The following is a 57,671-nucleotide window of genomic DNA, read 5'->3' on the forward strand; positions in this document are numbered from 1 at the left end:
CACTTCGATCTGTGCGATGTCCGACAGATCGGTAAAGGCGCGCGGCTGGAAGGCGATCGGAACATCGTCCACCACGACCGCCACGCTGGGCTCGACGCCAATGGAGAACGCAAAGGTGCCCACGCCGCGGATGGTCAGCGATGCGTTGACGGGATTCTCGGCCGGCTTGATGACCAGCGACGGCGCGACGCGATTGAGGTCGTTGAAGTCGCGAACGGCAAACGCTTCGAGCTGATCGGCATTGACCACCGCCACTGCCACGGGAACCTTCTGCAGGTTCTCCGTGCGCTTCTCCGCCGTCACCGTCACGGCTTGCAGATCCTTGGTAGGCGCTGGCGTGGTGGTGTTCTTGGCGGTCGTGTCGCCCGACTGCGCCTGAGCGGGCGCGTCGTTGTCAGCCGCCACCGCCGGGGTGTTCATGAGCACATAACCGGCTAGTACGGCTCCCACCCACTGGCTTAAAACCTTGCGCTTCATAAATTGGCCTCTCCCCATACGGCCTTATTGGTCAGACCAATACTGCCTGTCAATGGAGACACCGTCAACCAATCCGGTTATGCAGATTTGGTATTTAGCGGCAACTTTTAAAATGTCAGCGCAGTCTTGTGCGTCGCGACAAAACCATAGTCAAAACAGATGTTTCGCTTTCGCCGCGATTATCGTCGGATAGCAAAGGGAGCGAGCCTGACAAACCACTTGCAATGCTGCGCGGCAGCAATTGCAAATAAATTGGTCAATCTGCTTTCAGCATCCGGGTGATGGCCTGCCGCTCTTCTTCGGAACACACCCAAGAGCCAGCAAAGACACCTCGCGCACCGAACAGAGCGGCCACGATGCCGCCCCTGCCCTCGCTCATCCACAGCGCCGCGAGCTGCTCCGCCATCGGATCGTCGACGGCATGACCCACACCACGCACGAAGTCGACCCAGGCGGCCAGCGCCTCCAGCAGCGCCGGACAGGTCTGGCCCTGCCGGCTGTGCCAGCTCAAGGTGTCCAGCCAGCGCTGGGGGATCTTCTGCGAACCGTCCATGGCGATCTGGCGCAGGCGATGCGGCAGCCCGGCATTGGTGAAGCGCTCGATCAAGGCATCGGCGTAGCGCATCAAGTCCATCGCCACCGAAGGCAGCGTGGGCGCCGCCTCCTGCCGCATGAGGCGATCGATCAGCGGCGCGATGGCAGCGTCAGCGATGGCCTGATGGACGAATTCGTGGCCGCGTGCCAGCCCAAGATAAGCCAGCGCGGAATGCGCGCCGTTGAGCATTCTGAGCTTGGCGGCCTCGTAGGCACGCACGTCGGTGACGAACTGCACGCCGCCGGTTTCCCAGCGCGGCCGCGGACCGGCGAAGCGATCCTCGATCACCCACTGGCGAAAATGTTCGGTGACCACGGCGCCTTCGTCGCGCATGCCGATGTCATCGGCGACAGCGTTCTTGTCCGCATCGGTCACCAGCGGCACGATGCGATCGACCATGCTCGACGGGCAGGCGCATTCACGGCGGAACCAGCGTGCGGTTTTCGCGTCGGTGGCATCGAGGTATTCGCCGAGCGCGGCCGCGAGCCGCTCACCATTGCCCGGCAGGTTGTCGCAGCTGACCAGGCTCAAGCCGCCCACGCCCGCAACGCGACGCTGCATCATTGCCTTGCCGAGATAGTCGTAGATGGAACCATCGCCAAGGGATACGTAGCCCTTCTCGGTCACCGTCAGCGTCACAACGTGCACGTCCGGCGAGGCCAGCGCACTAACCAGCGCGCCAGGGTCTTGCGATGCGACCAGCACGCGGCGCACCGCACCGATCAAGCGCGGCGTGTTGGCGGCAGGCCCGCGCTCTGAGAGCGTGTACAAACCGTCCTGCGGCGCCAATAGCGCATTCACGTCGGGCGAGCGCAGCGAGACCCCGGTGATCGCCCAGTCGCGATCACCGGCATTCATCGCATCATCGGTATAGACCGCCTGGTGGGCGCGATGGAATGCGCCGATGCCCAGATGCACTAGGCCACAGGCTTGCGCGTCACGCGCATAGTCGGGGCGACGGACGCGCGACGACAACAGGGCCTCGGTCGCCCGCGACAGCCGGGTGCTCACAAGCGATAGGCCCGCTTGGCGAGCGGGCCCGCCAGTTCCACCGCGAGCTCGGCCGCTTCCCAGTCTTCGAGGCGATGCTCGACGACAAGTTCGGCGAGGTAGCCGCAATCGATACGGCGCGCCAGATCATGTCGTGCAGGAATCGACAGGAAGGCTCGCGTGTCGTCGTTGAAACCGACGGTGTTGTAGAACCCCGCCGTCTCGGTCGTCGCCCTGCGGAAGCGACGCATGCCTTCGGGACTATCGTGGAACCACCACGCAGGACCCAGTCGCAATGCCGGGTAGTGGCCTGCCAGGGGCGCCAGCTCGCGCGCATAGGTCGACTCATCGAGGGTGAACACGATGATGGTCAGCGACGGCTCGTTGCCGTAGCGCGCCAGCAAGGGCTGCAGCGCGCGCACGTACTCGGTACGCAGCGGAATATCAGCGCCCTTGTCGCGGCCGAAGCGCGCAAACAGCGAGGGATTGTGGTTGCGGAAGCTGCCAGGATGAATCTGCATCACCAGACCATCCTCGAGACTCATGCCCGCCATGACGGTGAGCATCTGCGCGCGGAACAACTCCGCATCGGCTGGCGTCGGCTGTCCGCGCGTGACCCGCGCAAACAACGCGGCGGCCTCGGCATCGGAAAGATCGGCCGTCGCGGCGGTGGGATGCCCGTGATCGGTGGACGTGGCGCCCATCGATGCAAAGAACGCACGCCGCTGCCGCAGCGCCGCGAGATAACCCGTCCAGCTGCGGGCGTCTTCGCCGGTCAGCTGCGAAAGCCGATCCAGATTCGGCAGAAAGCCTTCAAACTCTGGATCGATCACCGGGTCCGGCCGGAAGGCCGTGATCACCCGGCCCTGCCAACCGCTGGCACGAATGGCCGCGTGATGCTGCAGCGAGTCGAGCGGTGATTCGGTGGTAGCCAGCACGTCGATGTTGAAGCGCTCGAACAAGGCGCGCGGCCGGAACGCCGGTGTAGCGAGCTGCTCGGCGATGCGGTCGAAATACACATCGGCCGTGCTGCCATCCAGACGTTGCTGCATGCCGAACACTTCGGCGAACACCCAGTCCAGCCAGGTGCGCGACGGCGTTCCGCGAAACAAGTGGTAGTGCTCGGCCAGGAGGCGCCATGCAGCGCGCGAATCGACCGGCGCCGACTTCTCGCCACGCGGACGCACACCCAAGGCCTCGAGCGGCACACCCTGGCTATAGAGCATGCGCAGCACATAGTGATCCGGCGTCAGCAGCAGGCTGGTCGCGTCAGCAAACGGCTCGTTGTCGGCAAACCACTGCGGGTCCGTGTGGCCATGCGGACTGACGATGGGCAGCTTTTCCACCAGCGCATAGAGCTGCTGGCAGATTGCGCGAGCGGCGGGATCGGCAGGAAAGAACCGGTCCGGATGGACCACCAGGGGATGCGCCATGCGTGAACTCAATCAGATCGAAGCGACGTTGCCGAAACGGCGACGCGTGGAAGCAACCGCCTCGCGCGCCTTGGCGAGGGCCTGCTCTTCGGTGGCGAACAGCAGATGATCGATCACGGCGGCCAGATGCGCGCGCATCGCGGCGCGCGCCTTGGCGGGATCGCGCGTGCGCAAGGCCTCGACGATGACACTGTGCTCCTCCACCACAGGGCGCACCTTGGCGGCACGCGCCTTGGCGTGCAGCAGGGCGCATTCGGGCGAGGTGGAACGCAGCCGCCACAGCTCTTCGATGGCGTTGACGATGGCGAGGTTGCGGGTGGAGCGGGCGATCAGCATGTGGAAGTCGCGATCGGCGTTCTCGCTCACGCTGCGGCGCTGGTTTTCATCGGAGATCTGCCGCACCAGGGCTTCCAGCTCGTCGAGCTCGGCGTCGGTGATATTGGTGGCCGCGAGCGCCGCGCTCTCACCCTCAAACAACAGGCGGGCCTCGGTAAGCTCGAACGCCGTGACATTGAAACCCGGCCTGTCGTCGATGCCCGGCAGCCGGCGCACGTAAGCGCCCGAACCCACCCGCACATCGATCAGACCCTGCACTTCCAGCGCGATCATCGCCTCGCGAACAGCCGGGCGACTTACGTCGTGCTCGACGGCCAGTTCCCGTTCGGCCGGCAGGCGGTCGCCAACCGCGTACTTGCCGTTGGCCAATTCCTGGAACAACCGGTGCGCGACGCGCTGATAGAGCCTGCCATTACTGGCCTGCGTCTCGGCCGAATCTCCGGCGACGGCTTTCTTGGCCTTCTTGGTAGGGGTCATGGCGCTGTGTTTTCCAAAGTAGTAAGACCAATATTGTCTAAATTGGCAAGGCAGAATAGTATGCCTGCAGTATAGCCCCCAGCCGCTGAAATGGAAGCCGGATACTCCATGAAGATTGAACGAGCCCGCGTGATCGTCACCTCTCCAGGTCGCAACTTTGTGACCCTGAAAATCGAGACGGATCAAGGGGTCAGCGGTATCGGCGATGCTACGCTCAATGGCCGCGAGAAGGCAGTCGTCGCCTACCTCGAAGAGCATGTCATCCCGTGTATGATCGGCAAGGACCCCCGCCGCATCGAGGACATCTGGCAATACCTTTATCGCGGCGCCTACTGGCGGCGCGGGCCGGTCACCATGTCCGCGATTGCCGCCGTCGACACGGCGCTATGGGACATCAAGGCCAAGATGGCCGGCATGCCGCTATACGACCTGCTGGGCGGCAAGAGCCGTGAGGGCGTGATGGTCTATGGTCATGCCAATGGTGGCGATCTGGCAGAGACGGTGGATGAAGTCGCCCGCTATGTCGACCTGGGCTACAAAGCCATCCGCGCCCAGTCCGGCGTGCCTGGGGTCAAGGATGCCTACGGCGTGGGCCGCGGCAAGATGTACTACGAGCCGGCCGGCGTCGGCCTGCCGCAGGAGACGGTGTGGAACACCGCCAAATACCTGCGCTTTGTGCCGACGCTGTTCGACAAGCTGCGCGACAAGTTCGGCTTCGACGTGCATCTGCTGCATGACGCCCACCACCGCCTGACGCCCATCGAGGCGGCCCAGCTGGGCAAGGCGCTGGAGCCTTATTCGATGTTCTGGCTGGAAGACGCCACCCCGGCGGAAAACCAGGAAGCGTTCCGCCTGATCCGCCAGCACACCACCACGCCGCTGGCGGTGGGCGAGATCTTCAACACGATCTGGGACGCCAAGGACCTGATCCAGAACCAGCTGATCGACTACATCCGCACCACGGTGGTGCGCGCGGGCGGCATCACCCACCTGCGCCGCATCGCCGATCTGGCCGCGCTCTACCAGGTGCGCACCGGCAGCCACGGCGCCACCGACCTGTCGCCGGTGACCATGGGCGCCGCACTGCACTTCGATAGCTGGGTGCCCAACTTCGGCATCCAGGAATACATGCGCCACTCGCCCGAAACCGATGCGGTGTTCCCTCACGCCTATTCCTTCGAGCAGGGCTATCTGTATCCCGGCGATGCGATCGGCCATGGCGTGGAGATCGACGAGAAGGAAGCGGCGAAGTACCCGTACCAACCCGCCTATCTCCCGGTCGCGCGCCTGGAAGACGGCACCATGTGGAACTGGTAAGCGACACGATTTCCCTCCGCCGCCGTGTCCTGCACGGCGGCTTTTTTTATGGGCCATCGCTGCCTCTCCGTGCCGCTGGTCTCGTTGACACCACCGCGGCCTTGCCGGAGTATTGGTCAAACCAATATTTCGCAAACAGGATAACCGGTGATGCATCGACCCAGCGTTCGACGAGTCCTTGCTTCCGCGTGCCTGGCAAGTTTGATGGCGATCGCCGCAATCCTGCCCCTGCCCGCCCTGAGCGCAACCTCGCCGGCAGCTGACGGCCGCAACACCCAAGCACTCACCACCGGCTGGCAGTTCCGCTTCGGCGGCGACCCGGCGGGTGTCACCGACAGCAACTACGACGACCAAGGCTGGACCTCGGTCAGCCTTCCGCATACCTGGAACCGCGTGGGCGAATACGGCCTCACGCCGTCGCCGGCCATGAACAACAACCATGGCCTGGGTTGGTATCGCCTGCATCTGGATGTGCCGTCGAAGCTCGCGGGGCGGCGCCTGTTCCTGCAGTTCGACGCGGTCGGCAATATCGCCGACGTGTGGGTCAACGGCGTGCATGTCGGCCGCCATGAGGGTGCGTTCTCGCGTTTCCGCTTTGACGTCACCCAGGCGATCAAACCCGGCGCCAGCAACGTGATCGTGGTCAAAGCCGACAACACCAAGCCGGATATCGGTGCGTCGACCGAGAACGTCATACCGCTCGGTGGCGACTTCTTCATTCATGGCGGCATCTATCGCCAGGTGGCCTTGATCGACACGGACAGCGCGCAGATCGACCTGCTTGATCACGGCAGCCCCGGTGTCTACGTAAGCACGCCCGAAGTCGACAAGGACGCCGCCAAGGTGGCGGTGCTGGCGAAGCTGCGCAATTTCTCCGCGGCGTCGCGCAATCTCACCCTCGTCACCACCATCCGCGACGATGCCAACCATGTAGTTGCCGACGACAGCAGCGCCCTGAAGCTCGATGGCTCGGCCACGCTCGACGCGCGTCGCTCGTTGACGCTCAAGCAGCCACGGCTCTGGCGCGGCCTCAAGGATCCCTATCTCTACGCTGTCACGGTGGAGCTGCGCGACCACGGCAAGGTGATCGACCGTGTCGAGCAACCGCTGGGCGTGCGCAGTTTCAAGTTCGACGCCAACCAGGGCTTCAGCCTCAACGGCGAAGCGCTGCCGCTGCACGGCGCATCGCGTCACCAGGACAGGCTGGGCAAGGGCTGGGCGATCTCGCCGCAGGATCACGCCGAAGACATGGCGATCATGGCCGAGATGGGCGTCAATACCATTCGCGGCGCGCACTACCAGCACGCGCAGGAGTGGTACGACGACGCCGACAAGACCGGCATGATCATGTGGGCCGAAGTGCCCTTCGTGCACCAGTCCTCCTTCACCAACAGCGCACCCAGGCAGGCGCTGATCGACAACGGCAAGGAACAACTGGTGGAACTGATCCGCCAGAACTACAACCATCCCTCCATTGTGGTCTGGTCGGTCGGCAACGAGACGGACATCCGTCCCGTGCAGTTGAAGTTGAAGACACCGGCGCAATCGCTGGTGATGCTCAAGGTCCTCAACGAGGTCGCCAAGCAGGAAGATCCCTCTCGCGCCACCGGCTATGCCGATTGCTGCGAAGACGCCATCGCCGGCCAACCGGTGCTGAGCAATGTGGCCGACCTCACCGGCTACAACCGCTATTTCGGCTGGTATTACGGCAAGCCGGAAGAGCTCGGCAGCTTCCTGGACAAGATGCACGCACGCTACCCCGCCATGCCCATCGGCGTGAGCGAGTACGGCGCCGGTGGCGGCCTCACCCAGCACACGGACAATCCGCTGGGAGGTCCGGTCAACGTGTTTGGACGTCCGCATCCGGAAGAATACGAAAGCTGGGTGCACGAGCAATCGTGGAAGGCGCTCGCCGCGCGCCCTTATCTTTCCGGCGTGTGGATCTGGAACATGTTCGACTTTCCTTCCGACCTGCGCGAGGAAGGCGATGCGATCTACCTCAACGACAAGGGCCTGGTTACCTTCGATCGCAAGGTGAAGAAGGACGTGTTCTATTTCTACAAGGCGCAGTGGTCGGGCGAGCCGGTGCTGTACATCACGGGCCGTCGCTATGTCGACCGCGCCTATCCGGTGACCGAGGTGCGCGTGTACAGCAATGCCGAGCGCGCGACGCTCAGCGTCAACGGCCGGGATCGCGGCGTAGCGGCTTGTCCTGAGCACATCTGCGTTTGGCACGACGTAGCGCTGAAGCCCGGCAGCAACAGCGTGCAGGTGAATGCTTCGATCCATGGCAAGCAGCTCAGCGATACGGTCAACTGGACCGCGCCGGATGCTGCCGCTGGCATGCGCATCAAGTCCGGCAGCCTTACCGGCTTGACCACCGGCGATGCGCAGCGCTTCGGCTCGGATAATTTCTTTGTCGGCGGCGAAGGCAAGACGCTCAACCCGTTCCGTCGCGGCGCCAACGAAGCCGGTACGGAAGTTCCGGTGAAGCACATCGCCGGCGCGAAAGACGCGGCGCTCTATGAGGCCTATCGCGAAGGTGCGTTCCAGTACGACGTGCCGTTGCCCAACGGCCGCTGGGAAGTCACCGTCCATGTCGCCGAACCCGATGCCGCATTGGCGGCCTCGCGCACGTTTACGGTCAAAGCAGAAGGTACGGTGGTGCTCTCACACTTCAATCCAGCCAAGGCTGCAGGCGGTGCCCTCAAGGCAGTCGAGCGCCGCTTCCCCGTGGTAGTGAAGAACGGCAGGCTCGTGCTCGACTTCATTCCCGAGGGCGGCCCGGCCATCGTGTCTGCCATTACCGTCACGCCGGGCTAAGCGGCACGCCCTTCTTCACGATCCACCGGTGCGCACTGCGCGCGAGGTCAACTCATGTTCACGCACGGCCGGCGCTGGTGGATCATTTGCCTCGTCACACTCGGCACGATCCTCAATTACCTCGCGCGCTCGTCGCTCGCCGTGGCGGCGCCCACGCTCAAGACGGTATTCGCGATGTCCACGCGCGAATACAGCTGGGTGGTGGCGACGTTCCAGGGTGCATACACGGTGATGCAGCCGATCGCTGGCTGGGTGCTCGATAAGCTCGGCTTGCGGCTTGGCTTTGCGCTGTTCGCCATCGGCTGGTCGATTTCCAATTGCGCGCACGCGCTGGCCGGCAGCTGGATGGGGCTCGCGTTCTTTCGCGGCCTGCTCGGCGCCACCGAAGCGGCGGCGATACCCAGCGGGCTGAAGGTCGTCTCCGAATGGTTTCCACCGAAGGAGCGCACGGTAGCCACCGGCTGGTTCAACATCGGCTCATCGCTGGGCGCCATGATCGCGCCGCCGCTGGTGATCTTCTGCATTCTGCACTGGGGCTGGCAGATGGCGTTTATCGTCACCGGCGGACTGGGCTTGCTGTGGGCTGCACTCTGGTACTGGGGCTATCGCAAGCCCGAGGATGATGTTCGCCTCGGCGCCGAGGAGCGCGCCTACATCTTGAGCGGTCGTGCCGTGGACCCGCCAGCTAAAGGCGTGGATGCGTGGCACACCGTGCTCGCGACGCGGGAATTCTGGAGCATCGCCATTCCGCGCTTTCTCGCCGAACCGGCGTGGCAGACCTTCAACTTTTTCATCCCGTTGTATCTGTCCGAAGTGCGTCACATGGACTTGAAGCATGTCGCCGCCTTTGCCTGGCTCCCGTTCCTTGCCGCCGATGCCGGCTCGCTTTGCGGCGGCTATCTCGCCCCATGGCTGATGCGTCGCTTCGGTGCATCGCTGCTCACGTCGCGCAAGCTGGTCATGACGTTGGGCACCTCGCTGATGATCGGCCCCGCGTGCATCGGCCTGGCCGACAGCACCACCCTGGCCATCGTGCTGTTCTGCGTGGGCGGCTTCGCGCACCAGATGCTGTCCGGTGCCCTGATGACCTTGTCGGCCGACGTGTTCGACAGTCGCATCGTGGCGACGGCCACCGGCATGGCGGGTTCGGCCGCATGGATCGGTGGCCTGGCCTTCTCGCTGGTCGTGGGTGCATTGGCCGACAGCCTGGGCTACCACCCGCTGTTCGCCTGCCTGGGCATCCTCGACCTGCTGGCTGCGATCGCGCTGTGGAGCTTGTTGCGGGAACGGCGTGGTGTGGCGCGGGCGTGATGCCGCGCATCAACTTCCATCGTCCTGCATCGTGAATTAAGGTGGCTGCGCGCTTTTGCATGCACCCTTCATCACGGATACCCGCATGACTGCTCGATGGATGACCGTTTCCGCGCTCGCCTCGCTGTTGTGCCTCGCCATGTCGCCAGCCAACGCGCAGGAACACGTCGCCGGAATCGTTGCCGATCCATGCACGATGGAGAAGGCATCCGAGAATGGAACCGTCTTCGCACGCGACTTCGCACAACTGTGTCAGTACCGCGCGCAGAATGCCGAACTGATGAAGCCCGGCAGTCCGACGCCGCGTGTGGTCTTCATGGGTGATTCCATCACCGAGTTCTGGGGCCAGAAGGACGCGGCGTTTTTCACCAACGGCAAGGTCGATCGCGGCATCAGCGGCCAGACAACGTCGCAGATGCTGTTGCGCTTTCGCCAGGACGTGATCGACCTGCATCCGCAAGCCGTGCACATCATGGCCGGCACCAACGACGTGGCCGGCAACACGGGACCGGCGACGCTGGAACAAGTGGAAGGCAACCTCGCCTCCATGGCGGAACTGGCGAAGGCGCATGGTATCCGCGTCATCCTGGCCAGCGTTCCTCCCGCGGCCCGCTTCCCCTGGCGCCCGGGCCTGCAAACCGTCCCCACCATCCAGGCGTTGAACGGCTGGATCAAGGCCTATGCCGCGCGTAACGGTTTCACCTATGCCGACTACTACGGCGCGATGGCGACGCCCGAGGGCGGCATGAAGGCCGGTATGGCCGAGGACGGCGTTCACCCCACGCTTGAGGGTTATAGGGCGATGGAGCCGCTGGCCGAGGCGGCCATACGAGCCGTCCTTTAAGCGGACCGCGTCGCACGCCCTCCCTCTGGGCGCCGCCATTACACAAGCAGATCAGTTGCTTGCAGCTGCGCCTGGGCGGGTTGTGGACGCCCCCGCCGGACATTGCGCCGCGGCCATTTGACGTAATAAGTTGATCTACAAATAAGAATCATTATCATTGTGTAACTCGCCTCGGGCGAGCCGTGCCGCCACCCGCGGTCACGGCCACGATTCTTCTAGGGTTTCCTCAACATGTCCGCGTCCTTTTCCAGAACTGCGCTTCTGGTAGCGATCTCGTTTGCCCTGCTCGGCCCGGCCCACGCCGACGACCAGACCGAGAGCAGCAACACTGCCACCAAGACCACCAGCGCGGACGACAAGAAGAGCGTGTCGCTCGCGCCGGTCAATGTCGTCTACTCGACCACCAAGACTGAAACGCCGACCGTCGAGATCCCGCAATCGGTGAGCACCATCACGCCCGATCGCATGTCGCTTTACGGCATGCAGAATCTGGATGAAGCGGTGCGCTACATGGCCGGCGCGGTGGGCGGCAGCTACGGCGCCGATCCGCGCAGCGACTGGATCCTGATCCGCGGCTATGACCCGGCGAAATTCCTCGACGGCCTGGCGCTGCCCAGCGGCTCATGGACCGCCGATTCGCGCATCGAGCCGTACGGCCTGGAACGCATCGAAGTGAACAAGGGGCCGTCGTCGGCGATGTACGGCCAGCTGCCGCCCGGCGGCATGATCGACATGACCAGCAAGCGCCCGAGCCTCGATGCACCGCACGAGATCGAAGCCACCGTGGGCAGCTTCGGCCAGAAGCAGCTGGCTGGCGATACCGGCGGTCAACTCGACAATGATGGCCATTGGTTGTGGCGCGTCGTGGCGTTGGCGCGCCAGGGCGATTCCAACATCAAGCATTCCAGGGACGACCGTTACTACTTCGCGCCCAGCCTCACCTGGCAGCCGGACGACAACACCTCCTTCACCCTGCTCCCCCGCTATCAACGCACGCTGTCCGACGGCGTGGGCGGCTTCCTGCCGTCGCAGGGCACGCTGTACCCCAATCCCAACGGCCAGATTCCGCGCGATGTGAATCCGGGGGAGCCGGGCTACGACCATTACTGGAAAACCGACGAATCGATCGGCTACGCCTTCAACCATCGCTTCAACGACGTATGGTCGTTCCGTCAGGATCTGCGCCTGCAGAACGAAAAGGTCGACCATCGCTCGATCGGCAGCCTGGGCCTGCAGGACGACTTGCGCACGCTCAACCGCTACAACTATCCGCTGGTGGATCACGCCAACGTGTTTGCGGCGGACAACCAGGTCGAGGCGAAATTCGACCAGGGCAGCGTGCAGCACAACGTGCTGATGGGCGTGGACTATCTGCATAGCCACAACGACTACAAGTCGGGCTTCGGCTCCGCGCCGACCATCGACATTTTCAATCCCGTCTACGGTCAGCCGATTCCGCCGGCGCCTTATACCTTCCACACCAACAGCTTGCTCGAGCAGCTGGGTGCGTACGTGCAGGACCAGATCAGCATCGGCAAGTGGGGCATCGTCGCCAGCGGCCGCGAGGACTGGGTCAGCAACGACGTGAAGGACTTGATCGCCAACACGCAGCAGAAGCAGAACGACAACGCGTTCTCCGGCCGCCTGGGCGTGAACTACACCACCGATATCGGTCTGGTGCCGTACGTGGCCTACTCGCACTCGTTCAAGACGACCGTTGGCACCACCTTTGATGGCAGCGCGTTCAAGCCGATCACCGGCGACCAGTACGAAGGCGGCCTGAAGTACCAGACGCCGGATGGCCGCACGCTGATCACCGGCGCCATCTACCAGCTCACGCAGAAGAACGCGCTCACCGTCGATCCCAACCACCTGTTCTTCTCGCTGCAGCAGGGCCAGACGCGTACGCGTGGTGCGGAGCTGGAAGCAAATGTCGCGGTGACCGATCACCTGAGCATGACGGCCGCGTATGCCTATACCGACGCCAAGGTCACCCATGCGAACGATGCCACGCTGGGCAAGGAAGTCGCCCTGGTGCCGAAGCAACAGGCCTCGCTGTCGGCCGATTACAACGTGCACGAAGGTGTGCTGGCGGGCCTCGGATTTGGTGGCGGCGTGCGCTTCATCGGCGAGCACTACGGCGATGCGTTCAATCAGTTCCGCACGGGCGGCTATACGTTGTTCGATGCGAATGCGCACTATGACGTGGAACGCTGGCGCTTCCAGGTGACGGCCGCGAACCTGTTCAATCGCCAGTACGTCAGCGCGTGCAATAGCGCGATCTGGTGTTATTACGGGTATCCGCGGGAGATCACGGTGTCGGCGCGGTATCGCTGGTAAGCGGGAGCATGGAACGATTGTCTGTGGGAGCGCACCCTGTGCGCGACAGCCACGCTTTGGTGTATCGCTCCGTAGGTTGTCGCGCACAAGTGCGCTCCTACACAAACAGCTGTGGCGTTCGGGCGAACTAGACCTCCGCAAACGCCTCCGCCTGATGCCGCCGATACGCCTGGTAATACGCCGGCGTGTGATGCAGCTGCGTACCGTCGGACAGCTCTTCGCCTGAGGCGACACGACACACGAAGAACAGGTGCGAACCGATCTCCTGGCTGTGCACGATGCTCAACTCGTGGATTCGCAGCGACTCGGCCACCGCGGGTATCCCGAAGTCCTGCGAGGGGCGAACCGGAAACGGCAAGGCCTGCCAATCCTGCAACGGATGCTTGTGGTGCTCGCTGAGCTTGTAGACCGCCGCTTTCATCGTGGCCGGCACGCTGGACAGCGCCACCTTGCGCAGCTCGCGCATGAAGGGCGCGGAGACATTGGTGCTGCGCAACGCCAGCGAATAGAAACCGCTGCGTTCCAGCGGACCGATCAAGTCCATCGGAAATATATTCTGATGATCCCCGGCTCCCACCGACACCAGCACGACCGGCCGCGGGCAAAGGTAGGCGATCATCAACTGCTGCACCGCTGCGGGCGTCATCAATGCATGCTGCGCCGAAGGATGTTTGCGCATCAGGCGATTTTGCAGCCATGCATTCCACGGGCGGCGCGGCCAGCCGAGGCAGCGATGTTCGCCTTTGGCCACGTGGTAAAGCGTGAGCGTCTTGTCGTCGACAGCAATAGAGGTGGCTTTGGCCAAGTGCAACGTGCCGACGGTGTCGCCCGTGGCACGATCGCTGTATTGGATCACCGCATGGTCGCCGGCATCGACGCTGGTGGCGATGGTCAGCGGCTTGAGCGACGCCACCGTGTGATCGTTGGTGACATCGGCCGAGCCACCGTCCCAGCGCAAACTGGCGTCCACCGCGTGTTGCGGCGGCGCCAGCGCAATCGTCGCCCATTGCGGCAGCGGGCGAACGAACGGCCTTAGCCAGTCCTTCCACATGTCAGCACCGCCGCAACAGCAGGAACAGGTAGAGATCGGTGAATGTGCCCAGCCCGCGTGGAAGCACGCGCTCCAGCCGAAAATGCGGCGCGGCCGCACGCGCCACGATGCGCGGCGCAAAGCGATGGATGTTGCTCTCGCTGGTAATGGCATAGTGGCCGCGCAGCGCGAGATTGAGCAGGTTCGCCCGCCACCATCGATAACGCGCGTCGCCGAGGAAATACGGGTTGAGCATGCTTGCCAGCACGAAGCCGCCGGGGCGAACCACGCCCGACAGCTGCTCGAACAGCGCCGCCTGATCGGGAATATGGTTGAGCACCGCGAAATTCGCCGTCACGGCGCCCACCCGGCAGGCCTGCGGCGATGTCACCGGCATGATCGCCTTGCGCTCGATATCGTCGCGGCAGTGCACGGCCAGGTAACCGCGCATGGCCTCGGACGGCTCATACACGAACGTCGGGTGACCGCTGGCGGCATAGGTCTTGGCATCGATGCCGGTGCCCGCGCCGAAATCGAGCACCTCGGCGCCGGCGGGCAACAGCTCCAGCGCCAGCTTCTGAAAGCGGTCGCGCACCTGCTGGTCGCGCGGCGAGCTCAGCATGATTTGGTGGTACTGCTCGCCCGTATGCATGTGTGGTTCGCCCGACCTCTCGCTGCCCGCAGCGTGCATCGCTTCGGCTCTGCGTGAGTGCCCGGCCGGTTACGGAAGGTTGTGCGGGTCAGGCTCCGTCGCCGCCACGCCGAGACGGAAGCGGCAGCACTGACCGCCGCGCACGATGCATTCCATGTGGTGCACCTCGCGCCCGCTGGCCGCCTTCATATAGGCCAGGTCGAACTTGCACACTTCCTTGTGTTGCCTGGCCACCTCGTGAAAGACGCAATTGAAGGCTTCGATCTGCCATTCGTCGCGATATTTCACTGGCAGCGCCTCGTAGCCCAGGCGATCGAGCTGCGCCGACAGCGCGCGCACGACCTCTTCGTGGCTCGCCGTGGCCGGCAAGGGCAGCTCCCGCTGGCCCAGTGAGCGGCCCATCTGCTGCATGAAGGCTTCGAGTTGTTCGTCGCCCAGCTGCGTGCGCAGGGCGACGAACATTTCCGAAGCAATCACCGCGTAGTTGCGGGGGAACAGCGCGCTGCCCGTCTCGGTGATGCGAAAGATCGCCAACGGTCGCCCGCCGCTGGGACGCGAGCGGGCCCGCTCCACGTAGCCGTGCGCGATCAGCGCGCTCAGGTGCTGGCGCACGGCGTTATGGGTGATGCGCAGCTTGCCGCAGAGGGTCTCGACCGTGCTCCCGGCGTGTTCCGCCAGCAGGGCCCGCATCAGGCGCTGCTGCGTATCGCCAAGCTGGTCCAGACCGCTCACGATCAGGCTGCCTTGGCCGGGAACTGCTTGGCGATGGCGCCGGCCAGCGCATCGGCAATCACGTTCATATGCTGCTGCATCGCGGTCCAGGTGCTGGCTTCGGCCGTCATGTCGCCTGCCATGATTTCCTCGATCTGTGCCGAATGATGCGCCACATGCCCGGCCAGCAGGCTCGATACCGCCGATTCCGGCAGGTTCGGATTGGCGCCGGCGAGGAATTTGGCGATCTCGCCGCCATTGGTGGCCAGCGCGTTCATCGCCGCCGTTTCGGCGGTCTTGTCGTGCGTGCTGTCGGCCTGGGTGAGCGCCTTCACGCCAGCCCAATGTCCCGCCAGCAAGGTGAACATCTGCTCGCCCGCGGCCTTCCCATAGAAGCTGCCCACTGCATTGGCGATTGCCTTGGCATTGGTCACCACGGCGTCTTCCGCCGCCTTCGCCTTGGCGGCGTCGTGCGCATGCACGGCCAGGGCGTATTCGCGGGTGTGCACCACATGGTCGTGCCACAGGGAGCGCATGGCCGCCTGCAGCTTGGGGGCGGCCACGGGCGCGGCGGTTTCTGCCATGGCCATGCCATCCATCGTGGCAGCGGGTGCGGGCTGGGCGAAGGACAAACCCGTACCGGTCAGGAACAGGGCGGAGGCGAAGATAAGTCGAGCGTTCATTGGTTTTCCCCATGGATGTCGCCGGATGCGACTACGCTCATCCTGGGCCAGCCCTCGAGATACGCAATCAACCTATGTGTAAAGCCTACTACAGCTAGTGCTGAACGGGATCGGGCCGAACCGGCCGGCGGCGAGTGCCGACATCGCGCGGAAGGCGCCCGGGTCGGCTTACCGTGTAAAATGACGGTTTTATTGCCAGTAGTTGATGGTGTCTGCCTCTCCCTGGACGACAGTCCGTGGCCCAACGTTCATTCGCTTGCTTGCACGCCTGACGGACGTTGACGTCGCCCAATCCAAACAGTCGCTTTCGGACCGGCTGAGCCATTGGCTCGACTGGACGCATGCGCTGGCCTTGTCCACGGTGCTGGACGGCCAGCCCTCCGTCGACGGCGGCGATGCCCCCTCCTTCGGCAGTGCGGATGATGAGGAGTGCGCGCGTGCGCGCGTGTCGCTGGCGCAGACGATTGCCGGCGACAAGGCGTTCACCGAACGACAGCCGGCGGACGAGGCGGTCGATTACGCCGTCTTCCGCCAACGCTACTTCGCCCTGCAGCGGAAGATGCAGGCGACCACCGGCCATCTGCGCGGCCGGCTGCGCGACATGCTCGCGCAGAAGAGCCACGACATGGCGCGACTGGCCGCGGTGGATGCGGTGATGGAGCAGGCGCTGAGTCCGCGCGAACAAATGCTGTTGGCCGCCGTGCCTGCGGTACTGGGAAAACATTTTGATCGCCTGCGCGAGGCCGAGGGCAAATCGCTCGACGATGCGCAGGCCACCGAGAACACCACCGCGGTGATCCGCGGCGCCTGGCTGGACGTGTTTCGCAGGGATATGCAGAGCGTGTTGCTCGCCGAACTGGACGTTCGTTTTCAACCGGTCGAAGGCTTGCTTGCAGCGCTTCGCACCAGCTAATTGGGTAGTCATGTTCAGAAATCTTCTTCATCTCGCCGTGTTCGTTGCCGGCCTTGTCGCGGTGTGCTGGATCGGCGCCGGTTACATCGGTTCCAATCCGCTGGGCGCTGCCGTCGCGGGTTTGATTGGCCTGTGCTATCTCGCCGGTGCGCTGGAGTTGCATCGCTATCGGCAAGCCACGGCAACGCTGACGCAGGCGGTGACGGCGCTGTCCGCCGCGCCGGCCAGCCTTGCTGACTGGCTCAGCAGCCTGCATCCGAGCGTGCGCAACGCGACGCGCCTGCGCGTCGAAGGCGAGCGCGCGGCCATGCCCGTGCCGTCGCTCACGCCGTATCTGGTCGGCTTGCTGGTGCTGCTGGGCATGCTCGGCACCCTGCTCGGCATGATGGCGACGCTGCGCGGCACCGGCATCGCGCTGGAAAGCGCGACCGATCTGCAGGCCATCCGCGGCTCGCTCGCCGCGCCGGTCAAGGGCCTGGGCTTTGCGTTCGGCACGTCGATTGCCGGCGTCGCCAGCTCGGCCATGCTCGGCCTGCTCTCCGCCCTGTGCCGCCGCGAGCGCCTGCAGGCCGTGCAGCTGCTGGACGCGAAGATCGCCACCACGCTGCGCGTGTACTCGCAGAGCCATCAGCGTGAGCAGGCTTTCAAGCTGCTGCAGCAACAGACCGAGCTGATGCCGACCCTGGTCGATCGCCTGCAGACGATGATGGCGACCATCGAGCAGCAGAGCGTCGCTGCAAACGAGCGCCAGCTGGCCGGGCAGGAAGCGTTCCACGCGCGTACCGAAGCGAGCTACACCCGCCTCGCCGCTTCGGTGGAAACGTCGCTGAAGGACAGCGTGAGTGAAAGCGCCCGTGCCGCTTCGTCGGCATTGCAGCCCATCATGACGGCCACGATGGACGGTATCGCGCGCGAGACCGTGTCGCTGCACGATCAGGTGAATCAGGCCGTGCAGCAGCAACTGCAGGCGCTGACCCGCGGCATGGAGACCACCACCACCACGGTCGCCGAGCTGTGGAACGCCGCCCTGGCGGAGCATCGCGGCACCAACGAAGCACTGACTCACGACCTGCGCGGCTCACTGCAGCAATTCACCGACACCTTTGAACAACGCTCGGCCGGCCTGCTGGACAACGTCTCCGCACGCCTGGACGCCACCACCCACGGCGTTGCCGACGCCTGGAAGCAGGCGCTGTCGCAGCAGCAGGACGCCAATGGCGAACTCGCCGCGCGCAATCAGCAGGCCTGGGATACGGCCGCGGCAAGTTTCGAACAACGCGCCGCATCGCTGGTCGAGCTGATGCAGCAATCGCATGCGCAGCTGCAAGCCACGCTGGAATCGCGCGATCACGAACGACTGGCCGCCTGGTCGCAGGCGCTCGGCGCCATGACCGACACGCTGGGCACGCAGTGGGCGCAGGCGAGCGAGCATGCCGCGAGCCAGCAGCAGACCGTCTGCGATGCACTGGCGCGCACCGCCGCCGACATCTCGGCACAAACCCAGTCGCACGCCAGCGCCACCATCGCCGAGATCTCCCGCCTGGTCGAGGCCGCCTCCGAAGCACCCAAGGCCGCCGCCGAAGTGGTTGCCGAGCTGCGCCAGAAGCTGTCCGAAAGCATGGTGCGCGACACCGCCATGCTGGAAGAACGCAGCCGCCTGCTGGCCACGCTGGAAACCCTGCTCGATGCGGTAAACCACGCATCCACCGAGCAGCGCACCGCCGTGGACGCACTGGTGGTCACCTCGGCCGACCTGCTGGAGCGCGTCAGCACGCGCTTCACCGACCATATCGAAGCGGAGACCGGCAAGCTCAACGCCGTGGCCGCACAAGTCACCAGCAGTGCCGTCGAAGTGGCGAGCCTGGGCGATGCGTTCGGCGCGGCGGTGCAGTCGTTTGGTCAATCCAACGAGGCACTGATGGAACGCCTGGAGCTGATTGCCAGCGCGCTGGACAAGTCGGTCGCGCGCAGCGACGAGCAGCTCGCTTACTACGTGGCCCAGGCGCGGGAAGTGATCGACCTGAGCATGCTGTCGCAGAAGCAGATCATCGAAGACATGCAGCAGCTTGCCAGCCAGCGCGCCGCGATCGAGGCCGAAACGGCATGATCGACGACCTGGAAGGCGAAGCCGAATCGAGCGCCACGATCTGGGCCGCCTTCGGCGACCTGATGTCGGTGTTGCTGGGCGCGTTCGTGCTGATCCTGGTCGGCGTGATCGGCATGCAGTTGCAGCTGTCGAGCCGGCTGGATGAAGAGGTCAAACAGCGCCAGGCCGAAGCGCAGCGTCGCCAGACGCTGGAGCAGGCCTTGGCAGGGCCGCTGGCCGCCGGACGCGTCACTCTGGTCAATGGGCGCATCGGTATTCGCGGCAGCGTGTTGTTTGCCTTGAACTCCGATCAGTTGCAGCCGGAAGGACGCGACCTGTTGAAGAGTCTTGCCAGTCCACTGGCCGGCTATCTGAAATCGCGCGACGAAATCCTGATGGTCAGCGGCTTCACCGACGACCGCCAGGTGCGCGACGGCAATAAGCAGTTCGCCGACAACTGGGAACTGTCGGCCGAGCGCGCGCTCACCGTCACCCGCGCCTTGATCGCCGAAGGCGTGCCTGCGTCATCGGTATTCGCCGCCGCCTTTGGCGCGGAGCAACCGGTAAGCACGAATACAAACGACGAAGGCCGCGCCAAGAATCGCCGCGTGGAAATGGCGCCAATGCCGCGACCGTCGAATGCCAACGTGGCTGCCCATGAGCCCTGATGCGGCGACCGCTCGCGCGAAGTTAGCCGCGTGGCGTGAACAAGGCGCCGACCGGCTCGATCCCATGCGCTTTCACGTGATGGAAGCGCTGGCAACGCGCGCGTCCAGGCACGAAGGCAAGACGCGGCACATCCTCGATGCTCGCCTGGCCGAACTGATCGAGGCGTACGCGCACGAACTGGGCAATGCGGCGCCCGGCGCGAACACCGATCAGGCGACGACAGGTGCGCCAAGTGCGCTGAATGATCTGCTCGCCCATATCGAAACGGGCATAGCGGCGCGCCTTGAGCACGCCGCCACTCGTGAAGCACTGCCAGGCGCCAGCTATCCCACGCTGGAGATGCTCGATCAGTTCAAGAGGCTCTGGTCCACGCTGCGCACCACCAGCCAGATGCGGCAGTCGCTGGAACAGGTGCCGGAGAATGCGGGCCCCTTGAACTCCGGCGCGCTGGTGCATCGTTCCATCGCACTCATGCGCGAACTGTCGCCGGGTTATCTCGAACAATTCCTCTCGTACGCGGACAGCTTGTCGTGGATCGAACAGATCAACGCAAACGCACCGACGACGAGTGATGCCGCGCGTGCGCCAAGCACCCGCAAACGCGCCAAGGCGAAGCCGCGCGCAAGCTGATTGCCAGTCACCAGCGTAGCCACAAGTGACGCACGGTTGTATCAGCAACGCTTATCGACAGATACGCGCAAGCTAGCTTTTTTAAGGCGTTGAACCGCGATTTTCAGCACGCACCATGCGCGTCGCCATCGTTGCGCGGCGAAACTATTTTCGCCTTTCCTGACGCCAGGCGATCGAGTGCAATCTCTTGCGACGATGCACGTACAGCCATCCCGGAACGTAGTTTCTTTCACGGCGTATTGCGTTTAGACGCCTGCTCGCTGGCGATGCCTCAGCGTATAAATATTCATCACAGGGGCCACACATCACACGCGACGCATGCGCTCGCAAGGGTTGGGGGTCCGCTATGAGTGAAAGCACAAAAACGTTTATCGAGATGGATTGGGACGCGTTTGATCCATGGCGCATCCAGCCGCTGAAACACTGTCTGACTGACCACCCGCTGTTGCAGACCGAACAGCTGGTGGAACTTGGCAAGCGCTGTCGCGGCACCAAGCTCTGGTACGCGTTCAACAGCAATGTCAGCGCCGGCACCGACTTCGACGACGCTGCCAGCTTGTTTCCCACTGCCAAGTCGGCGGTCGATTCGCTACGCGATATCAGCGCGGCGAAGGCGTGGGTGCTGCTGCGGCACATCCAGGCGGACCCGCTCTATCGCGAGCTGGTCGATGCGGTGATCAATCCGATCAAGCCCCAGATCGAGCGCAAGGATCCCGGGCTTTACTACCGCGCGGGCTGGATCTTTTCCGCCTCGCCCAATACAGCCACGCCTTTCCACATCGATCGCAGCCACGTGCTGCTGTTGCAGGTGCGTGGCACCAAGACCGTCTATGTCTGGGACGCCGATGACACCGCCGTATGCAGCGACCGTGCTCGCGATTGCTTTCACATGCGTCACGATTTGAGCCGCACGCTGTGGAGCGAGGAGTTCCGCCAGCGCGCACACGTGTTCAAGCTGGGGCCCGGCACGGGCGTATACATGCCGCTGACCAGTCCGCACATGGTGGAGACCAGCGACGAGTCGTCCACCACCATCAGCTTCACCTACAACACCGACGCCACGCGCAGGAACGCCAAGGTGCATGTGATGCGCGAGATGCTCTTCCGGCTCGGCATGACGCCGCCGGACTATGGCAGGAACCACGTGTTTGATCGGGCGGCATACGCCGCGGCGTCAGCCATCGTGGTGTGTCGCGGCCCGGGTGGGCATCCACCCGCCTGCCCTTCTCTGCTTCACAAGAGCGCGTACGCCGTCGCGGATTAGCTGCGCCGCGGGGTGGCCAACCTCCGCCATAGGCCAGAAAGCAGAGGCCAGCTCCCGCGCTAAAACGTAATTTCCTGCTGATCGGGGCGAAGCTGATATCCGCCGCGAGGGCAACGGGCGAATGCACGCCGGCGGGGAGATCCCCACCTGCTGAAGACTACGTAATTTTGCGCGAACCGGACGACGGTCTGCCGCGTGCCATCAATTCCGGTGCGGAAGCGGCGCTAAGTGTTTCATCGCTGCGACACGGACGGTCGCAGCGCGAATGCAAGGCATGCGGCCAGGCCCAACATATCGAGCCAGGCAAACCAGTCGCCCCAGCGGCCGTAGAGCGTGCGTGTTTCACGCAACGGCAGCTCACCGACCAGTTCGGCGTCGTGTTGCTCGCTGGACGCTTCGGCGACCACGCGGCCGCGATCATCGCTCAGGGTGAGCCGGCCGGAACGAGGTGCACGCGCCACGGCAAAGCCGTTTTCCACGCCGCGCATGATGGCCATGCGTCCGTGCAGCCAGCCGTCGATGCTGAAATCCCATGCCGGCACCAGCAGCAATTGCGCATGGCGCGCGGCGTAGGCGCGGCCAATGTCGTGGAAGTCCATGTCCTTGCATACCGCCAGACCGATCCGCGGCCCGTCGCCAAGCATGGTGTAGCCGCTGCCCGGCGTGTACTGACGCTCGAAGCCCGGTATCAGGTGCTGCTTGCTGTAGGTTGCCGGCGACGCCGCTGCCGGTTGGAACACCGCCAGCATGTTGCGTTCGGCGCGGGGATCACCCTTGAAGTCGATGCCGGCCGCCACGGTGATGCCACGCCGCGTCGCCAGCTGCGCCAGCGCAGGAAGGTTGGCATCGGGCGTGGCGAACGAGGTTTCGGGTATCAGCACCAGATGCGCGCCCTGGTCCGCGAGACGACTCACGGCATCGACATAGCGCGCTTGCAGGGCCTGGCCATCGGCATCCGCCAGGGCGGGACGGATCGGCTTTTCCAGCGACACCAGGCCGATGCGCATCGTAGACACGGCTGGCGCCTGCAACCGCCAGCCGCCATAGGCAAGCGACACGGCGAGCACGACGGCGGTCGACACCGCCACGATCAAGCGGTCTCGTTTTGCAGCCCGCGGTGCGAGCAGCACGGCGATCGCGGTGGGCACCAGCAACACCAGGAAACTGATACCCCAGAGTCCGGCGACTGCGGCCACCTGGAGGATGGGCAGGGCATCCATCTGGGTGTAGCCGATGCTGCCGAAGGTGCCGTGCGGCGAAAGCAGGCTGCTGATGTATTCGATGGCAAGCCAGGCGGTCGGCACCGCCAGCGTCGCCAGCAAGCTGCTGCCACGCAGCAGCAATCGACGAAACAGCAGCACGCACAAAGCGAGCGCCACGCCCGGCATGCCGATGGCATACGCAATGAACGGCAGCGGCAAACCGATGTAGTGGTGCAGGTAGTCCCACTGGTTGAAGCCACCGGTCGCGAACGCAGCGAAGGCAGCGAGTGCAGCCACGGGCGCACGCACCCTCGGCGCGAGCCACAGCACCGGCAGCGGCGCCAGCCAGGTAAGCCACCACAGCGGTTGCACGCCGCTGCCATACCACCAGCACAGGGCAGCCAGCGCTGTCGCGCCCAGCCAGGTCAGAAGAGCGGAACCATCAAGCCTTGATGCCATGGATCAACCTCTCCATCGATTGCAGATAGAAAGCGCGGAACGCCGCCTCGTCGAAACTGAAACGACCGGCGCGATAAAGGGCGACCAGACCGTGCTGCTGGGCCCAAAGGGCCATGGCGACATCGTGCGGGTCGTCTTGCTTGAGCACGCCCTTGGCCATCCCTTCGGCCACGGTGTCGACCACGACATTGAAGGTGGGCGACAGCCCGGCGCGGAAATCCTCGGGATAACGGCGTGCGTCGTCGCGGCGCACCGAGAAGGCGTGATCGAACAGGTGTGGGTGCGCCAACGCGTAATCGAGATAAGGGCCAGCCAGCGCCATCAGTCGCTTCATCACGTCGCGGCTCTTCCCGCGATGCGCCTCCCACTCATGCGCGACGGCCTTGAAGCTGTCATCGGACAGCTGCTTCAGCAATGCATCGCGAGTCGGGAAGTGCCGATAAATCGCCATCGGGGTGATACCCACCGCCTCGGCGACGCGGCGCATGGTCACTGCGTCGGCGCCTTCGCGATCGAATAGCCGATGCGCGGCCTTGAGGATTTTTTCGGCGGTGGTGAGGCGGCTCATGTATACACTGTATACATGACGGACGGGACGAGGCAATGGCCCAGACGTCACGGCCCGGGCACTTGGAACTTCCAGCATATCGGGGCGGCGGCCCGCCCCGGACTCAGGAGCGCAGCTTGTATCCGGTGCGGAAGATCCAGGCCACCGCCACGGCGCACAGCAGCAGAAAGCCCAGGGTCATGCCTGCGCTCAACACCACGTTGACGTCGGAGTGTCCGTAGAAGCTCCAGCGGAAGCCGCTGATCAGATAAACCACCGGGTTGAACAGCGCGACCTTCTGCCAGAACGGCGGCAGCATGCCGATGGAATAGAACGCGCCGCCAAGGAAGGTGAGCGGCGTCACCACCATCAACGGGATCACCTGCAGTTTCTGGAAGTCATCCGCCCACAGGCCGATGATGAAACCGAACAGGCTGAAGGTCACCGCCGTCAGCAGCAGGAACACGATCATCCAGCCCGGATGCAGGATGCTGTACGGCACGAAGAAACGCGCCGTCACAAGGATCAGCAGCCCGAGCATCACCGACTTGGAAGCGGCCGCGCCCACATAGCCCAGGATCGCCTCCAGCGCTGACACCGGGGCGGAAAGCAGTTCATAGATGGTGCCCGACCACTTGGGCAGATAAATGCCGAACGAGGCGTTGGAGATGCTCTCGTTGAGCAGCGACAACATGATCAGGCCGGGAATGATGAAGGCGCCATAGCTGGTGCCCCCGATCTCGCCCATGCGCGAGCCGATTGCCGTGCCGAACACAATGAAATACAGCGACGTCGACAACACCGGCGACACGATGCTCTGGGTCAGGGTGCGGAAGGTGCGGGCCATCTCGAAGCGGTAGATGGCGCGGATCGCGGGGAGATTCATGGCGCACCCCGCACGAGGCTGACGAAAATATCTTCGAGCGAACTTTCCAATGTATGCAGGTCCTTGAAGTCCACGCCGCGCTCGGCCAGCTTGCGCAGCAGTTCGGCAATGCCGGTGTCTTCGCTCTGGGCGTCGAAGGTATAGATCAACGTGGCGCCGTCGTCGGCCAGCTCCAGGCCGGTTGCATCCAGGCCCTCGGGCAGCGCCTGCATCGGCGTCTGCAGCGTGATGGAAAGCTGCTTCTTGCCCAGCTTGCGCATCAGTACATCTTTTTCTTCCACCAGGATCAGCTCACCGCGCGTGATTACACCCACGCGGTCGGCCATTTCCTCGGCCTCCTCGATGTAGTGCGTGGTGAGGATCACGGTGACGCCGGTTTCGCGAAGCCCGCGCACCATCTGCCACATGTCGTGGCGCAGTTCCACATCGACGCCGGCGGTGGGTTCGTCCAGGAACAGGATGCTGGGCTCATGCGCCAGCGCCTTGGCGATCAGCACGCGGCGCTTCATGCCCCCGGACAGGGTCATGATCTTGGCGTCCTTCTTTTCCCACAGCGACAGTGCACGCAGCACTTTCTCGATATGCGCGTCGTTGCGCTCGCGCCCGAACAGGCCGCGGCTGAATCGCACCGACGCCCAGACCGTTTCAAAGGCATCGGTGGATAGTTCCTGCGGCACCAGGCCGATCTTCGAGCGCGTCGCGCGATAGTCGCGCAGCACATCGTGACCATCCACCGTCACGTTGCCGCCGCTGGGTTTGACGATGCCGCAGATGATGCTGATCAGCGTGGTCTTGCCTGCACCATTGGGACCGAGCAAGGCAAAGATCTCGCCACGCCGTATGTCCAGATCGATCGCCTTCAGCGCCTGGAAGCCGCCCTTATAGGTCTTGCTGATGCCTCGTATGGAAACGGCTTGCTGGGTCAGGTGGGACGAGTCGTTCATGGGGTTCCTTGGTTCGAACGCAGCTCAACCATGAGGATTCTAACCCCGACATTCAATGGCCACGTGACACGAAAGGTTCGCTTGCAGGCATGAGGCGCCGCGCTTCATGCGACTGCGCCTCGGCGGGAGCGGCGTCCACTCCGGTGCTGGCAAGATCCCGCGGGATCAGTGCAAGGCCTCGGCATCCATCATGGCCTGCTGGAGTTGGGCATGGGCTTCGTCCGCCTTGCGCTGGCGGTCCGCCATCTTGTCGGCGCTCTTGCCCTGCTCCCTGGCTTCCTGCAACTCCTGATCCCGCGCGACCACCTTCTGCTGCGCCTTGGCCACCTTTTGTTCGGCATCGGTGCGCAACGATTCATCCGAGCAATGCGCTTTCACTTGCGCCAAGGCGGTCTGCAGTCCTTGGACGCGCGAGGCGTTGCCGTGGGCCTGGGCATAAGTGATTTCCTGCTCGATCGATTGGCGCTTGGCATCGCAACCGCCCGACTGGGCGAGCAGTACAGCTGGGCACAGGGAAGCGGCAAGAAGGGCCAGCGAGGTGACGACTTTCATGGGCGACTCCTGGAGTGATCGAGGGGAGCGCCAACGCAGCGGCGCCCTTCCTCATGGTCCATTCGTCGAGTGATCGTAATGTGTTCGCCGCGCCCTGCTCAGCCTGTGAGCACTCGCTCGGCATACGCCTTGAAGGCAGCGGAGACGGCCGCCGGTTGATCGATCCACGGGAAATGACCGGCATCCGGGATCGCCGCCGTCATCACGTTGGGCGTGTTGTAGCGCGCGGCCGACCATCCGCGCTGGCTCACGATCCGGTCGCATTCGCCCCACAGGCGCAGCACCGGTATGTCGAGCGGCCACCAGCTGGCCGCATAGGTGTGATCGAAGTGGGCGTCCGACCATTCCACCGCCGCGCGGTTATAGGGCATGCGCGCCAGCAGGGCGCGCCCCGCTTCCAGCGCTGCGGGCGTGAAGTTCCACTCGGCGGAGGTGACCGCCAAGGTGGTGAGATTCTCGACAGAGGGGTCCTTCGTGTACGCGACGACGGCCTGCTCGAAAGCCGGCAGGGGATCGCGCCTGGTCATCGCCACGTATTGGGCATGCCAGGCGCAATCAGGTGCGGTATCCAGCAAGGCCAGGCCGCGAACCACGCCGCGCAATGCCGGCGTGGCCAGCAGATACATGCCGCCGGTGGAGTGCCCCACGAAAACAGCGTCGCCAACGGCCTGCGCGGCTTCGATCAGCACCTGCGGCCAGTGCGCGAACGGGTCGTCGCTTGCGTGCTCCGTATTCGAACCGTCGCCCGGAAGATCAATCAGCCAGATATGGCCGGGTACGACCATGGCATCGGCCAACTCCTGCAGGCTTTCCGAACCAATGCCGGGGCCGCCGGGCAGCAACAACCAATTGAGCGTGCCGTGCCGCGATGAATGAAGACGCATGCGGACGCCGGAGTCGGTAAAGCGCGTTTCCATGCTTTGCTGTTCTCGAAGGGGGAGCGGTCATTATCGAGCCGTCCGCGAGCGCGGACTTTCCAAATCCCCCGATTCAACCCGCGGCGTGGACGTTACCGCTCCTCGACACGCAGCACGCGCGCCCGGCTCACATTGCCCCGGGCGACCGCATGGAACTTCCACGTCTGCCCGGGCGCGAGGTTATGCACCTGATCCGTCGCACGCCCGATGGCATGACCCATGGCGTCGAACAAGCGGAAGCTCACCCGAGCCGAATGCACCGGCACGCGACCCACGTTGGTCAGCGTGCCCACGACTTTATTGTGCCCCGGCTTCACGTCGCGTTCGACCCGATAAGCACCCAGCCGCACATGCCGCACCGGCGCACCCGCAGCGACGGCCGACGAACTCACCACACATCCAAGCAACACCCACCACACGATCGAGCGACGTTTCATTGCAATCAGGGACAGCACCAGGGACGAAGCGCGCAAGTCTAGATTGATTCGAGCCCGTTGCGCAGTCACTTCGATCACAGCAAGCCAGCGGCGTGGCCGAAGCTCAGCGGGTTGCCATCCGTATCAGGGATGTTGATAGCCGAAGCGCTCGCGCAGTCGCGGCGTGGCGAAATCGATGAAAGCGCGTAGTTTCAGGGGCATCTGCCGCTGGCCCGGATACACCAGGCTCAGCGGCATGGGAGCAGGCTCATAGGCCTGCAGCAAGCGCACCAGCATGCCGGCTTTCAGCAGATGATCGACTTGATCGGCCAGGACACGCACGATGCCGCCATCCTCGGTGGCGGCGATCACGGCGGCTTCGGCCGAATTGACGCTCAGGCGCGATGACACCTTGACCACCCGCGAGGCCTGACCCTCGCCGAATTCCCACATGTCCGCCGCCGAGTAGCCCACGTAAGTGATGCAATCGTGCGCAGCAAGATCTTCGGGTTTCTGCGGGACGCCACGTGCCTGCAGATACGCAGGACTGGCGCACAGCACACGGTCGAGCAGTGCGATGCGCGTGGCTACCAGGGTGCTGTCGGGCAAGGCGCCAAGTCGTACGGCAAGATCGACATGATCCTCCAACAGATGGCTGACCTGATCGCTCAACTGGATGTGCGCGCGAATCTGCGGAGCGCTGCGCAGGAACGCGACAAGCACCGGGACCACGTGATTGCGTCCGATCACTACCGGCGCGCTGATGATCAATTCACCCTGCGGCGCGCGGTATTCACCGGCGGCGGTGCGTTCGACCTGCTCGATGTCTTCCAGAATCTGCCGACAGGAGGCGACGTAATCGCGCCCTGCATCGGTCAGCACGAGTTTCCGCCCACCGCGCAACACCAGGCGGACATTGAGGTGCGCTTCCAATTCCGACACGCGGCGGCTGACGGTGGCCAGCGGCATATGCAGCTGCCGGCTGGCGGCGGAAAGGCTGCCCGCGTCTACCGCCGTCAGCAGCACGGTCATGGCTTCGAGTCGGTCCACGGCCTCTCACCAGATGAAAGGGTGCCTTCCGAATTTACCGTCTAGTGCCCGGATTTGAAAGGATCTAGCCTTTGCGTCCATGCGATGAGCCCTTGAAACACATGCTCCCCTTACGGCGACCGGCCAACCGGGGGACCTCTGGAATTCGTCACGAAACTCATCACGGCCGGGACCGCCTGAGGCGGCATCACTCCCTTTCCCCCATCTCCTGGAGTTTCCTATGAACATCAAAGACGCCACTGTTCTTGTCACCGGTGCCAATCGCGGACTCGGCCTGGTTTTCACCCGCGAGCTGCTCGCCCGCGGCGCCCGCAAGGTCTACGCCGCAGCGCGCGACCCCGCCACGATTACCGAGCCCGGTGTGCAACCTCTGCGGCTGGACGTCACCAACCCGGACGACGTGGCGGCTGCCGCCAAGCTCGCCTCGGATGTGACGCTGGTGATCAACAATGCCGGCATCGCCCAGGCCGGCGGCTTTCTTGCCGAGGACAGCGAAGCCGTCACGCGACGCATCTTCGAGACCAACTTCTACGGCATGCTGAGCATGAGCAAGGCTTTCGCGCCGGTGCTCAAGGCCAACGGCGGCGGCGCCTTGCTCAATGTGCTCTCGGTCGTCTCGTGGGTGAGCGGCGCGATGGCCGCCTATTCAGCCAGCAAATCCGCCGCGTGGTCCCTCACCAATGCGCTGCGCCTCGAACTGGCAGGACAGAACACGCAGGTGACGGCGCTGCATATGGGCTTTGTCGATACCGATCTTGCCCGTGACTTCGATGCCCCGAAGTCGACGTCGGAGGACATCGTCAAGCGCGCGCTCGACGGGCTCGAAGCGGGCGAGGATGAAGTGCTGGCCGATGAGCGCAGCGTGCAGGTGAAGCAAGGCTTGGCAGCAGCGCGGCCCATCTACTTGCCGCCACGCTCCTGAAGTTCGGCATGGAGGTGATCGCCCGCCAGCGCGCAGCCTCCAAGCCTGTTCCAAGGGTGATGGCGCGCGGGATTCGATCACGTGTGGGCTATGGACTTACAACACCGAGCGCCTGAACATGGCGCTCGGTCGTACCTCGATGCAGGATGGTCCCGCTTGCTCCGCGTTGATTGGCAACCGCTGGAAGCGCAGGACCCGCTCCGCTGCAGTAGCTTGTTCACCTCCCCGTGCGCTTGAGCCAGTTCGGAGGCAGTTCGTGGCAAGTGATGTGCTGGATACGAATAGCCTGTTCGAAATTGCTTTCGAACTCCCGCCCAAGGGGAGCCGCCGTTCGGCGGCAGCCGTCTACACGCAATTGCGTGCCGCCATCCTGGATGGTCGCTTGGTCCCTGGGGCCAAACTCCCGGTGGAACGTCAGTCGGCGACCTTTTTCGGCGTCTCAAGAAACACGGTTGCCCGGGCTTATGCGCGACTGGCGCTCGAAGGATGGGTACAGTCCCGGCAAGGCTCGGGAACCTACGTACTGCCCAAGCAAAAACGCCCGCCGCGTGAGCGGCCCTCGACACGGCAAGCGCCCGATCCACGCCTGAATGCGCTGTGGTCGCGACCTGAGCTGGCACAGGCGCTGAATTTCTGGAACGACAGTCAACCGGGAACCTCGACAAGCACCGCGAGGTGTCTGGATTTTCGTCCCGCGCTGGTTGATCCGCGCCTGTTTCCATTCGACATATTCCGCCGGGTCAGCGCCAAGCAACTCCGGCGAATGGAATTGAAGCCTCCCGCCTTCAAGAGCCCGCAGGGCAATCAGGGGCACTACCCGTTGCGGGCAGCCGTTTCGACGCATATCGGCGTGTCGCGTGCGGTTGTCTGCGAGCCCGACGATGTGCTGGTGACCGCCGGCGCGCAACAAGCCTTCGATATGCTCGCCCGAGTGCTGGTGACCCCAGGGGTTACGACAGTCGCCATTGAGGATCCTGGCTATCCACCGATGCGTGCGGCCTTTCTCGCTGCCGGCGCGAAGGTAGTACCCATACCGGTGGACGCGGAAGGACTGGTGGTTCACGCCTTGCCGGACTCGGTACGCATCGTGTGCGTTTGTCCGTCGCACCAGTTTCCGTTCGGCGTCTCCATGTCGATGCGGCGGCGATCGGCATTGCTCGACTTTGCCCGCAAGCATGGCGCGGTCATCATTGAGGACGATTACGACGGAGAGTTCCGCTACGACGGCGCTCCGCTGCAGGCGCTGCGTTCAACGGCCACCGCGAATGAGGTGTTCTATGTGGGAACCTTCTCCAAGTGCATGTTTCCCGCATTGCGCCTGGGCTTCATCGTGGCGCCCCCATGGGCCATGTCGGCGCTGGTCACGGCCAAGAACTGTCTCGACTGGCATTGCCCGACCTTGACGCAAATGGCCGTCGCCCGTTACATCGCGGACGGCCACCTGGCGCAACATGTACGCAAGCTCCGTGATGTGTTTCGAAAGCGCAGAGATCTACTGGTCGACATCCTCCGAGCGGATTTCTCCGAAGAACTATCGCCGATGCAGTCGCACTACGGCATGCACGTGTCGGCGTCCGCGACGCAACCCCATCGCTTGGAACGCGTCACGGCACGATTGTCGGAGTCCAACGTGCATTTGCATTCCTTCGAGCGCTATTTCTTCGGCTCGCCAACATCGGAAGGACTGGTATTCGGCTACGGGGCGGTTGACCTCAACGATATCGAACAAGGGCTCAAGGCGCTGCGCCGCGTGCTCTAGCCACGCCCGGTCGTTCGCTACCTGGCGCCCCGCGTCCAACTCGCGCCCATCGAAGTGGACCACGCGAGTTTCTCCTCATTGGCCCCACAGGAACGATCGGTTTTCCCTAGAGTCACGCCTCAGGCTTGGCTAAATGGAGAAAACGATGACGTGGAGACTGCAATTAGGTGGAGGCATGCTGGCAGGTGTCCTGGCCTGCCTGTCCCTGAGTGCAAGGGCCGAAACGCCGCGCGACGGGTCCCATGACTTCGACTTCGCTCGCGGTGCGTGGCATACGCACGTGACGCAAGTACTCGACCCATTCGAAGGCGGGACTCACACGGTCACCATGGACGGCACCAAGACGGCGCGGCCGGTCTGGAATGGCCGCGCATGGCTGGAGGAGATCGAGGCCGACGGCCCGGATGGACACTGGGAGGGCGCCACGCTCTTCGTCTACAACGCCAAGGCCGGGCAATGGAGCCAGACCTACATAGACGGCGATACGGGAGCGTTCGAGGCTCCCACGACTGGCAGCTTCAAGGACGGTCGCGGCGAGCTATACGGCACGTCCGTCTATAAGGGACGTACCGTGCTGGTGCGTGGCGTCTGGTCGGACATCACCACCAACTCCCACCGCTTTGAAATTGATTACTCCAGGGACGGCGGCCGAACCTGGGCGACTTCGTTCAAGGCGTACTTGACGCGGGTCAAGCCATAGCGCGGATCCAACCGTGCTTCTCATGGTCGAAAGCGTTCGCGCGGCACGTCGCCCTTGCCATCAGAGTTGCTGCGCCACCAAGGCAAGTCCGGCGCGGAACATCGTCGCGCCACCATTGGAAGGATGGCGGATCTTGTCGGCGTGTACGCCCAGCTTGCGCAGCGAATCGGCGGCGACATTGCCCACGGCCACCACGGTCACGCCAGGCAACGCAGCCATCAGTTGCTGCAGCAGTGCCGCGCCCATGGCCTTCTCCGCTTCGTTGGGCGCACGGTTCGACAAGGGCGTCGCGCCGTGCGGATGCCATGGGAAGGCGCCCCACAGGACGGTGTGATCCATCAAACCTTGTTCACGCAGCGCGTGCCACACGATGGTGGACGATGGCTCGCGCCAGGGTAGCCGCCGCGAAGTAAGTCGGCCGTGCAACTTTCCGATACGCGGCACGCCATCCTCCAGCAGCAGAGCCTCGGAGGTGAACGGGCAACCGGTGATCCGTGTGCCTTGATAGCCTGGCGCCTCGCCGACCAGCAGCAACCTCGGTGCAGGAGCAGACAGATGCAGCCTCAGGCGTTCGCGGCGGCCTTCGATCGCGGCGGGAGCAATGTCGTCGCTGGAGATAGCGTTCCACGGATCGAAGACGTGCGGTATACCGGCGGTCGGCGCCGAGTAGAGTGCTTCCAGGAAGGCTTCGATCTTCGCAGTAGTGCGCATGGCCATAGGCATAAGGCTTAGTGATCTTCCACGAGCGCCATCCGACGCGCCATCCAGTCCATCCGACTTTACGCCCTGATCGCCTCGATCAGTGCTCTCAAACCCGCCGACTGATGTTTGCGACTCGGAAAGTAGAGGAACAGATTTTCCTCCGTCGTGCACCAATCCTCCAGGCAGTATCGAAGTCGACCATCGGCGATATAAGGCGCAGCGCGATCCTCCCACTCATAGGCAAGCCCTACGCCTTGCGCCGCGGCATCGACCATCAGTTCCTGGCTGTCCAGGGCGAGTGGTCCATCGACGTCCACCTGGATGGCTTCGCCCGCCTTGGTGAATTCCCAACCAAAGATGGCGCCGCTGGGAAAGGCGTAGCGAATGCAGAATGTCGTTGCGTTCCTGGCTTCCGATGACGCGCCGTTTGTTTCGGGGCATGGATTGCTGGTGGATGGTGGTTGGTCGATCGCCTGATCGCTTGCAGCACCAATGCACTGCATCCCGAGCAGCACCGATGTGTGCTGCTCGACGCGCGCTGAAAATGCGATCAATGGCCTTTTGAGCTGCTATCCGTTGCGCGTCACAGCCGCTCCATGCGCAGCCACGATGGATCACCGAGCCATGCGCGCTGAAAAGCCGCTCGCGCCGCGGCCGCTTCGCTTTGATGGCCCAGCGCATCTTCGCTTTGGGCCAGTCCATACAACGCCCAGCCGTTCTGCGGCGTTTGCTGCAGCGCTGCCTGGAATGCTCGGCTGGCTTCCTCAAATCGCCCCGCTCCGAACAAAGCCGCGCCAAGCGACTGGCTGACCGGGTAGTACCAGTACGCGGGCTCCTGATAGGGAATCTTGCGCTCGAGCGTGATGGCTTCGCGATAGTGATCCGCTGCCTCGTCGAAGCGGCCTTGCGCGTGCGCAAATCTGCCACGCGCGACAGCTTCGGCAAGCAGAAGGAGATCGGGTGCAGGTACCCCCTGCTCGATCATCGGCGCGAACGCATCGGAAGCACGCAGCGCGGCGAGCGCCCTCAGTTCGCTGTCGAAGGCGGCACGATCTTGTCGCTGGGCATGGGCGACTGCGCGTGAGTAATGGCGCATGGCTACCGCATAGGGAAGACGCGCATCCGCCGGTGGCATGGCGAGTATCGCCTCGGCTTGCGCGAACTGCGCCATCGCCAGATAAGGCGCAGCATCGATCGCCTGCACCCAGGCAATGCGCGCGGACGTCTCCGGATCGAGCACGGTACGCAGTCGACCGGCCTCGCGGATAGCGGTGTCCATGTCGCCGGCCATCTGGGCCGAGGCGACGATGAAATGGATGTTGTGCGGGTAGTAGCCGTAACGCACCAGGCTGTGGTCATCGGTACGGCGAATCAGCCCTTCGTCGGATCGGGCCGCCGCAACGTTGACCCTCATGGCATCGGCATATCGCCCCGTCAATGCATAGATATGCGCCGGCATGTGGACGAGGTGTCCCGCGCTCGGAGCGAGCGGTTGCGCCAAACGATCCGCAGCCGCTTCGGCGCGGCGTGGATCGGCGCTGTTCTCCATGAGATGGATATAGAGGTGAGCCGCCTGCAGGTTTTCCGGATGGCGGGCAAGCACCTTCTCGATCAACGCAACGGCCTCACCGCTGCGCCCTACGGGCGTTCGCTTGTCGGCTTCCCAGTAGTTCCATGGGCTGGTATCCATCGCCGCTTCCGCGGCGAGCACCGCGACGTCGTCGTCGTTCGGAAAGCGACGCGCGACATCCAGCATGGCGTCGGCATAGGCCGCATCGAGCACGGCACGATCAGCCTTCGCATCGCGAGAGTAGCGGCGCGCAATGGCGTCGATCAGCGCCTGCTCAAGTGGCGATGCGTGCGCGCGAAGTGCGAGCGCCCGATCCATCGCAGCCAGCGCGCTGGTCCGGTCGCGATCGTCCATCGGAGCATTGATATTGGGTCCCAGCGCGAGTGCCTCGCCCCACCAGCACATCGCGCAACCCGGATCGAGCCGCTGCGCCTCCCTGAATGAGCGCACCGCTCCCGCGTGATTGAAACCGTAGGTGAGGACCAAGCCCTGATTGAAGTAGCGCCTGGCCTGCTCGCTACGCGTCGTGATCAAGAGCCGAGATCCTGTGAGATCGGCGAAGAGCGGCATGGGCGCCGATGCAACGCCCGCTGGCCCGGCAACAGCCGATGCAAATGCCAGGTGGCGCGTCAGAGACCATGTGGCCGACCCGCTGCCACACATCGCAGTGGCCAGCAGAGCAGGATCAAGAGTCCTTGCTTGGGATAGATAAGACGTGACAAGCGACGAACTGGTGAGTGCAACACCAGCCCCGGCGAGTACTGCGTACTTCAACAACTTGCGCATGGCCAAGGCTCCGTAGAGGAACGTAGCCTGGTCAGGTTACTCGGTCTGCCGGGGGCGTAAATAACCAGAAAGAGAGATCCGCAAATGCGAGGGGCAACATGGGTAGTGGCATCCATGCCGCTGGCTGATTTCAAAGACGGCTGAACGAAATCGACGATTGAAACGGGGATCAGGTTGAGTTCCTCACTGCCCTTCGATCGCGGAACTTAAGCTGACCCCGTTCCTGGTCAGGCGAGGCCGGACAGTCCGTAATTGAAGATCCGCTGTCCTGCTTCTTCTGCTGCATGCTTCAGCGTCGCGACCTCGCTCAAGCGAGCCGCTCGAATCAGCGTTGCGCCCAACACGAGCGATTCCTCTGGACGAGGCGGGCGGGGTTCGCCCGGGTCGTGAGGTTTCGGCAGACCTGGAAGCGGGATGACGGTGCCGCACCAGTCCTCAGAAAACTGGCGCAGCAGACTGGCACCCTGCTCACCACCGGCCTCACGCGCGCGCCGCAGCGCGACGAATGCCAAGGCTCTCGCAAATCCAATTCCACCAGCCTTCGGGGGCAGTGGCTGAGGATTGAGCGCTACAAGATCGCTCAATAACCCGCCGCCATGCCAGTTGGGATGAGGTCTCTTACCCCCGGCGGTGAGTTCATTGTCGAAAAGGCCGTTCAACCCCGCCAGTGCGGCAAGGATCGCCCTGAGAGGTGGCCCAGGATGTGGCCCTACGGGACTGTTCTTCCACCAGTCATCGTCCTCCGTGCTTGCTGCTCTGCGCCAGGGTTCGGGATGTGGCCCCTCGTTGAGCGCATCCCTGATCCATGGTCCCCACGGCCCGACCGGACCGGGATCATCCGGGTTGGGATAGAACGCATCGGTCAGGCGATTGACCAGCGCAATCAATCGAATGTCATTTGCTTCCATTGACGTTCTCCAGAGAATTATCAGGACGTTCTGCCAGACGGCTATCCCATTTCCTTGCGCATTCGAGATCGCCGCTCGATCCAGCGCGCTCCACCGTGCCGTGCCAGCAGGCAACGGGGAACGCGAGTGCTCACGCATCCGCATTTGGGGCGACCGTGAAAGCCGGGCAGGAGACATTCACGAATACCATTCGTCATCTTCTGTACGCGCTCCACGGGCACGTGACACTGCCATATCAGCGACGTCGGAGTAATCCGTGAAACTACGCGCTTTACTTAGGATGAAAGGCATAGACAAATCCGCGACCGACGTTGAGGCATGCAGCTGCAACTTCGATAAATCAAAGCTGGCCACATCGCGTCGCCACACCGTCGAATACGCGGCGCCAGTCGCTTTTTGAGCTGCCGAGGCTCAAGCATTGCCTTGCAAGAGCCGATGCAAATCACGAACGTTTAGCCGTCCGTGTTTGTTCGGCATCAGATACTGCCGCGATGCTATGGGCTTGCGTCTCCGCCAGCCCTGACTTCAAAGTTCGACGCCACCTTAACCTCGGCTACCGTAGGCTCTTGCGCCGGGGTGTTCGCGGGGGCGCTGTTCGCTTTCGGTCCCGCTGGGGTACGCAGCCGACATCGGCTGTCGCGAAGTGGATTCGTTTGGAATGACTGGCTTGGTTTGCTGACTTGGTCGGCACGGTTTCGTGTTGCCTGAACCACGGTCCGCCGTAATGCCGGTCCATACCATCTGGCGTGGGAGATTGGGCGGGGAACACTGGGAAGCCGTGATCGAACGGCTAGGCAGACATGAACCGATGCACGTCCCGCATGGCGTGCGTGGGGAACGTTTGCGGTGCGCTCCGATGCCTATGAATGATCTTCCGTTCCGATGGGAGTCTTTCACGACGGAGGGACGGTCATGCCCAGCAAGACGCGACGCGGCGCCACCATCCAGCGCGACCTGGCCGAGTTGGCCAACGATCCGCGATTTGTCGCCGGCTTCGAGCGCGCGCAGCTCAAGCGCGTGGAACCCATCGTGGGCGGCATCGCCGCGATCGTGGATATCGGGCAATCGGTGATCCGCTCCGATGACTTCCTTTCGATCAATTTCTCGTTGATCAACCTGGACGTGGTCGCGCCCGATGGACACGGCCCGGCCACGCTCAAGGCGAGACAGGGCAAGACTGGCTACATCGTGCTGCGCTTTGCGCCGCAATCGATCTCGGAAGAGGTGTATTACCAGGCGCCCACCGGCAGCATCAAGGACAGGGACCCCCAGTGCCCGCCGACTTCGCCTCCTGCGAACATGGCCGGCGAGCCGCCGCGTTTCCCGCCCATTCCTTCGCGCATTGCCAACGGCAGCCGCGCCGTGTTCCGCTACGACGCCAAGCTGCTGGCCGATGCCAACATGCTGCCGGTGCCTTACACCTTGCAAGGCATACTTGAAGCCTGCCTGCATCTTCCCCTGAGCATCACCGCGAATGCGGCCCGTGGTCCTGCGCGGCGCATCGTGGTCGGTCCACTCACCGGTGTGCTCCAGAAACGCCAGCGCGCCGCTTTCGCCGCGCTCACGCCGGGTCAACAGGCACGCACACTCGCCACGACGCTGCGCAACCTGCGCATTGTGCAGAACGGGGGACCGGAAGGCCTGCATCTGCTGTTGCGTCGCGCCGAACTGCGTGCCGACCAGCTCGCCGTGCCCGCCGAACAAGCTGGCACGGAGGTCCTCGAACCAGGCAGGCCGGTGGCCGGCACGGTTCGGCCCGCTGCGCATCAATCGCTGCACAGCGCATCTGCCATGGCGCTGTATGGCGTGGTCGGATCGGCGGGTCTGGAGGTCACGAAGATACCTCCGTCCTGGTATTTACTTCCGCCCATCCCTAGCCTGCCCACCGCCACGCAAACATCGCTGGAGCTGCCGTATCGGCTGATTCTTTCGCCTAATGAGACCGGCCGCTTCGTGCATGCCATCACTTCGCAGACCTTCACTCCGACGGGCTGCACGCCGCTCTGGCATACGCGGCTGGGCTGCCTGGACGGCACGACCGGCGTCTTCAAGGAAGGCCCGAACAGCGGCACGCAAGTGCGCGCCATATGGGCACGCTTCGGGCCGCAATCGGTGCCGTCCACATTTGATCCCGGCATTCCCAAACCCACCACCACGCCCGCGCCGAACGCGGTTCCGTTCCGCATGACGCTGGACGACCGCGACCGCTTCAACATCGTCCACGAGTCGAGCAACTTCCGTATCTCAGACGGCAACCAGGAACCCATCGAATGCCATCGGCTGATGCTGTCTGCGCTTGGCGGCTGGCTGGATGCACGCGGTGCGTGGAAGGTGCCGCACGGACTGTCGGTGGAAGAATGGGTGCACCAGGCAACGCAAGCGCGCGACCACTACGTGAAGGTGGTCTACAAAGGCTACCTCTGCCCGTTTGGTCATCAGGTCTCGCTGGTAAAAGTGAGCGAGCGCAAGTTCCATCACGACCGACCCGGCAATCCTGCTTATCTGCGCCAGCGAACCTTCATCATCGTGCGCGAGCCGGTGCACAGCTATCCCACGATGACGATTCCATCGAGCGATGCCCTCCCCGGCGTCGCCGACTCCGCCTATACGCGGTATTTCCATCGCCAATTTCCCTTTAGCCAGATCCGTTGCCTCACCCATGTCACGCCTGATCTGCAGAATCCGGGCGGCAAGGACGTTGATGACAAGGACATGCAGATGTTCTGGCCTTGCGTCGATAAGGACACGCCGTTCCGGTTTCGCTTTGTGGGCACCGACTTGGATGGCAAGCACGTCGCATTCGAGATGCCGGGCATCTTCATCGACAACTCACTGGCCAATCCGTCGCCCGACGGCGATCGCAGCGACGCAGAAACGAACTTCGATAAAGTCCAGGCCGACTGGTACACCGACGACAATAAGCCATGGCGCAAGGCGACTACGCACCGGCAACGTGTCTGCATGGCGCCCAGCCAGAAGCACGGCGACACGTCCTGCGAACTGGAGGAGATCGAGTTCGGCATGGAGGTGCGTCAACTGCGCCATGATCCGGCGACGCGTACCGGGCCGCTGACCTATCCCTCGATCCAGCAGGCCACCGCCTTCATCCCCTCGCTCACCTACCTCACCGGCGGCACGACCGGCAGTGAGCTCCACTGGAACAAGCAGTATGCCGCGCGTCGAAACGACTTCGACAAAGGCGAAGTGTTTGCCGATATCAAAAATGGCCCTGACCTGGACTTCACCAGCAAGGGCGACCGTTCGGGCGGTTTCGTGCAACCCAACTTGCGTCCCTCCGGCATGTCACGCCTCGCCGGTCCCTTCGCGGGCGATGTCGCCGCCTTCAACAGCGGGGCCTTCGATGGCTCGCAAGCCTTCAGCGCCATCGTCAACCCCGTGCTGTTCGGCTGCATACCGCTGGGCGAATTGCTCAACCTGGTGAACATCGATACGGACGGCATCGACAGGCTGCCGAAGTTCGTCTCCGAAGCGGCTGACGCGTTGCAAGACTTCATCGGCGCCCTGGGCAACACCAACGACCTGCTCGGTCAGCTCGAGGGCATGGCCTCATCGGCCGCGCAGTCGGCGCTGGAGCAGGCCATCGACCTGGCCTTCAAACAGATCAAGCCGCAGATCCAGGCGCTCGATGCCACCACCGCCACCCTGGCCGGCAAGCTCGATCAGGCCGCGGGCGCGGGCAAAGGCCTGATCAACGCGATCAAGGCGGCCGATGCATTCAAGCCGCCAGCGAGCGGACTCACCACCGCGCTCAACAACATGCAGGGCGAGCTGGGCAATTTGCTGGCGGCAGTAAACCTGCGCATCACCCAGTTGCCAGGCAGCGGACTTTCCACCGCCGTGCAGAATGTCGTGCAGCAACAGCTCGTACCGATACGCACTCGCGTCGCGCAAATCCAGGCGCTAGTCGATGACATCAGGCGCATTCCGGCCATGGTGGGTCCCGCTGAGGCACTGTTCAACGCGGTGTCCAAGTTGCTTGTTCAGCCCGAGCAATTGCCCGACCTGCTGGCGAACACGACTGATCTGAAGAACAACATCGACGCCGTGGGCAACGCGTTGACGGACTTCCAGGCGGCGTTCGACAAGATCAACCTCTTCGCCGGCGGCGTGCGCGGGACCGTCGACAGGATCGCCATCACGCTGCGCTCAATCACCGATAAAGCGGCGGACATCACGCAGTTGCTTTCCTCGCTGCTTGGCGACGAGATCACCGTGCGTTTTGACTGGCACCCCATCATAAAGCCCTGGCCTGAGCCGTCCAACACGCTGTACGGCCCGCTGGGTACGCTGTTCCAGCCGCGCGACAAGGATGCCTTCATCGTGGCGGTCGAGGCCAAGGTGAAGAAGAGCACCGGCGAGGCGCATGTGAAGGTGCTCTGCGGCCTGCGCGCTTTCGACCTGATCCTGTTGGGCGAGAAGCTGGGCTTCATGAAGCTCGCGTTCGAGAAGATCGAGTTCCGCGCGGATTCCTCGGCCAAGATGGACGTGGACGTGAAGTTCGACGGCATCCACTTCATCGGGCCATTGAAGTTCGTCGAAACATTGAAGGACCTGATTCCGCTGGATGGCTTTTCCGATCCGCCGTCGCTGGACATTTCACCGAAAGGCATCGACGCGAGCTTCTCGATGGCCCTGCCGAACCTGGCCGTCGGTGTGCTCAACCTGAGCAATCTCAGTCTGGGCGCTGGCTTCACGGTGCCCTTCATCGGCCAGCCGTTGTCGGTGCGCTTCAACTTCTGCACACGCGAACAACCGTTCTGCCTCACCGTCTCGATGTTCGGTGGTGGCGGTTTCTTCGGCATCACCATCGATCCGCACGGCGTGCAATTGATGGAGGCGGCCTTTGAGTTTGGCGCCGCCATCGCGGTGGACTTCGGCGTGGCTTCCGGCGGCGTGCATGTGATGGCCGGCATCTACTTCCGCATGGAAAAGGATGCCTGTCAGCTGGCGGGCTACTTCCGCCTGGGCGGCAATGTGAGCGTGCTGGGCATCATCTCGGTGTCGATCGAGCTTTACCTGGCGCTGAGCTACGACAGCGGCACCGGCAAGGCCAAGGGCGAGGCCACGCTGACCATCGCGGTGAGCCTGTTCATGTTCTCGGTCAGCGCAGCCATCCACTGCGAGCGCAGCTTTGCCGGTTCCAACGGCGATCCATCGTTTGCCGCATTGATGGGGCCGGAAGCCGGGCCCGTCACCGACGACTCGAAGTATCCCTGGCACGACTACGTCGACGCTTTCGCCTGAGCGAAAGGAACCACGCTCGCAAGGAGACGATCATGGCGGAAAAACTGGTCTGGACCGTGCTGCCCAACGGCTTCGACAAGCAGGGCCACCTGCGCGTGTCCATCGTGCTTTCACCCAGGCTTACCCCGGATCCGGACAGTGGCAATGCGCAGGCGCTGCTGTCGGGCTATCCGGATTTCCTGGACTGGCCCGCAACGCTGGCACAGCTCGGCTTTTGGCTGAAGACAGATGGCGCGACGTTCGATCTCAAGGTCGACCAAGTCGCCGACAGCGTCAGCTGGAAGAAGCTGTTCACGCCAGACATGGGCGTGGCGCCGTTCGTGTACACGGACATGAGCCAGCACAACCTCCATTCCTTTCCGGTGCGCCACGTCGTGCGTTTCCTGAAGGACCACTACGGCGACCTCGCCGCACAGCAGGGGCTGGATCGCCCCGCCCTGTTCCCCATTGGCCGCAGTCCGTTCAAGCCGATGATCACCCAGGCGGCCGGCGGCGAACGCTGGGGCCGGCGCAAGTACGACAACCGCCGACCCAATGGCATCGGCGACTTGCTGGCGAACAGCGACATCGACCAGCGAGTGCGTGGCGAATACTTCGGCAAACACAGCAAATATGTACCGGAACAGATCGTCGGCATCGACGGCCGCCTCACCGCCAACAAGAAGCACACACCAACGCGTGCACTACCGGGCGATCTACCCCCGGGCCTCAAGAACCTGTTCGGCAAGAGCACGCCGGCTTACGCGCTTTACCAAGCGAACCGGTTCTATTCGCGGGAAGAGACGCCGCCGACCTACGTGCCTTATCCCGATCCCACCGTGACCAGGCAAGCCATACCCACGCCGAAATACGACTTCCACAAGGTGGTGGGTTCGTTCGGTGATGCGCCGAAGTTGATGCGCACGCTCGGCCTGGTCATCGATGCCACCGTGGTCGGCGCGGAACCACTCATCGAACAGGGGCGTGCCAGCCCCGCCGGCATCGCCGGCACCATGCAGCTGGTGGTCAAGCACCGTGGACACAGCACCGCCGAGGACTCCACGCCACGCACGGCCTGGCACCTGACCGGCAGGCGCTTCATCGTGCGCAGCCGCACGACCACCGATGTCACGGACGGATTCCTGGCGCTGGCCGGCGCGATGGAAGTAGCGCGCTCGGATGACGCCAAGGGCGCCGACAGCAGGTCACCCTTCAGCCTGATCCAGGTCGATGCCGACGGTTCAGCGATCAAGACGGTGAACTTCGTCAACAGCACGCTCACCCACCTGCAGAACACGCCTGATCCGGACGACGACGACCCTCTGGGCAAACCGGCAGGGATCGCGTACACCACCAACAACAACCAGGAGGCCACGCCTGCGCTGCGCTCGGCCGGCATCACCGTGACGCGCCACAACCGCGCTACCGACCTGGCAGCGGACCTCGCTGCGCATTCGCTCAAGAACGATGCACTGGACGACGCCGGCCAGTCCGCGAACGTGCTGCTCTACGCCGAAGATGTGCTGCGCGGCTTCCGCGTGGATGTGCGGGAGAAGCGCACTGGCCAGTGGCGCTCGCTGTGCGCCCGCATCGCCAAGTATCGGGTCACCAAGGACCAATCGAAGCTCATCGATGACGTGCCGGACGAAGGTTGCGTGCAAGGGCCTTCGACCACCACCCAGGCCGCGCCGAAAGACGTGGACAACAACAAGGACACCCAGGATCACTACCTGCACGAGGCACTGTTCAAGTGGGCTGGCTGGAGCCTGGTCGCGCCACGTCCCGGCAAGCGCATCGTGCCCATCAACGAACACGGCCTGATCCAGGAAGAAACCGTGCAGGCGCACGCCGATGCCGATGCCGCCGACGGCGCGTCGCCCGTGCTGACGGTGACGGAGTCGCGACAGGGCACGCTGCCGCGCCTTCGCTTCGGCGATACCTATCGCTTGCGCGCGCGCACGGTCGACCTCGCCGGCAACAGCCTGGAGTTGGACGACAAGTCGATTTCCGATCTGGAGCAGGCCAGCGAAGAAATCACCTATCGCCGCCTGGAACCCGTGGACCCGCCGGTACTCTCGCTGCACGGCCGCGTGTCGGAAGGCGAGTCGTTGGAGCGGGCCGTGATCCGCTCCGATGTGGTGGCGACGGACGCGGGCTACCAGAGCCTGTCCACCAGCCAGTACATCGCGCAAGGTCCCTATGCGCTAAACGATCCACTGGTGAGCGGTTTCGCATACGTCGATGTCAATCTCCGTCACGTGGTGCCGCCGAAAACCTCGCAGACGCTGGCCGAGCAGCACGGCTGCTTCGACGACGCCTTCGATGCACCCGCCGGCCCCGGCAAGAACGCCGCCATCCACCAGGCCTTCGACCTGATCGCCAAGCGCGAGGCCGGCACCCTGTATGACGGCGGGGCAGCAGTGAAGATCATCACGCCCGCCATCGATGGCGCGTCCAAAGAACAAGCGCTGGCGCAGTCACCACCCGAAGGCTTCCGACTGCAGCCGGGCGAATACGTCGTGCACACCGAAGATCGCCTGGCCACGCCTTACCTGCCTGACCCCACGGCAGCGGCCGTCGTACTTCGCGGCGTGCCGGGCATCGTCGCGCCGGTGGTGATCGACGCCGCCGACAACGTGCACGCCGACTACATTCCACTCACCCAGGAACTCGTGCTCTACGTGCCATTGAAAGGCACCTGGCCTGACATCGATGGATTCCGCATCGCCATCATCGAACTGGCCGAACAGATCGACGCGGCGCCATGCACAGACACCGTCGACGCCACGCATGCCCTTCCGACCTGGGACAGCGCCAAACGCACGCTGACGATCTTCCTGCTTAAAGGCGAGATTGCACCCGTGCGCTACTCCACCGGCATCCGCGTGGACCATATCCTCAAGATGGGATTGCCCGCATGGACCAGCACGCCGCTGGGCGGTGTCTGGGCGGCCATACTCGGTATCTGCGGCGCCAACTGGACGATGACGCCCGATCGCACGCTCACCCTCGTGCATGCCACCCAGCATCCGGTGTGCGAGCCGACCTTCCTCACCATCCATACCAAACGCGAAACGGGCGCCACGTGGCTCGACTTCCAGGGTGAAACCTTCGTGCGCTATCACGCGCGCAGCACCGGTCAACTCGAAGTGATGGCCGACTGGATGGAGTGGATCGACGACCCGGCCGCAGGCAAGCCGTACCGCAAGCACGTCACGGCGCGGCTCAAGCCCGTGCGCATCGAGCAGCCCGGCATCGACACCAGCGAGCCCACCAGGTCGGACTTCGGACTCCTGGGACCCTTGCCCGACAGCGGCACGGTTCGCCCGCATGTGCGCCACGATTTCGGCGACCAGAAGTTCCGCTTCGTACGCTACAGCCTGCTGGCGACAACGCGCTTTCGCGAATACCTGCCGCCATCGATCACGGCTGACCCGGCACAGGTGACGCGGCAAGGGCAGCCCTGTTTGCGCGATGCGCTCGCGCTGCCTGCGAACTATCACGACGACACCGTTGAAGCGACCGACGTGGCATGCGGCGCGCCCTTGCTCCTATCGAACGTTGCGCCGCAGGGATACATCGTCCCCGCCTCGGGCCGGCCCAAACCGCCGCACCTGGTCTACATCATGCCTACGCAACACTGGTCCGACGCGGAGGTCGGCGGTGTGCATCGCGTGGTACGCGACGGCGGCACCTTGCGCATCTATCTGGAGCGCCCCTGGTTCACCTCCGGCGATGGCGAGCTATTGGGCGTCGTCGTGATCTCGGGCAGCAATCCCCAACAACTGTGCCACCTGACCGAGCCGAGCGAAGCTTTCGTCAGCCAATGGGGACAGGACCCGTTGTTCGACTCCACGTTGCCACACGGCACGCTGACCGCCGCCGCGTTTCCCAACGCCGTCTACACGCAAACCGAGCGTCTTCCCGAAGCCAATCAAGACATGCTGATTGCCGGGCACCGCGTCTACTTCGATGCGGAGCGCAACGAGTGGTTTGCCGAAGTGCGCATCGACGCCGGCGACAGCTACATGCCCTTCGTTCGCCTGTGCCTCGTGCGCTATCAACCCAACGCGAACCATGACGTACGCTTGTCGACCGTCGTGGTCGCGCCCTATGCGCAACTCCTGCCGCGCCGTCGCATCGACGTATCCAAAGCGCGCGATGCGTATACGTTCAAGGTGTATGGCCCGGTGCCCACGCAAGGCGCGGGCTCCACCGCCGCCATGTATCCGGGCGTGTCGTCCCTGCTAAGTGAATACTTTGGCCCCGGACCCGGCCACAACCGCATCGAAGTCGTGCTGCAATGGCAGAACACGACCTTCGAAACCGACCTCGACTGGTTCGACGTACCCAACCAGACCCACCCCAGCGCCGACGCCACCCCCCAACAAGCGGTGCTCGGCCTGCTCGACCAGATCGGCGCCACCATGCTGACGAGCTTTGCCCAAGATCAACACGTCGCAACGACGACACCCGCGCCTAGCCGGGAAGCGGCGACAGCAAACGTTGCGCAAACAGCAAAGATCACCCACCTCACCCCAGAGCTGATCGCACAACTGGTCTCACTCGACACCTGCGTCTGGGTCGGCCGTATCAGCGTACCCGCCAACCTCCAAGGCAAACGCCTGCGCCTGATGCTGCGCGAATACGAACGGCATCTGTCCGACCAGGAAGTCGTCGTCCAGCCGTTTCCGTTCCATCAGCCCAAGGTGGTTGAGCGCCTGGTCTTTGCGCGGGAGTTTCCGTTGGCGCCTGCCATCACCTGACCCTACGATGCATTGTGGGGCGGCCAAATCGACGGCCCTATCCTGTCATGTCCGCCATGGATCGGAGACTGACATGAGTGCGCGCAACCGCCGCCCTGCCGTGCTCAGGATGGCTCAGGAGATGCACCGATTCCGCGCAAAATTCGCTGCACAACTTCGGCGCCTATGCGTTCGACTTCCCCCTGTGCCGGAGCTACGTTGCCCACTCTCAGCGCCGCCGCACCATGGACGGTGCTCCAAGTGAACAACAGATCGCCTGGTGATGGTGGCAGCGCCATCACGCCGGTTTCGTGCAGCCCTTGCAGTGCCGCCGGCAGATACGAGTAGCTGGTCGGTTTGCCCGTTTGCAATGCGTTGGCACGGGTTTGCACCGCATACGTACCAAAGATCAGGCGCCACATGGCCGGCTGATCGTCGGCGAAGCGCAGATACGCCACGCCCAAGCGGTGCAGGCGTGCAATCGCCTCCGGGCCATCTGCCGGCGGGGTGTGGAGATCGAATGCGTCAGCAAAGCGCTCCTGGAGCTGGGCGATGCCGATGGCAGCAAGCTCCGCCAGCAAAGCTTCGCGGCTGGCGAAGTGCCGGTACACCGCCGCGCCACTGACGCCCAGTCCCGAGGCGAGCTCGCGTAAAGAGATGTGCTCGATGTCAGCCGCCTTTCCTGCGGCCTCAAGCAGGGCCCGTCGCAGGTCTCCGTGGTGATACCGCCCTCCGGCAGGATCGGAGGGCTTAGTCATGGCTGAATGTTAACGCTGTTGACATCGGTAGTTTTGCGGTCTAAGTTAACGGTCATAACATTGATCCTTCGATGCCAGCGGCCATCCGATTTCGAAGCACGTCCTGACGCAATAACCCCATCCCCATCCAGCGATGGTCGCCCCATGACGCCTCCCAAACCCCATTCAATCAAGGTCTGGTCGATACCGACCAGTCTCAGTCAGTTAGCGGTCTACGATACCGGCATACCGGGCGGCGCGGGCGCCTCTTCGGAGGTGCTGGTCCTGTGGCCGTCGGTTCTGGCCGACCACCGGATCTACGATGCGCAGGTGGCCGCCCTGCGGGAATGCCATCGACTGATCCTCATCGACGGCCCCGGTCATGGCGCCAGCGGCCCATCGGCTGGCGGCTTCAGCATGGCGCAATGCGCGGATGCCTTGAAGCAGGTGCTGGACGTACTCCAGATCGTCAAGCCTGTCGTTTGCATTGGCACGTCCTGGGGCGGCCTCGTTGCGGGTGAGTTTGCGCTAAACCATCCCGAGCGCACTCGCGCCGTCGTCATGCTGAACACTCCTGTCTTCAAGACCCGTGCGCGCTGGCGCGATAGCTTCGTCAGTTGGGGCGCACGCTGGCTGAAATTTACCAAGGTATACGTACAGGGTGTGGCCGATGCTTATTTTATGCCCGAGACGCGAAAGCGCGAGTCCGCCCTGATGGAAGGATTCCGCGAACATATCCGGCGGGCCGACGGCAGGGCGCTGTCGCAGGCCGTTCGTTCGGTACTGCTGGAAAGAGACGATCTCTCGTCGCGTCTGAAGAACATTGCTGCGCCAACGCTTTTCGTCGCCGGAACGCACGATGCCATGTACCCGGTGGACGATCTTCGCCATGCGGCCGCTCAGTTGACGCGCGGCCGCTTCATCGAGCTGCCAACGGCCCATCTCTCGGTAGTCGACGCTCCCGCTGAAACCACGCGAGCCATCGATTCGTTCTTGAACGAGCTGAACCTCACGAGCCCCTTAAGGCTCAGGGAGCTGAAGCTTGAAGAATGAACGGCAAGTTGTACTGGTCACCGGCGGCACGCGGGGCATCGGTGCAGCGATCGCCTCGCAGCTCCGTGGACGGGGGCATCGCGTGTACGTGACCCAGCGCGCGCCGGTTGAGCGCGGGCCGCAGGGCAGCCCCGAGGTGCTGAGTCTGGACATTACCAGCGCGGCCTCGGTCGAGGCTTGTGTGCAAGAACTGCTGCGGCGTGAGGGTCACATCGATGCGCTGATCAACAATGCCGGCTACGACCTGTTCGGTGCCGTGCTGGAGACCCAGTGGCACGAATTCATGGATCAGCTGGACACGAACTTTCTCGGCGCGGTGCGCATGGTCCAGGCCGTCTTGCCGCACATGCTGGAACGCCGCTCGGGGCGCATCATCAACATCAGCTCGATCGGAGGTGAGATTGGCCTTCCGATGAACGCGGCTTACTCAGCCAGCAAGTTTGCCCTCGAGGGCTACACCGAATCGCTGCGCCATGAGCTGATGCCTCTTGGCCTCTATGCCTGCACTGTCAGCCCGAGCCCGGTGGCCACTGGCTCGCTCGAGCAGTCGATTCGAGAAGTCAGTGCGGCTGACAATCCGTTCGCTCACAGGCGAGCCCAGTTGGTTAGCCGCATGCGCCGCGACGGCCTTGCGAGTCGCACTCGGCCCGAGCATGTGGCGGCCGCTGTCGTGCAAGCCATCCAAGCCCGAGTGCCGGCGCCGCGTTACCGGGTAGGCTCGCTCGCGCGCTGGATCCCTCGCCTGAAAGGCTGGCTGCCCGACTCGCTGTTTGAGCGATTCATGCGCCGCACCTTTCCCTGATCTGCAAGTCCGTTCGTACAAGCCTCTGGGCGTGACTGTTGGAGAATCACCGTGATCGTCGACCACATTCGCATCATTCTATGGGTCAGCGGCGCGTTTACCCTGCTGCCGATCATTGTCTTTCTGCTTCCAGCACAGGGGCCAAGACTCCTCTTCGGAATCGAAGCACCCGAAGGGGCCGGTGGGCTGCTCACGCGACATTGGAGCTTGCTGGCGCCGAGCCTGGGAGCGTTACTGATCTATGCCGCGTGGCACCCGGAACTTCGCGTTCCGCTGATGTTGGCTGCAGGCATCGAGAAAGCTGGGCTCATCGGCTTGATCGTGGCGAGCTGGAAAAAACCGTACGTGACCCGCATGCGACCCATTGCCGCTTTCGACCTGGCCATCGTGTTGGTCTACGCCATCTATCTCTGCCGCGAACTTTGATTGACCACCCAAACCCGATCGGTTTAAGGAGAAACACACACAAAGGAGTACGGCTTACTTATCGACCGGCTTGATTCGCAGTGCGCGCTTGACCGCGTGTTACGACCCACCGCTTGCGTAGACGGTTAGGCACTCGACATGACCCGAAGCAGACAGCATTCGATTGGAGTCCAGAGGAGCGGCGATCCAACATCTACCGCCGAGCTGTTCATTCATTATGCTATCGCAGGTCAGCTTTCTCGAGAGTCTCGTATGAAAAGCCAGCTGCGGGTCATTGGGGCCGTTGCCCTGTCACTCGCCGTCTTCATGGTCGACGCATTTACGACGGTAAACGGCGCTATAGCTGTCGTCTACATCGTGGCAATTCTCCTGGTTGCCCCCTTGGGCTTACGAGCCATCATCGCGGCGGCGGCCGCCGCCGTGGTGTTCACGCTTCTGGCGTTCGTCCTGCAACACGGTGACAAGCTCAACAGTAGCGCGCTGATCCGCCTTGGCGTTTGCATCGTCGCCATCTCCTTGACGACAGTCCTGATCCTCCGGGACCGAGCCACCCGCACATCACTGGTTGAGCAGGCCAGGATTCTCGAGCTATCACACGACACGGTCATCATCAGGGACAAGAATGACGTCATCGTCTATTGGAACGACGGCGCCGAGAAACTGTACGGTTGGATGCGGAGCGAGGCGGTCGGCAAGCACTGTGAGAGCTTGCTCAAGTGCCAGTTCTCCTCGGAAGAAGTCCAGGCCGCCTTTGATCTGGAAGGCCACTGGACTGGTGAATTGATTCGTACGCGCCGCGATGGTGCGTCGCTTACCCTCGCGAGTCGCTGGCTCCAGCGTAAGGACGATGCGGGAAAGCCTGTTGGCGTCATTGAGTCCAGTGCAGATGTCACAGCGCAGTTGAAGCATGACGAAGCACGACGTGCGTCGGAACAACGCTATCGGACCATATTCGAGACTGCAGGCTTTGCTACCTGGGAGTCCAATTGGTTGGAATCCAAACGCGTTCTCGACCAATACACGGGCGACGTACGTCATTTGGAAGATTGGCTGTTGGCCAATCCCGAAATCACTCAAGCTGCCATCCGGGGAGCCATTATCCGCAACGCGAACCCCGCCGCGGTACGGCTATTCCATGCAGACAGCAACGAAACACTCTCAGGTACAAATCTGTGTGGCCGGTATCTACCCGATAGTTTCCCCGCCATCGCACAGCTACTTGCAACGTTGCTTAGAGGCGAACGCGGGGCAGAGAACGAAGTCCGCTTGAAAACGCTGACAGGGGACGTTGTCGACGTGGTCCTTCGCGTCAATATTCTTCCCGACTCACACGACTGGACACATGTCTTGGTCATGGCTTTCGACGTCACCGAACAGAATCTATCGCGTGCCCGGATCGAACAGACGTCGGCCGAGCTGGCTCATGCCGCCCGCGTCTCGCTGCTAGGGCAGCTCTCTGCATCCATCGCGCACGAAGTCAATCAACCACTCACAGCGATCCTCAACTACGCCCGCTCGGGCGAACGCTGGCTGTCGAGGGAAGATCCCGATCTGGTTGAAGTTTCTTCGAGTCTTCAGCGCATCGTGACCAACGGGAACCGGGCAGCGGAGGTGATCAAGCGAGTCAAGACGCTAGCCAGGAAGACCCTGACTCCCGCAGCAAGCTTTAGTCTCCCCGAGATCGTCGAGGACGCACTTGGACTCGTGCGGCATGACGCAAAGTTACAGGGCGTCAAGCTCAGGCAATCGTCGGACGGCCCTCTCCCCCTTGCTTTCGGTGACCGAGTTCAAGTGCAACAGGTTCTCGTGAACCTTATCGTCAACGGCCTCCACGCCATGCGAGATGTCGCCGATCGGAAGAAGGATTTGCGGATCTCTCTTGGCGTTGCACCTGAAGGGCTGCTTCGCGTCGAAGTACGGGATGTGGGTATGGGCTTTGCGCCGGAGGCCATTGGCAAGGTGTTCGATCCATTCTTCACGACCAAGGCCGAAGGCATGGGCATGGGCCTTTCCATCTGCCGCTCCATTATCGAAGCGCAAGGAGGGCACATCCAGGTGAACAACAATCAAGGGCCAGGCGCGACGGTAACCTTTACCGTCCCCGCGACTCCAGCAAACACATAGGCGAGGGTGCAACACCTATACATTCGGATGGTGGAGAACGGCATCCGAAACATGGAGAATGGCTCCGAAAGTCCCTGTACAGGGCATGGAGTTGTTCTTGAGCCAGGTTCATACCATCGGCGTTGTTGATGATGACGAGGATGTGAGGGATAGCATCGTCGCTGTCTTTCGCTCCGAGGGCATTGGCGTGTATGCCTTTTCAAGCGCAGAGTCCCTTCTGGCCTTCCCGCTGATCGATACGCTGGAGTGCCTGGTCACGGATCTTCACATGCCGGGAATTGATGGGTTCGGGCTAAGACGCGAACTGATGGACCAGGGAAAGCATTTGCCGGTAGTCATGATGACGGCATTCGCGACTCCCGAGGCGCGAGACATGGCAGATAGCCTCGGCATCGCGGAATTCCTTGAAAAGCCCGCCGATCCGGACGAGCTCTTGAAAGTAGTCAGGTCGCTTATCGCCAACTAGCAACACGTTCAATCGGCGGCTACCCAAACAGGTTGAGGCGCACCTTGGAAACTGCACTGATTTGCGTACTGGATGATGACCAAGACGTCAGGTCATCGTTGGAAAGCCTGCTGCGTTCCGCGGGATACAGCGTCCAGGGCTTTGCGACCCCCGAGGAATTCCTGGCGTGCGATGCGGCTGACACGGCCGTATGCCTGGTGCTCGACGTTCAGCTGGGCAGCGCCAACGGGCTGGATTTCCAGCAGGAGCTGGTCGAGGGTGACACGCCGATTCCTGTTATTTTGATCAGTGGTCACGGGGATATACCGATGACGGTACGCGCCATGCGCGCCGGCGCGGTCACCTTTCTATCCAAGCCTTTTGATGAGCATGAATTGCTCGCGGCGGTGCAAGAAGCAGCTACCCGGGCTCGGATCCGAAGAGCAGAGGTCGACGCCTTTGCTTCCGTTCGCGCGAAGTTCGATAGCCTCTCTGCCAGAGAGCGCGAAGTTTTTGGCCTGGTAACCTCAGGTCTTCTCAACAAGCAGATCGCTGGTCGCCTCAATCTGAGCGAGATCACGGTGAAGATTCACCGGGGAAACCTGATGCGAAAGATGCAGGCCGAATCGTTGGCTAACCTGGTGCGAATGGCGGAGGCTCTTGGCATTCGCGAGCCGGTCTCCCGCTACAAACGCGACTGAGCAAGCGGCGCACGCTCTTCACGGTCGACCAAATTCCCAAAAGCGAGTTCGACCCACCGGCGTCATCGCTGGCGGGTCGACCTTTGCTCACTCCCGAATAAACGCCAGCAGATCGCGATTGAGCTCATCCTCGCGAGTGATCGGCAAGCCGTGCGGTGCGCCGGCGTAGATCTTCAACCTCGCGTTGGGTACCAGCTCCGCGGAGCGCTTGCCGGCGGCATCGATGGGCACAATTTGATCGTCATCGCCGTGGATCACCAGGGTCGGTACCCGAATGCGCTTCAGATCGTCGGTGTAATCGACCTCCGAGAACTCGCGAATGCAGTCGTACTGTCCCTTGATGCTGCCCATCATGCCCTGCAGCCAGAATGACTGGCGAACGCCTTCGGAAACCTCTGCATGAGGGCGGTTGTACCCAAAGAAAGGCAGCGTCAGGTCGAGGTAGAACTGGGAGCGGTTCTTGAGCACGGATTGGCGAATACCGTCAAAGACCTCAAGCGGCGTGCCATTGGGGTTATTCGCAGACTTCACCATGATCGGTGGGACCGCGCTCACCAGTACGGCTTTGGCGACGCGGGCGGCGCCTTGGTTTGCCACATAGCGCGCAACTTCACCACCGCCTGTCGAATGGCCGATGAGTACCGCGTCGCGCACATCCAGATGATCCAGTAATTCCGCCAGGTCGGCCACGTACTGGTCCATGTTGTTGCCTTGCCAGGTCTGGTCGGAGCGTCCGTGGCCTCGACGATCGTGCGCAATCACCCGATAGCCATGGGTCGCCAGGAACTGCATCTGCGAGTCCCACGCGTCCGAAGAAAGCGGCCATCCATGGGAGAAAACAACGACCGGCCCCGTTCCCCAGTCCTTGTAAAAGAGATTGGTTCCGTCTGACGTCTTGAAGGTGCACATGATGATGCCTCGTGTGGTGATGGTGACCACGATGGTTGGGCATCAAGCATGAAATGCAAAGATGGCGAAGGCTCATACAAAGGTATGTAGATAGCCCACGCCAGACGCTTTGGTGCATTGAATAGTGCTTAAAAGCAGCGGTTCAAGGCGCAGCATATGCGCATCTCTTGGCTGACTCATACCTTGGCATGAATATCGTCAGCTCGATGGTGTTGCTTAGATGCGCTCGTCCTCGGCATCGACTGATGTCGCAGAAGACGAACCCATCTCGGAGTTTCTCCGAGTCTGTCACTCGCTCACGGAGAACACCATGAAGCGCATCAACGGCCTTTTGGCCCTCATCATCGGAGCAGCCGTCATGTCTCAGTCCGTTTCCGCCGAAGACTTCAAGAACAACACGCACCTCGATCCCACCGTCCGGTCGTTCCTCACCGAACTCAGCAAGAACCCCAGCCCGTTCTGGCAGCTTCCGCAGCCCAAGCCGCAGGAGATCCTGACTGCCCTGCAGAACCAGACGCCGGTCGATATGTCGGGCGTGACGACGACGGAACGGACCATCACGCAGGATGGTCAATCCGTGAAGATCTACATCATGAAGCCGGATCATGCTGCAGCTAACCCCGGCGTCCTGTTCTTCATCCATGGCGGCGTGTGGATCGTCGGCAACTTCGACAATCACAAGCGCTTGTTGCGCGATCTCGTCGTCAAGTCCGGCCAGGTCGGCGTTTTCGTCGAGTACACCCCGCTGCCGCAGGCAAAGTTTCCGACTCAGCTGGACGAGACCTATGCCGCTCTTGTGTGGGTCGCGGCGCATGGCAAAGAAATCGGCGCAGACGGCAGCCGCATCGCGGTGGCCGGCAACTCGGTCGGCGGCAACATGACCGCAGCCATTTCCCTGATGGCCAAGGATCGCAAGGGCCCGAAGATTGCCTATCAGGTGCTGCTGGTGCCTGCGACGGATGCCAGTGTCGATAGCGAGTCCTACAAGAAGTTCGCTGATGGCTATTTCTTGTCGCGTGCCTTCATGAAGTACGGCTGGGATCTGTATGCGCCGGACGCCAAGACGCGTGACAACCCGTACGTCTCGCCGCTGCGCGCGAGCAAGGAAGAGCTGACGGGTCTTCCGCCGGCACTCGTCATCACGGCGGAAAACGATCCGCTCCGTGACGAAGGTCAGGCCTACGCCCGCAAGCTGACGGATGCCGGTGTTCCGGTGGCGGCCGTGCAGTACAACGGTACGATCCACGACTTTGTTGCGCTCAACGCTCTGCGCAAAGTGCCGACGACCGAAGCGGCCCTTGACCAGATCGCTGACGGCATCCGCGAGCACCTGAACTGATCGGACGCGGAGCCACGAACTTCGTCGTACGATCTGCGCCCTCCGCCGTCATTCGACGCTGGAGGGCGCTTTTTTTTGGCAAGCGTGAGGTCGAACCCATCCAGAAGAAGTTGCTTCCCCAAATCTTGCGGATGGTAAGATGTGCATAACGCTGCGGAGTCTAGGCGTCGCGTCTGCGACGGTTGTGCGATGACCAACGGTCCGAAAAAGACGTACCCTGCTGTGCAGAAACAGCGCACGCGGGTCGCCCGGTCGCCGTCGCCTGTCTTGCAAGGCCGGGAGAAGGACATCGCCCTGATCGATCATCTGATCGACCGGATCGATCAAGGCGGATCGGCGCTTGTTATCAGCGGCGATGCAGGTATCGGGAAATCTGCGCTTCTGGAAATTGCCAGGCACCGAGCCAAAGAACGCGGCTTTACCGCACTGCATATGACCGGCGTTCTTGCCGAGGTCCATTTGCCGTATGCGGCACTTGAACTCGCCCTTCGTCCATTGAAGAAGCAGATCGCAAGCCTGGTACCTCGGCAGCGATCCGCATTGTTGTCTGCCTTTGGCATGCATGACGACGGGGGAGCGCCTGACCTCTTCCTGGTCGCACTCGCGACCTTATTTGTTCTGAGCGAAAGGGCCACCTCAACGCCCATCTTGTTCATTGCTGACGACGTCCAGTGGCTTGATCAGGCCACTTATGACGTCTTGTCGTTCATCTCGCGCAGACTCAGTTCAGACCCCATCATTCTCCTGGTGGCCATACGCGACGGTTTCGATCGCCCCTTCGGAGACACTGACACGTTGCGGCTCAGGCTTTCGGAACTGGACGGTACCGATGCCGGGCAGTTGCTGGACACACACGCCCCCGATCTGTCGCCTGATCTACGCAGACTGTTCCTCACGGAAGCCGCCGGCAATCCGCTGGCGCTGTTGGAGCTGCCTCGCGGCAAACGCCCAACAGACGCAGGCGACCCGGCATGGCTTCCGTTGACCGAGCGTTTGGAACGCGCCTTCTCGTCTCGCTTGCCCGATCTTCCCGATGCTACCCGCACGCTGTTGTTCGTGGCAGCGGAGAATGATGGAGCATCGCTCCAGGAAGTGCTGCGTGCCGGCGAAGTCGTGCTGGGTGAGCGGGTGGGAGTCGATGTCTTGGCACCGGCCATCGCCGCCAGACTTATCGAAGTTGACAGAACGGAGGTGCGGTTCCGGCATCCCCTCGTTCGTTCCGCCCTCCATCAGGTGGCCGATCTGGCAACGCGCCAACAGATTCACGCCGCACTTGCCGCGACCATTGAGGGGCAGCTGGATCGTCGGTTGTGGCACCGCGCGGCGGCCATCATCGGGCCGGATGACGAGCTCGCAGCCGAGCACGATCGCATGGCGGAGCGCGCCTTGCGGCGAGGTGCGGTTGCGATGGCGATCGAGGTCCTGGAGAACGCCGCACGACTGAGCACCAGTGCAAGGGCGAAAAGTGACAGGCTTCTGCGGGCCGCCGAACTTGCGGCAGACCTGGGTCAACCGCAAGTGTTGGAACGCCTGTTGCGCCTGGTCGACGTGGACGAGTCGGACAACCTCACGCCCGTGCGCATCAGTTGGTGTCGTGAGATCAGCAAGCCCCCGGCGGTTTATGACGCCGCGAAAGTCGCGACCCTGATTGGCTTCGCCGCACAGGCCGACGCCGCTGGCGCGAAGGACCTGGCCTGCAATCTCCTGTGGCGCGCTGCGCAACGCTGCTGGTGGAGCAGTGCGAGTGGAGAACTCCGGGCCAGCATTCTCGTTGCGGCAAACCGGCTGGGCTTGCCAGAGGAAGATCCACGCCTGACCGCCATATCTGCCTATGTCGAACCGCTCCGGCGTAGCCGCAGCGTGCTCAATGCGCTGCAAAAGCTCACGGCCATCGACCACAGCGATCCGGCGATCGCGAGGGTCATCGCGACCACTCCCAACATCATTGGCGCCTTCGATTTCAGCGTGAGCATGCTCGCCGAGTTCAGTGCTGCGCTGCGCGCTCAGGGCCGGCTCGGCGAGCTCGCCCGCGTGCTTTTTGCCCGCGGATGGGCCGAAATGGAAGTCGGCAACTGGGCGGGCGCGATGAGGGAGGCCGAAGAATCCGCACGCCTTGCCGAGGAGACAGGCGGAACCTTATGGGTGGCCGCGGCCACTATCCTGAAAGCCAAGCTTGTGGGAATGCAGGGGAACCTGGACGAATCCGAAGCGTTTGCCGCGCAAGCGGAACGTCTACTTTTACCGGTTGGCGCCGGTTTCTTGCGGGCGTTGTTGCAGATCGCGCGCGGTGCCTCTGCCATCGGAGCAGGCCAGCATTGGCTGGCCTACGAACAGCTGCAGCGCGTTTTTTCGCCGGCCGACCCGGCCTTCAATTCAGGCCTTGAGTTTTTTGCGTTGGCGTATTTCGCGGAGGCAGCCGTTTTTTCCGGCCATCCGGACGCGGCCCGGCGTGTGATCGACCAGATCGAGCTGGCATCGGCCCCGACCCCGATGCCATGGGTCGAAACGATGCTCCATTACAGCAAGGCGTTGCTCGCTGCGCCGGCCGAAGCCGAACATTGGTTCCTGCTGGGCCTCGGCCCGGCTGCGAAGAACTGGCCATTCTTGCGTGGACGCCTGCTCCTTGCCTACGGCGAATGGCTGCGGCGGCAGCGCAGGCCTGCGAATGCAAGGGCTCCCCTGCGTGAGGCCCGCGACATCTTCGACGCACTCGGCGCCGCTCCCTGGAGCCACCGCGCACGCGAGGAGCTGCGCGCTTCGGGTGAATCCAGCCGCCAACGAACGGAGCGCATCTGGGAGACGCTGACCCCGCAGGAACTCCACGTCGCGCAGCTCGCGGCCGAAGGGCTTTCGAACAAGGAGATAGGGATCAGGCTGTACCTGTCGCACCGGACGGTTGGATATCACCTGCACCGAATCTTTTCCAAGACCGGTATTACATCTCGGTCGATGCTAGGCCCCATGCTCGCCGGCGTTGAAAACCCGGCAGGTTGATGGCCAACCGGTCATCAGACTGGTCATTTGACAGAAGCGACCATCCCCCCTCCAGGACTAGCTTTTCGCCATCCAATTCTTGGATGGAGAACGACCATGAAGCGCGTCTTTTCGCTCGCAACACTAGCCCTGGGAGCAGTCCTCATGACACAAGCCGCCTTTGCGGAGCCCGATGCCGCAACCGACCCCCGGATCGACCCCCAAGTCCGCGCCTTCCTGCGCGAAATCAACAAAGACTCAAGTCCATTCTG

Annotated in this window: 46 protein-coding genes (2 of these 46 running past the window's edge); 24 read left to right on the forward strand and 22 right to left on the reverse strand. The window is 63.1% G+C overall.

The window, feature by feature from the left end; all coding sequences use genetic code 11:
* From AB4Y82_RS12675 to AB4Y82_RS12690, 4 genes are all read right to left on the reverse strand, one after another.
* Positions 1-477: the 5' end (the start) of a TonB-dependent receptor gene (locus tag AB4Y82_RS12675; protein ID WP_441602109.1), read on the reverse strand. The gene continues 1,812 nt to the left of window position 1, outside the view; 477 of the gene's 2,289 nt are visible here — the first part of the coding sequence; its start codon is at positions 475-477; the stop codon falls past the left edge of the window.
* 256 nt (positions 478-733) lie between these two features.
* The gene (locus AB4Y82_RS12680; RefSeq protein WP_441602108.1) at positions 734-2,047 is read right to left on the reverse strand and encodes a mannitol dehydrogenase family protein; all 1,314 of its coding nucleotides are present in this window, start codon (positions 2,045-2,047) and stop codon (positions 734-736) included.
* Positions 2,048-2,079: 32 nt separating this feature from the next.
* Entirely contained in the window at positions 2,080-3,495 is a 1,416-nt protein-coding gene (gene uxaC, locus AB4Y82_RS12685) for a glucuronate isomerase (protein WP_441602107.1), read from the reverse strand.
* A 12-nt stretch (positions 3,496-3,507) separates the two neighbouring features.
* Positions 3,508-4,308 carry a FadR/GntR family transcriptional regulator gene (locus AB4Y82_RS12690; protein ID WP_441602106.1) on the reverse strand — a complete coding sequence of 267 codons (801 nt, stop codon included), beginning with the start codon at positions 4,306-4,308 and terminating at the stop codon, positions 3,508-3,510.
* A gap of 90 nt (positions 4,309-4,398) precedes the next feature.
* On the opposite strand from AB4Y82_RS12690, the gene manD reads away from it, so the two are divergent.
* From manD to AB4Y82_RS12715, 5 genes are all read left to right on the forward strand, one after another.
* Positions 4,399-5,625 carry a D-mannonate dehydratase ManD gene (gene manD / locus AB4Y82_RS12695; RefSeq protein WP_441602105.1) on the forward strand — a complete coding sequence of 409 codons (1,227 nt, stop codon included), beginning with the start codon at positions 4,399-4,401 and terminating at the stop codon, positions 5,623-5,625.
* A gap of 204 nt (positions 5,626-5,829) precedes the next feature.
* On the forward strand, positions 5,830-8,448 hold the full coding sequence (locus AB4Y82_RS12700; protein WP_441602104.1) for a glycoside hydrolase family 2 TIM barrel-domain containing protein: 2,619 nt from the start codon (positions 5,830-5,832) through the stop codon (positions 8,446-8,448).
* 54 nt (positions 8,449-8,502) lie between these two features.
* Entirely contained in the window at positions 8,503-9,759 is a 1,257-nt protein-coding gene (locus AB4Y82_RS12705) for an MFS transporter (protein ID WP_441602103.1), read from the forward strand.
* A gap of 85 nt (positions 9,760-9,844) precedes the next feature.
* Complete coding sequence (locus AB4Y82_RS12710) at positions 9,845-10,603, forward strand: SGNH/GDSL hydrolase family protein (protein WP_441602102.1); 759 nt, start codon at positions 9,845-9,847, stop codon at positions 10,601-10,603.
* Between the two features lie 231 nt (positions 10,604-10,834).
* A complete protein-coding gene (locus AB4Y82_RS12715) occupies positions 10,835-12,943 on the forward strand; it encodes a TonB-dependent siderophore receptor (RefSeq protein WP_441611347.1) in 2,109 nt (702 codons plus the stop codon).
* A 127-nt stretch (positions 12,944-13,070) separates the two neighbouring features.
* Here AB4Y82_RS12715 and AB4Y82_RS12720 read toward each other — a convergent pair whose 3' ends face one another.
* The 4 genes from AB4Y82_RS12720 to AB4Y82_RS12735 form a co-directional block, all read right to left on the reverse strand.
* Positions 13,071-13,994 carry a flavin reductase gene (locus AB4Y82_RS12720; protein WP_441602100.1) on the reverse strand — a complete coding sequence of 308 codons (924 nt, stop codon included), beginning with the start codon at positions 13,992-13,994 and terminating at the stop codon, positions 13,071-13,073.
* Position 13,995: 1 nt separating this feature from the next.
* On the reverse strand, positions 13,996-14,625 hold the full coding sequence (locus AB4Y82_RS12725; protein ID WP_441602099.1) for a class I SAM-dependent methyltransferase: 630 nt from the start codon (positions 14,623-14,625) through the stop codon (positions 13,996-13,998).
* Positions 14,626-14,694: 69 nt separating this feature from the next.
* Entirely contained in the window at positions 14,695-15,357 is a 663-nt protein-coding gene (locus tag AB4Y82_RS12730) for a helix-turn-helix transcriptional regulator (RefSeq protein WP_441602098.1), read from the reverse strand.
* A 2-nt stretch (positions 15,358-15,359) separates the two neighbouring features.
* Positions 15,360-16,019: a hypothetical protein gene (locus AB4Y82_RS12735; protein ID WP_441611349.1), complete on the reverse strand. Its 660-nt coding sequence runs from the start codon at positions 16,017-16,019 to the stop codon at positions 15,360-15,362.
* Between the two features lie 205 nt (positions 16,020-16,224).
* Here AB4Y82_RS12735 and AB4Y82_RS12740 point away from each other — a divergent pair, with 205 nt between their 5' ends.
* The 5 genes from AB4Y82_RS12740 (at position 16,225) to AB4Y82_RS12760 (ending at position 21,581) form a co-directional block, all read left to right on the forward strand.
* The gene (locus AB4Y82_RS12740; protein WP_441602096.1) at positions 16,225-16,932 is read left to right on the forward strand and encodes a DUF3348 domain-containing protein; all 708 of its coding nucleotides are present in this window, start codon (positions 16,225-16,227) and stop codon (positions 16,930-16,932) included.
* Between the two features lie 10 nt (positions 16,933-16,942).
* Complete coding sequence (locus AB4Y82_RS12745; protein WP_441602095.1) at positions 16,943-19,039, forward strand: DUF802 domain-containing protein; 2,097 nt, start codon at positions 16,943-16,945, stop codon at positions 19,037-19,039.
* The gene (locus tag AB4Y82_RS12750; protein WP_441602094.1) at positions 19,036-19,686 is read left to right on the forward strand and encodes an OmpA family protein; all 651 of its coding nucleotides are present in this window, start codon (positions 19,036-19,038) and stop codon (positions 19,684-19,686) included. Before AB4Y82_RS12745 ends, AB4Y82_RS12750 begins: the two co-directional genes overlap by 4 nt.
* Positions 19,676-20,317, forward strand: coding sequence for a DUF2894 domain-containing protein (locus AB4Y82_RS12755; protein WP_441602093.1), 642 nt, complete (start codon positions 19,676-19,678; stop codon positions 20,315-20,317). Before AB4Y82_RS12750 ends, AB4Y82_RS12755 begins: the two co-directional genes overlap by 11 nt.
* Positions 20,318-20,663: 346 nt before the next feature.
* The gene (locus AB4Y82_RS12760; protein ID WP_441602092.1) at positions 20,664-21,581 is read left to right on the forward strand and encodes a JmjC domain-containing protein; all 918 of its coding nucleotides are present in this window, start codon (positions 20,664-20,666) and stop codon (positions 21,579-21,581) included.
* 233 nt (positions 21,582-21,814) lie between these two features.
* Here AB4Y82_RS12760 and AB4Y82_RS12765 read toward each other — a convergent pair whose 3' ends face one another.
* The 8 genes from AB4Y82_RS12765 to AB4Y82_RS12800 all read right to left on the reverse strand — a co-directional run bounded on the left by AB4Y82_RS12765 (position 21,815) and on the right by AB4Y82_RS12800 (position 28,554).
* Positions 21,815-23,242, reverse strand: a complete 1,428-nt coding sequence (locus AB4Y82_RS12765) for an apolipoprotein N-acyltransferase (protein WP_441602091.1) — start codon at positions 23,240-23,242, stop codon at positions 21,815-21,817.
* Complete coding sequence (locus tag AB4Y82_RS12770; RefSeq protein ID WP_441611351.1) at positions 23,226-23,810, reverse strand: TetR/AcrR family transcriptional regulator; 585 nt, start codon at positions 23,808-23,810, stop codon at positions 23,226-23,228. Before AB4Y82_RS12770 ends, AB4Y82_RS12765 begins: the two co-directional genes overlap by 17 nt.
* Before the next feature lie 103 nt (positions 23,811-23,913).
* Positions 23,914-24,675, reverse strand: coding sequence for an ABC transporter permease (locus AB4Y82_RS12775; protein ID WP_441602089.1), 762 nt, complete (start codon positions 24,673-24,675; stop codon positions 23,914-23,916).
* On the reverse strand, positions 24,672-25,619 hold the full coding sequence (locus tag AB4Y82_RS12780) for an ABC transporter ATP-binding protein (protein ID WP_441602088.1): 948 nt from the start codon (positions 25,617-25,619) through the stop codon (positions 24,672-24,674). Before AB4Y82_RS12780 ends, AB4Y82_RS12775 begins: the two co-directional genes overlap by 4 nt.
* A gap of 165 nt (positions 25,620-25,784) precedes the next feature.
* Positions 25,785-26,171 carry a DUF1090 domain-containing protein gene (locus tag AB4Y82_RS12785; RefSeq protein WP_441602087.1) on the reverse strand — a complete coding sequence of 129 codons (387 nt, stop codon included), beginning with the start codon at positions 26,169-26,171 and terminating at the stop codon, positions 25,785-25,787.
* A gap of 98 nt (positions 26,172-26,269) precedes the next feature.
* Positions 26,270-27,055, reverse strand: a complete 786-nt coding sequence (locus AB4Y82_RS12790) for an alpha/beta fold hydrolase (protein ID WP_441611353.1) — start codon at positions 27,053-27,055, stop codon at positions 26,270-26,272.
* Between the two features lie 125 nt (positions 27,056-27,180).
* Positions 27,181-27,525 carry an FxLYD domain-containing protein gene (locus tag AB4Y82_RS12795; protein WP_441602085.1) on the reverse strand — a complete coding sequence of 115 codons (345 nt, stop codon included), beginning with the start codon at positions 27,523-27,525 and terminating at the stop codon, positions 27,181-27,183.
* 123 nt (positions 27,526-27,648) lie between these two features.
* Positions 27,649-28,554 (reverse strand): LysR family transcriptional regulator, encoded by a 906-nt coding sequence (locus tag AB4Y82_RS12800; RefSeq protein WP_441602084.1) that lies wholly within the window; start codon positions 28,552-28,554, stop codon positions 27,649-27,651.
* A gap of 220 nt (positions 28,555-28,774) precedes the next feature.
* On the opposite strand from AB4Y82_RS12800, the gene AB4Y82_RS12805 reads away from it, so the two are divergent.
* The 3 genes from AB4Y82_RS12805 (at position 28,775) to AB4Y82_RS12815 (ending at position 31,935) form a co-directional block, all read left to right on the forward strand.
* On the forward strand, positions 28,775-29,476 hold the full coding sequence (locus tag AB4Y82_RS12805) for an SDR family oxidoreductase (protein WP_441602083.1): 702 nt from the start codon (positions 28,775-28,777) through the stop codon (positions 29,474-29,476).
* Between the two features lie 256 nt (positions 29,477-29,732).
* A complete protein-coding gene (pdxR, locus tag AB4Y82_RS12810; protein ID WP_441602082.1) occupies positions 29,733-31,235 on the forward strand; it encodes a MocR-like pyridoxine biosynthesis transcription factor PdxR in 1,503 nt (500 codons plus the stop codon).
* A 145-nt stretch (positions 31,236-31,380) separates the two neighbouring features.
* A complete protein-coding gene (locus tag AB4Y82_RS12815) occupies positions 31,381-31,935 on the forward strand; it encodes a hypothetical protein (protein ID WP_441611355.1) in 555 nt (184 codons plus the stop codon).
* A 60-nt stretch (positions 31,936-31,995) separates the two neighbouring features.
* On the opposite strand, the gene AB4Y82_RS12820 is transcribed toward AB4Y82_RS12815, so the two are convergent.
* The 4 genes from AB4Y82_RS12820 to AB4Y82_RS12835 all read right to left on the reverse strand — a co-directional run bounded on the left by AB4Y82_RS12820 (position 31,996) and on the right by AB4Y82_RS12835 (position 35,901).
* Positions 31,996-32,646, reverse strand: a complete 651-nt coding sequence (locus AB4Y82_RS12820; RefSeq protein WP_441602080.1) for a uracil-DNA glycosylase — start codon at positions 32,644-32,646, stop codon at positions 31,996-31,998.
* A 68-nt stretch (positions 32,647-32,714) separates the two neighbouring features.
* On the reverse strand, positions 32,715-33,191 hold the full coding sequence (locus AB4Y82_RS12825; protein ID WP_441602079.1) for a LysR substrate-binding domain-containing protein: 477 nt from the start codon (positions 33,189-33,191) through the stop codon (positions 32,715-32,717).
* Between the two features lie 29 nt (positions 33,192-33,220).
* On the reverse strand, positions 33,221-34,741 hold the full coding sequence (locus AB4Y82_RS12830) for a tetratricopeptide repeat protein (protein WP_441602078.1): 1,521 nt from the start codon (positions 34,739-34,741) through the stop codon (positions 33,221-33,223).
* 479 nt (positions 34,742-35,220) lie between these two features.
* Positions 35,221-35,901, reverse strand: a complete 681-nt coding sequence (locus tag AB4Y82_RS12835; protein ID WP_441611356.1) for a hypothetical protein — start codon at positions 35,899-35,901, stop codon at positions 35,221-35,223.
* Between the two features lie 912 nt (positions 35,902-36,813).
* Between AB4Y82_RS12835 and AB4Y82_RS12840 the strand changes: the two genes are divergently transcribed.
* On the forward strand, positions 36,814-41,166 hold the full coding sequence (locus AB4Y82_RS12840; RefSeq protein WP_441602076.1) for a hypothetical protein: 4,353 nt from the start codon (positions 36,814-36,816) through the stop codon (positions 41,164-41,166).
* 32 nt (positions 41,167-41,198) lie between these two features.
* Entirely contained in the window at positions 41,199-45,911 is a 4,713-nt protein-coding gene (locus tag AB4Y82_RS12845) for a hypothetical protein (protein ID WP_441611358.1), read from the forward strand.
* A gap of 104 nt (positions 45,912-46,015) precedes the next feature.
* On the opposite strand, the gene AB4Y82_RS12850 is transcribed toward AB4Y82_RS12845, so the two are convergent.
* The gene (locus AB4Y82_RS12850) at positions 46,016-46,648 is read right to left on the reverse strand and encodes a TetR/AcrR family transcriptional regulator (RefSeq protein WP_441602074.1); all 633 of its coding nucleotides are present in this window, start codon (positions 46,646-46,648) and stop codon (positions 46,016-46,018) included.
* Positions 46,649-46,792: 144 nt separating this feature from the next.
* Between AB4Y82_RS12850 and AB4Y82_RS12855 the strand changes: the two genes are divergently transcribed.
* The 6 genes from AB4Y82_RS12855 (at position 46,793) to AB4Y82_RS12880 (ending at position 52,178) form a co-directional block, all read left to right on the forward strand.
* Positions 46,793-47,680, forward strand: coding sequence for an alpha/beta fold hydrolase (locus tag AB4Y82_RS12855; RefSeq protein WP_441602073.1), 888 nt, complete (start codon positions 46,793-46,795; stop codon positions 47,678-47,680).
* Positions 47,670-48,482, forward strand: a complete 813-nt coding sequence (locus AB4Y82_RS12860) for an SDR family NAD(P)-dependent oxidoreductase (protein WP_441602072.1) — start codon at positions 47,670-47,672, stop codon at positions 48,480-48,482. The genes AB4Y82_RS12855 and AB4Y82_RS12860 overlap by 11 nt, the downstream gene beginning before the upstream one ends.
* 51 nt (positions 48,483-48,533) lie before the next feature.
* Positions 48,534-48,908 (forward strand): hypothetical protein, encoded by a 375-nt coding sequence (locus AB4Y82_RS12865; protein ID WP_441602071.1) that lies wholly within the window; start codon positions 48,534-48,536, stop codon positions 48,906-48,908.
* Between the two features lie 252 nt (positions 48,909-49,160).
* A complete protein-coding gene (locus tag AB4Y82_RS12870) occupies positions 49,161-51,032 on the forward strand; it encodes a PAS domain-containing sensor histidine kinase (protein ID WP_441602070.1) in 1,872 nt (623 codons plus the stop codon).
* 97 nt (positions 51,033-51,129) lie between these two features.
* Positions 51,130-51,498 (forward strand): response regulator, encoded by a 369-nt coding sequence (locus AB4Y82_RS12875; protein WP_441602069.1) that lies wholly within the window; start codon positions 51,130-51,132, stop codon positions 51,496-51,498.
* A 44-nt stretch (positions 51,499-51,542) separates the two neighbouring features.
* The gene (locus AB4Y82_RS12880) at positions 51,543-52,178 is read left to right on the forward strand and encodes a response regulator transcription factor (RefSeq protein WP_441602068.1); all 636 of its coding nucleotides are present in this window, start codon (positions 51,543-51,545) and stop codon (positions 52,176-52,178) included.
* A gap of 87 nt (positions 52,179-52,265) precedes the next feature.
* Here AB4Y82_RS12880 and AB4Y82_RS12885 read toward each other — a convergent pair whose 3' ends face one another.
* Positions 52,266-53,087, reverse strand: a complete 822-nt coding sequence (locus AB4Y82_RS12885) for an alpha/beta fold hydrolase (protein ID WP_441602140.1) — start codon at positions 53,085-53,087, stop codon at positions 52,266-52,268.
* Between the two features lie 310 nt (positions 53,088-53,397).
* Between AB4Y82_RS12885 and AB4Y82_RS12890 the strand changes: the two genes are divergently transcribed.
* The 3 genes from AB4Y82_RS12890 to AB4Y82_RS12900 form a co-directional block, all read left to right on the forward strand.
* Positions 53,398-54,426: an alpha/beta hydrolase gene (locus AB4Y82_RS12890; RefSeq protein ID WP_441611360.1), complete on the forward strand. Its 1,029-nt coding sequence runs from the start codon at positions 53,398-53,400 to the stop codon at positions 54,424-54,426.
* Positions 54,427-54,615: 189 nt separating this feature from the next.
* Positions 54,616-57,420, forward strand: a complete 2,805-nt coding sequence (locus tag AB4Y82_RS12895; RefSeq protein WP_441611362.1) for a helix-turn-helix transcriptional regulator — start codon at positions 54,616-54,618, stop codon at positions 57,418-57,420.
* 96 nt (positions 57,421-57,516) lie between these two features.
* On the forward strand, positions 57,517-57,671 hold the start of the coding sequence (locus tag AB4Y82_RS12900) for an alpha/beta hydrolase (RefSeq protein WP_441602065.1). Its footprint extends 880 nt past the window's final position; only the first 155 of its 1,035 coding nucleotides appear in the window; it begins with the start codon at positions 57,517-57,519; the stop codon falls past the right edge of the window.

It is taken from the genome of Dyella sp. 2YAF14 (assembly GCF_052114725.1).
Taxonomy (GTDB): Bacteria; Pseudomonadota; Gammaproteobacteria; order Xanthomonadales; family Rhodanobacteraceae; genus Dyella.

Coding starts and splice junctions, on each gene's coding strand:
- AB4Y82_RS12700 (WP_441602104.1), top strand. CDS start 5,830: ATGGCGATCGCCGCAATCCTGCCCCTGCCCGCCCTGAGCGCAACCTCG.
- AB4Y82_RS12795 (WP_441602085.1), bottom strand. CDS start 27,525: ATGAAACGTCGCTCGATCGTGTGGTGGGTGTTGCTTGGATGTGTGGTG.
- AB4Y82_RS12690 (WP_441602106.1), bottom strand. CDS start 4,308: ATGACCCCTACCAAGAAGGCCAAGAAAGCCGTCGCCGGAGATTCGGCC.
- AB4Y82_RS12760 (WP_441602092.1), top strand. CDS start 20,664: ATGAGTGAAAGCACAAAAACGTTTATCGAGATGGATTGGGACGCGTTT.
- AB4Y82_RS12815 (WP_441611355.1), top strand. CDS start 31,381: ATGACGTGGAGACTGCAATTAGGTGGAGGCATGCTGGCAGGTGTCCTG.
- AB4Y82_RS12895 (WP_441611362.1), top strand. CDS start 54,616: ATGACCAACGGTCCGAAAAAGACGTACCCTGCTGTGCAGAAACAGCGC.
- AB4Y82_RS12775 (WP_441602089.1), bottom strand. CDS start 24,675: ATGAATCTCCCCGCGATCCGCGCCATCTACCGCTTCGAGATGGCCCGC.
- AB4Y82_RS12720 (WP_441602100.1), bottom strand. CDS start 13,994: ATGTGGAAGGACTGGCTAAGGCCGTTCGTTCGCCCGCTGCCGCAATGG.
- AB4Y82_RS12790 (WP_441611353.1), bottom strand. CDS start 27,055: ATGCGTCTTCATTCATCGCGGCACGGCACGCTCAATTGGTTGTTGCTG.
- AB4Y82_RS12725 (WP_441602099.1), bottom strand. CDS start 14,625: ATGCATACGGGCGAGCAGTACCACCAAATCATGCTGAGCTCGCCGCGC.
- AB4Y82_RS12740 (WP_441602096.1), top strand. CDS start 16,225: ATGGTGTCTGCCTCTCCCTGGACGACAGTCCGTGGCCCAACGTTCATT.
- AB4Y82_RS12885 (WP_441602140.1), bottom strand. CDS start 53,087: ATGTGCACCTTCAAGACGTCAGACGGAACCAATCTCTTTTACAAGGAC.
- AB4Y82_RS12805 (WP_441602083.1), top strand. CDS start 28,775: ATGAACATCAAAGACGCCACTGTTCTTGTCACCGGTGCCAATCGCGGA.
- AB4Y82_RS12745 (WP_441602095.1), top strand. CDS start 16,943: ATGTTCAGAAATCTTCTTCATCTCGCCGTGTTCGTTGCCGGCCTTGTC.
- AB4Y82_RS12845 (WP_441611358.1), top strand. CDS start 41,199: ATGGCGGAAAAACTGGTCTGGACCGTGCTGCCCAACGGCTTCGACAAG.
- AB4Y82_RS12780 (WP_441602088.1), bottom strand. CDS start 25,619: ATGAACGACTCGTCCCACCTGACCCAGCAAGCCGTTTCCATACGAGGC.
- AB4Y82_RS12785 (WP_441602087.1), bottom strand. CDS start 26,171: ATGAAAGTCGTCACCTCGCTGGCCCTTCTTGCCGCTTCCCTGTGCCCA.
- AB4Y82_RS12890 (WP_441611360.1), top strand. CDS start 53,398: ATGAAGCGCATCAACGGCCTTTTGGCCCTCATCATCGGAGCAGCCGTC.
- AB4Y82_RS12705 (WP_441602103.1), top strand. CDS start 8,503: ATGTTCACGCACGGCCGGCGCTGGTGGATCATTTGCCTCGTCACACTC.
- manD (WP_441602105.1), top strand. CDS start 4,399: ATGGAAGCCGGATACTCCATGAAGATTGAACGAGCCCGCGTGATCGTC.
- AB4Y82_RS12855 (WP_441602073.1), top strand. CDS start 46,793: ATGACGCCTCCCAAACCCCATTCAATCAAGGTCTGGTCGATACCGACC.
- AB4Y82_RS12770 (WP_441611351.1), bottom strand. CDS start 23,810: ATGAGCCGCCTCACCACCGCCGAAAAAATCCTCAAGGCCGCGCATCGG.
- AB4Y82_RS12750 (WP_441602094.1), top strand. CDS start 19,036: ATGATCGACGACCTGGAAGGCGAAGCCGAATCGAGCGCCACGATCTGG.
- AB4Y82_RS12840 (WP_441602076.1), top strand. CDS start 36,814: ATGCCCAGCAAGACGCGACGCGGCGCCACCATCCAGCGCGACCTGGCC.
- AB4Y82_RS12835 (WP_441611356.1), bottom strand. CDS start 35,901: ATGGAAGCAAATGACATTCGATTGATTGCGCTGGTCAATCGCCTGACC.
- AB4Y82_RS12710 (WP_441602102.1), top strand. CDS start 9,845: ATGACTGCTCGATGGATGACCGTTTCCGCGCTCGCCTCGCTGTTGTGC.
- AB4Y82_RS12870 (WP_441602070.1), top strand. CDS start 49,161: ATGAAAAGCCAGCTGCGGGTCATTGGGGCCGTTGCCCTGTCACTCGCC.
- AB4Y82_RS12755 (WP_441602093.1), top strand. CDS start 19,676: ATGAGCCCTGATGCGGCGACCGCTCGCGCGAAGTTAGCCGCGTGGCGT.
- AB4Y82_RS12715 (WP_441611347.1), top strand. CDS start 10,835: ATGTCCGCGTCCTTTTCCAGAACTGCGCTTCTGGTAGCGATCTCGTTT.
- uxaC (WP_441602107.1), bottom strand. CDS start 3,495: ATGGCGCATCCCCTGGTGGTCCATCCGGACCGGTTCTTTCCTGCCGAT.
- AB4Y82_RS12850 (WP_441602074.1), bottom strand. CDS start 46,648: ATGACTAAGCCCTCCGATCCTGCCGGAGGGCGGTATCACCACGGAGAC.
- AB4Y82_RS12735 (WP_441611349.1), bottom strand. CDS start 16,019: ATGAACGCTCGACTTATCTTCGCCTCCGCCCTGTTCCTGACCGGTACG.
- AB4Y82_RS12820 (WP_441602080.1), bottom strand. CDS start 32,646: ATGCGCACTACTGCGAAGATCGAAGCCTTCCTGGAAGCACTCTACTCG.
- AB4Y82_RS12765 (WP_441602091.1), bottom strand. CDS start 23,242: ATGGCATCAAGGCTTGATGGTTCCGCTCTTCTGACCTGGCTGGGCGCG.